51 protein-coding genes and 1 other RNA gene (1 of these 52 running past the window's edge) are annotated in these 56,091 nt (G+C 71.4%); 24 read left to right on the top strand and 28 right to left on the bottom strand.

Annotated features, from left to right (window positions below):
- Positions 1-85: 85 nt before the first annotated feature.
- On the top strand, positions 86-1,615 hold the full coding sequence (locus tag ACFSL2_RS25715) for a leucyl aminopeptidase (protein WP_377200564.1): 1,530 nt from the start codon (positions 86-88) through the stop codon (positions 1,613-1,615).
- A gap of 2 nt (positions 1,616-1,617) precedes the next feature.
- On the opposite strand, the gene ACFSL2_RS25710 is transcribed toward ACFSL2_RS25715, so the two are convergent.
- Entirely contained in the window at positions 1,618-1,974 is a 357-nt protein-coding gene (locus ACFSL2_RS25710; protein WP_377200563.1) for an oxidoreductase, read from the bottom strand.
- Between the two features lie 300 nt (positions 1,975-2,274).
- Between ACFSL2_RS25710 and lpdA the strand changes: the two genes are divergently transcribed.
- The 3 genes from lpdA (at position 2,275) to ACFSL2_RS25695 (ending at position 6,743) form a co-directional block, all read left to right on the top strand.
- Positions 2,275-3,693: a dihydrolipoyl dehydrogenase gene (lpdA, locus tag ACFSL2_RS25705; RefSeq protein ID WP_377200562.1), complete on the top strand. Its 1,419-nt coding sequence runs from the start codon at positions 2,275-2,277 to the stop codon at positions 3,691-3,693.
- Between the two features lie 31 nt (positions 3,694-3,724).
- Positions 3,725-5,560, top strand: a complete 1,836-nt coding sequence (gene sucB, locus ACFSL2_RS25700) for a 2-oxoglutarate dehydrogenase, E2 component, dihydrolipoamide succinyltransferase (protein WP_377200561.1) — start codon at positions 3,725-3,727, stop codon at positions 5,558-5,560.
- 133 nt (positions 5,561-5,693) lie between these two features.
- Positions 5,694-6,743: a TIGR01777 family oxidoreductase gene (locus ACFSL2_RS25695; protein WP_377200560.1), complete on the top strand. Its 1,050-nt coding sequence runs from the start codon at positions 5,694-5,696 to the stop codon at positions 6,741-6,743.
- Here the strand turns inward: ACFSL2_RS25695 and ACFSL2_RS25690 are convergent.
- Together ACFSL2_RS25690 and ACFSL2_RS25685 are read right to left on the bottom strand one after the other, a co-directional pair.
- Complete coding sequence (locus ACFSL2_RS25690) at positions 6,727-8,184, bottom strand: serine/threonine-protein kinase (RefSeq protein WP_377200559.1); 1,458 nt, start codon at positions 8,182-8,184, stop codon at positions 6,727-6,729. The two genes, ACFSL2_RS25695 and ACFSL2_RS25690, sit on opposite strands and share 17 nt — an antisense overlap.
- Positions 8,185-8,360: 176 nt before the next feature.
- Positions 8,361-9,449, bottom strand: coding sequence for a Gfo/Idh/MocA family oxidoreductase (locus tag ACFSL2_RS25685; protein ID WP_377200558.1), 1,089 nt, complete (start codon positions 9,447-9,449; stop codon positions 8,361-8,363).
- 165 nt (positions 9,450-9,614) lie between these two features.
- Here ACFSL2_RS25685 and ACFSL2_RS25680 point away from each other — a divergent pair, with 165 nt between their 5' ends.
- The 6 genes from ACFSL2_RS25680 to glnA (ACFSL2_RS25655) all read left to right on the top strand — a co-directional run bounded on the left by ACFSL2_RS25680 (position 9,615) and on the right by glnA (ACFSL2_RS25655) (position 16,112).
- Positions 9,615-10,328: an HNH endonuclease family protein gene (locus tag ACFSL2_RS25680; protein WP_377200557.1), complete on the top strand. Its 714-nt coding sequence runs from the start codon at positions 9,615-9,617 to the stop codon at positions 10,326-10,328.
- Between the two features lie 280 nt (positions 10,329-10,608).
- On the top strand, positions 10,609-11,607 hold the full coding sequence (locus tag ACFSL2_RS25675; protein WP_377200556.1) for a type IV toxin-antitoxin system AbiEi family antitoxin domain-containing protein: 999 nt from the start codon (positions 10,609-10,611) through the stop codon (positions 11,605-11,607).
- Between the two features lie 128 nt (positions 11,608-11,735).
- Positions 11,736-12,458, top strand: a complete 723-nt coding sequence (gene lipB / locus ACFSL2_RS25670) for a lipoyl(octanoyl) transferase LipB (protein ID WP_377200555.1) — start codon at positions 11,736-11,738, stop codon at positions 12,456-12,458.
- A 93-nt stretch (positions 12,459-12,551) separates the two neighbouring features.
- Positions 12,552-13,553, top strand: a complete 1,002-nt coding sequence (gene lipA / locus ACFSL2_RS25665) for a lipoyl synthase (RefSeq protein ID WP_377200554.1) — start codon at positions 12,552-12,554, stop codon at positions 13,551-13,553.
- Between the two features lie 42 nt (positions 13,554-13,595).
- The gene (locus ACFSL2_RS25660) at positions 13,596-14,339 is read left to right on the top strand and encodes a DUF4191 domain-containing protein (RefSeq protein ID WP_377200553.1); all 744 of its coding nucleotides are present in this window, start codon (positions 13,596-13,598) and stop codon (positions 14,337-14,339) included.
- A gap of 348 nt (positions 14,340-14,687) precedes the next feature.
- Entirely contained in the window at positions 14,688-16,112 is a 1,425-nt protein-coding gene (gene glnA / locus ACFSL2_RS25655) for a type I glutamate--ammonia ligase (protein ID WP_357465857.1), read from the top strand.
- Positions 16,113-16,241: 129 nt separating this feature from the next.
- On the opposite strand, the gene ACFSL2_RS25650 is transcribed toward glnA (ACFSL2_RS25655), so the two are convergent.
- Positions 16,242-19,148 (bottom strand): AfsR/SARP family transcriptional regulator, encoded by a 2,907-nt coding sequence (locus ACFSL2_RS25650; protein WP_377200552.1) that lies wholly within the window; start codon positions 19,146-19,148, stop codon positions 16,242-16,244.
- A gap of 84 nt (positions 19,149-19,232) precedes the next feature.
- Here ACFSL2_RS25650 and ACFSL2_RS25645 point away from each other — a divergent pair, with 84 nt between their 5' ends.
- The gene (locus tag ACFSL2_RS25645; protein WP_377200551.1) at positions 19,233-20,306 is read left to right on the top strand and encodes a class I SAM-dependent methyltransferase; all 1,074 of its coding nucleotides are present in this window, start codon (positions 19,233-19,235) and stop codon (positions 20,304-20,306) included.
- A 115-nt stretch (positions 20,307-20,421) separates the two neighbouring features.
- Here the strand turns inward: ACFSL2_RS25645 and ACFSL2_RS25640 are convergent, their stop codons facing one another.
- The 4 genes from ACFSL2_RS25640 to ACFSL2_RS25625 all read right to left on the bottom strand — a co-directional run bounded on the left by ACFSL2_RS25640 (position 20,422) and on the right by ACFSL2_RS25625 (position 24,552).
- Positions 20,422-20,730 carry a hypothetical protein gene (locus ACFSL2_RS25640; protein WP_377200550.1) on the bottom strand — a complete coding sequence of 103 codons (309 nt, stop codon included), beginning with the start codon at positions 20,728-20,730 and terminating at the stop codon, positions 20,422-20,424.
- Positions 20,731-20,756: 26 nt separating this feature from the next.
- Positions 20,757-21,335, bottom strand: a complete 579-nt coding sequence (locus tag ACFSL2_RS25635) for a hypothetical protein (protein ID WP_377200549.1) — start codon at positions 21,333-21,335, stop codon at positions 20,757-20,759.
- A gap of 96 nt (positions 21,336-21,431) precedes the next feature.
- Entirely contained in the window at positions 21,432-23,255 is a 1,824-nt protein-coding gene (locus tag ACFSL2_RS25630; protein ID WP_377200548.1) for a GTP-binding protein, read from the bottom strand.
- Between the two features lie 214 nt (positions 23,256-23,469).
- Complete coding sequence (locus ACFSL2_RS25625; protein ID WP_377200547.1) at positions 23,470-24,552, bottom strand: EamA family transporter; 1,083 nt, start codon at positions 24,550-24,552, stop codon at positions 23,470-23,472.
- 80 nt (positions 24,553-24,632) lie between these two features.
- Between ACFSL2_RS25625 and ACFSL2_RS25620 the strand changes: the two genes are divergently transcribed.
- Positions 24,633-25,532 carry a LysR family transcriptional regulator gene (locus ACFSL2_RS25620; RefSeq protein WP_377200546.1) on the top strand — a complete coding sequence of 300 codons (900 nt, stop codon included), beginning with the start codon at positions 24,633-24,635 and terminating at the stop codon, positions 25,530-25,532.
- A gap of 90 nt (positions 25,533-25,622) precedes the next feature.
- Here ACFSL2_RS25620 and ACFSL2_RS25615 read toward each other — a convergent pair whose 3' ends face one another.
- Both ACFSL2_RS25615 and glnA (ACFSL2_RS25610) read right to left on the bottom strand, forming a co-directional pair.
- Positions 25,623-28,964: a bifunctional [glutamine synthetase] adenylyltransferase/[glutamine synthetase]-adenylyl-L-tyrosine phosphorylase gene (locus ACFSL2_RS25615; protein ID WP_377200545.1), complete on the bottom strand. Its 3,342-nt coding sequence runs from the start codon at positions 28,962-28,964 to the stop codon at positions 25,623-25,625.
- A gap of 65 nt (positions 28,965-29,029) precedes the next feature.
- A complete protein-coding gene (gene glnA / locus ACFSL2_RS25610; protein WP_377200544.1) occupies positions 29,030-30,364 on the bottom strand; it encodes a type I glutamate--ammonia ligase in 1,335 nt (444 codons plus the stop codon).
- A gap of 104 nt (positions 30,365-30,468) precedes the next feature.
- Here glnA (ACFSL2_RS25610) and panB point away from each other — a divergent pair, with 104 nt between their 5' ends.
- Entirely contained in the window at positions 30,469-31,299 is an 831-nt protein-coding gene (panB, locus tag ACFSL2_RS25605) for a 3-methyl-2-oxobutanoate hydroxymethyltransferase (RefSeq protein ID WP_377200543.1), read from the top strand.
- A gap of 7 nt (positions 31,300-31,306) precedes the next feature.
- Here panB and ACFSL2_RS25600 read toward each other — a convergent pair whose 3' ends face one another.
- Positions 31,307-31,492, bottom strand: a complete 186-nt coding sequence (locus ACFSL2_RS25600; RefSeq protein ID WP_377200542.1) for an SPOR domain-containing protein — start codon at positions 31,490-31,492, stop codon at positions 31,307-31,309.
- Positions 31,493-31,506: 14 nt separating this feature from the next.
- Here ACFSL2_RS25600 and ppgK point away from each other — a divergent pair, with 14 nt between their 5' ends.
- Entirely contained in the window at positions 31,507-32,253 is a 747-nt protein-coding gene (gene ppgK, locus ACFSL2_RS25595) for a polyphosphate--glucose phosphotransferase (protein WP_377200541.1), read from the top strand.
- Between the two features lie 63 nt (positions 32,254-32,316).
- Here the strand turns inward: ppgK and ACFSL2_RS25590 are convergent, their stop codons facing one another.
- A complete protein-coding gene (locus ACFSL2_RS25590) occupies positions 32,317-32,685 on the bottom strand; it encodes an STAS domain-containing protein (protein WP_377200540.1) in 369 nt (122 codons plus the stop codon).
- A 267-nt stretch (positions 32,686-32,952) separates the two neighbouring features.
- Complete coding sequence (locus ACFSL2_RS25585) at positions 32,953-33,309, bottom strand: DUF3467 domain-containing protein (RefSeq protein ID WP_377200539.1); 357 nt, start codon at positions 33,307-33,309, stop codon at positions 32,953-32,955.
- A 214-nt stretch (positions 33,310-33,523) separates the two neighbouring features.
- Between ACFSL2_RS25585 and ACFSL2_RS25580 the strand changes: the two genes are divergently transcribed.
- Positions 33,524-35,590 carry a HelD family protein gene (locus ACFSL2_RS25580; protein WP_377200538.1) on the top strand — a complete coding sequence of 689 codons (2,067 nt, stop codon included), beginning with the start codon at positions 33,524-33,526 and terminating at the stop codon, positions 35,588-35,590.
- Between the two features lie 25 nt (positions 35,591-35,615).
- Here ACFSL2_RS25580 and ACFSL2_RS25575 read toward each other — a convergent pair whose 3' ends face one another.
- The gene (locus ACFSL2_RS25575; protein WP_377200537.1) at positions 35,616-36,278 is read right to left on the bottom strand and encodes a histidine phosphatase family protein; all 663 of its coding nucleotides are present in this window, start codon (positions 36,276-36,278) and stop codon (positions 35,616-35,618) included.
- A gap of 145 nt (positions 36,279-36,423) precedes the next feature.
- On the opposite strand from ACFSL2_RS25575, the gene ACFSL2_RS25570 reads away from it, so the two are divergent.
- Complete coding sequence (locus ACFSL2_RS25570; protein ID WP_377200536.1) at positions 36,424-37,194, top strand: C40 family peptidase; 771 nt, start codon at positions 36,424-36,426, stop codon at positions 37,192-37,194.
- Positions 37,195-37,476: 282 nt separating this feature from the next.
- Entirely contained in the window at positions 37,477-37,908 is a 432-nt protein-coding gene (locus tag ACFSL2_RS25565) for a roadblock/LC7 domain-containing protein (protein ID WP_377200535.1), read from the top strand.
- 76 nt (positions 37,909-37,984) lie between these two features.
- On the opposite strand, the gene ACFSL2_RS25560 is transcribed toward ACFSL2_RS25565, so the two are convergent.
- From ACFSL2_RS25560 to ACFSL2_RS25540, 5 genes are all read right to left on the bottom strand, one after another.
- Positions 37,985-38,560 (bottom strand): pyridoxamine 5'-phosphate oxidase family protein, encoded by a 576-nt coding sequence (locus ACFSL2_RS25560; RefSeq protein ID WP_377200534.1) that lies wholly within the window; start codon positions 38,558-38,560, stop codon positions 37,985-37,987.
- Between the two features lie 102 nt (positions 38,561-38,662).
- Positions 38,663-39,622: an SDR family oxidoreductase gene (locus tag ACFSL2_RS25555; RefSeq protein ID WP_377200533.1), complete on the bottom strand. Its 960-nt coding sequence runs from the start codon at positions 39,620-39,622 to the stop codon at positions 38,663-38,665.
- A gap of 53 nt (positions 39,623-39,675) precedes the next feature.
- Positions 39,676-39,879, bottom strand: coding sequence for an NAD(P)-binding domain-containing protein (locus ACFSL2_RS25550; protein ID WP_377200532.1), 204 nt, complete (start codon positions 39,877-39,879; stop codon positions 39,676-39,678).
- A gap of 90 nt (positions 39,880-39,969) precedes the next feature.
- Positions 39,970-40,593 (bottom strand): NADPH-dependent F420 reductase, encoded by a 624-nt coding sequence (locus tag ACFSL2_RS25545; RefSeq protein WP_377200531.1) that lies wholly within the window; start codon positions 40,591-40,593, stop codon positions 39,970-39,972.
- Between the two features lie 60 nt (positions 40,594-40,653).
- The gene (locus ACFSL2_RS25540) at positions 40,654-41,388 is read right to left on the bottom strand and encodes an SDR family NAD(P)-dependent oxidoreductase (protein WP_377200530.1); all 735 of its coding nucleotides are present in this window, start codon (positions 41,386-41,388) and stop codon (positions 40,654-40,656) included.
- Positions 41,389-41,580: 192 nt separating this feature from the next.
- Here ACFSL2_RS25540 and ACFSL2_RS25535 point away from each other — a divergent pair, with 192 nt between their 5' ends.
- Complete coding sequence (locus ACFSL2_RS25535) at positions 41,581-42,492, top strand: LysR family transcriptional regulator (protein ID WP_377200529.1); 912 nt, start codon at positions 41,581-41,583, stop codon at positions 42,490-42,492.
- A gap of 71 nt (positions 42,493-42,563) precedes the next feature.
- On the top strand, positions 42,564-43,127 hold the full coding sequence (locus ACFSL2_RS25530) for a dihydrofolate reductase family protein (RefSeq protein ID WP_377200528.1): 564 nt from the start codon (positions 42,564-42,566) through the stop codon (positions 43,125-43,127).
- 41 nt (positions 43,128-43,168) lie between these two features.
- Here ACFSL2_RS25530 and ACFSL2_RS25525 read toward each other — a convergent pair whose 3' ends face one another.
- The 3 genes from ACFSL2_RS25525 to ACFSL2_RS25515 form a co-directional block, all read right to left on the bottom strand.
- On the bottom strand, positions 43,169-43,792 hold the full coding sequence (locus ACFSL2_RS25525) for a maleylpyruvate isomerase family mycothiol-dependent enzyme (RefSeq protein ID WP_377200527.1): 624 nt from the start codon (positions 43,790-43,792) through the stop codon (positions 43,169-43,171).
- 86 nt (positions 43,793-43,878) lie between these two features.
- Positions 43,879-45,393, bottom strand: coding sequence for a serine hydrolase domain-containing protein (locus tag ACFSL2_RS25520; RefSeq protein ID WP_377200526.1), 1,515 nt, complete (start codon positions 45,391-45,393; stop codon positions 43,879-43,881).
- Positions 45,394-45,487: 94 nt separating this feature from the next.
- Positions 45,488-45,787 (bottom strand): winged helix-turn-helix transcriptional regulator, encoded by a 300-nt coding sequence (locus tag ACFSL2_RS25515; RefSeq protein WP_377200525.1) that lies wholly within the window; start codon positions 45,785-45,787, stop codon positions 45,488-45,490.
- On the opposite strand from ACFSL2_RS25515, the gene ACFSL2_RS25510 reads away from it, so the two are divergent.
- From ACFSL2_RS25510 to ACFSL2_RS25500, 3 genes are all read left to right on the top strand, one after another.
- A complete protein-coding gene (locus ACFSL2_RS25510) occupies positions 45,741-46,718 on the top strand; it encodes a phosphotransferase (RefSeq protein WP_377200524.1) in 978 nt (325 codons plus the stop codon). The genes ACFSL2_RS25515 and ACFSL2_RS25510 overlap by 47 nt on opposite strands.
- Before the next feature lie 494 nt (positions 46,719-47,212).
- On the top strand, positions 47,213-47,923 hold the full coding sequence (locus ACFSL2_RS25505) for a hypothetical protein (protein ID WP_377200523.1): 711 nt from the start codon (positions 47,213-47,215) through the stop codon (positions 47,921-47,923).
- Between the two features lie 191 nt (positions 47,924-48,114).
- Positions 48,115-49,347 carry a cytochrome P450 family protein gene (locus ACFSL2_RS25500; protein WP_377200522.1) on the top strand — a complete coding sequence of 411 codons (1,233 nt, stop codon included), beginning with the start codon at positions 48,115-48,117 and terminating at the stop codon, positions 49,345-49,347.
- A 194-nt stretch (positions 49,348-49,541) separates the two neighbouring features.
- Here ACFSL2_RS25500 and ACFSL2_RS25495 read toward each other — a convergent pair whose 3' ends face one another.
- A complete protein-coding gene (locus tag ACFSL2_RS25495) occupies positions 49,542-49,712 on the bottom strand; it encodes a hypothetical protein (protein WP_377200521.1) in 171 nt (56 codons plus the stop codon).
- Between the two features lie 294 nt (positions 49,713-50,006).
- Here ACFSL2_RS25495 and ACFSL2_RS25490 point away from each other — a divergent pair, with 294 nt between their 5' ends.
- Positions 50,007-52,034, top strand: a complete 2,028-nt coding sequence (locus tag ACFSL2_RS25490; RefSeq protein WP_377200520.1) for a cytochrome P450 — start codon at positions 50,007-50,009, stop codon at positions 52,032-52,034.
- 169 nt (positions 52,035-52,203) lie between these two features.
- Here the strand turns inward: ACFSL2_RS25490 and rnpB are convergent.
- An RNA gene (rnpB, locus tag ACFSL2_RS25485) (RNase P RNA component class A) lies at positions 52,204-52,602 on the bottom strand.
- A 46-nt stretch (positions 52,603-52,648) separates the two neighbouring features.
- The gene (locus ACFSL2_RS25480) at positions 52,649-53,032 is read right to left on the bottom strand and encodes a tautomerase family protein (protein WP_377200519.1); all 384 of its coding nucleotides are present in this window, start codon (positions 53,030-53,032) and stop codon (positions 52,649-52,651) included.
- Between the two features lie 50 nt (positions 53,033-53,082).
- On the opposite strand from ACFSL2_RS25480, the gene ACFSL2_RS25475 reads away from it, so the two are divergent.
- Positions 53,083-53,910: a YaaA family protein gene (locus ACFSL2_RS25475; protein WP_377200518.1), complete on the top strand. Its 828-nt coding sequence runs from the start codon at positions 53,083-53,085 to the stop codon at positions 53,908-53,910.
- Between the two features lie 15 nt (positions 53,911-53,925).
- On the opposite strand, the gene ACFSL2_RS25470 is transcribed toward ACFSL2_RS25475, so the two are convergent.
- The 3 genes from ACFSL2_RS25470 to ACFSL2_RS25460 all read right to left on the bottom strand — a co-directional run.
- On the bottom strand, positions 53,926-54,678 hold the full coding sequence (locus ACFSL2_RS25470; RefSeq protein ID WP_377200517.1) for a histidine phosphatase family protein: 753 nt from the start codon (positions 54,676-54,678) through the stop codon (positions 53,926-53,928).
- Positions 54,675-55,433: a zinc ribbon domain-containing protein gene (locus ACFSL2_RS25465; RefSeq protein WP_377200516.1), complete on the bottom strand. Its 759-nt coding sequence runs from the start codon at positions 55,431-55,433 to the stop codon at positions 54,675-54,677. Before ACFSL2_RS25465 ends, ACFSL2_RS25470 begins: the two co-directional genes overlap by 4 nt.
- 120 nt (positions 55,434-55,553) lie before the next feature.
- A protein-coding gene (locus ACFSL2_RS25460) for a Nif3-like dinuclear metal center hexameric protein (protein ID WP_377200515.1) crosses the window boundary here: on the bottom strand, positions 55,554-56,091 show its 3' portion. 428 nt of this gene lie beyond the right edge of the window; the window shows 538 of its 966 coding nt (coding positions 429-966); its start codon lies off the right edge, out of view — the gene reads right to left on this strand; the stop codon is at positions 55,554-55,556.

The following is a 56,091-nucleotide window of genomic DNA, read 5'->3' as shown; positions in this document are numbered from 1 at the left end:
GCCTCCATCGGACCCCCGGCCGGCGGCCCGACCGGCCCCCCGGCCGACGGACCGAACGTCGGAGGCGCGGGATACGATCGGGCTCGTGACCGACGTGACCCTCTCCAGCAAGAATCCCACCGCCGTGAAGGCCGAAGCGCTCGTGGTGGCGACCGCCCAGACGTCCGACGGCGTAGCCGTCGTGTCCGACCAGCTCCCCACGGACCTCCTGACCCAGCTCGAGTCGCTCGCGCCCCAGCTCGGCGTCACCGGCGCACGCGACGAGGTCCGCAAGATCCCGGCCGGGCCAAAGCTCGCCGTCGACATCCTGGTCCTCACGGGCCTGGGCGAGCGTGCCGAGGACGGCACCTTCGCCACCGAGACCCTGCGTCGTGCCTCCGGTGCGGCGACCCGCGAGCTGGCCGGCCTCGCGTCCGCCGCGATCGCGCTGCCCGCGTCCGACGACGACGAGATCACCGCCGTGACCGAGGGCGCCCTGCTGGGCGCCTACGCCTTCAACCGGTACCGCGGTACCGGCAAGTCGACCGCGAAGGACGCGGCCAAGGACGCCAAGAACCGCAAGGACCCCGTCGCGGCCATCGAGATCCTGACGCCGCTGCACAAGAACGCGAAGGCGAAGGCCGCCGCCGAGCGCGCCCAGGTCGTCGCCGCGGCGGTCCACGCCGCCCGTGACCTGGTCAACACGGCGCCCAACGAGCTGTACCCGGCCACGTTCGCCGACGCCGCGAAGGCCGCCGCCAAGGACGTGCGGCACGTCAAGGTGACGGTCCTGGACGACAAGCAGCTCGCGTCCGGTGGCTACGGCGGGCTCACGGCCGTCGGCCAGGGCTCCTCGCGCGGGCCCCGGCTCGTCAAGGTCACCTACACGCCGGCCAAGCCGAACGCGAAGGTCGCGCTGGTGGGCAAGGGCATCACCTTCGACACCGGCGGCATCTCGATCAAGCCGGCCGCGGGCATGGAGGCCATGAAGTCCGACATGGCCGGTGCCGCCGCCGTCCTGTCCACCGTCGTCGCCGCCGCGAAGCTGAACCTGCCGGTCGCCGTCACCGGCTACCTCTGCCTCGCCGAGAACATGCCGGGCGGCAACGCGCAGCGCCCGGCCGACGTCATCACCATCTACGGCGGCAAGACCGTCGAGGTGCTGAACACGGATGCCGAGGGCCGCGTGGTCATGGCCGACGGCCTCGTGTCCGCCGTCGAGGACGGCCACGACGTGGTGCTCGACATCGCCACCCTCACGGGCGCCCAGGTGGTGGCCCTCGGCAACCGCACGTCCGCCGTGATGGGCACCGACGCGGTGCGCGACGAGGTCCGGGCCGCCGCCGACGCCTCGGGCGAGCTGTTCTGGCCGATGCCCCTCCCGGAGGAGCTGAAGTCCAACATCAAGTCCAAGGTGGCCGACGTCGCGAACTCGGGCCCGCGCTGGGGCGGCATGCTCAACGCGGGGCTGTTCCTGCAGACCTTCGTGGGCGACCACCCGTGGGCACACCTGGACATCGCGGGCCCCGCCTTCAACGACGGTGGCGCGCACGACTACACGCCCGGTGGCGGCACCGGTGTGGGGGTCCGCACCCTGCTCGGCTTCCTCGAGGGCCGGGCCGCGGCGCAGCAGTAGGGCTACCGCGACCTGCGCTGGGCGCTGTTCCAGTCGCGCATCCGCTGGGGGTAGCCGGTGAACCGGACGTTGTACACCGGCACCCCCAGCTGGTTCGCGATGTCGAACGCGGTCCGCTCGTCCGGCACCCTGCGCCGCGTCCACTCACCGGTGGTCGCCACGAGCAGGATCGTGCTGGGGATGTCGGTGGTCGGCGGCTCCACATAGGCCTCGACCCCCACGCGGGACCCGATGAACTCGCCGAGGTGAGCCACGGTCTGACGGCGTGCGTCGTTGCCACCGGGGCGCGACCCGGTGCCGGACGACGAGGAGCGTCGCTGGAAGAAACGCGCGAGCGAGCTACGGGACTGACGTGGCATGCAACGAGACTACTAGCGGGACCCCCCACCGTCCTAGGCACCTCCACGCCACTCCAGCAAACCCACAGCTCCTGTTCACAGGCGCCGGGCCCGGTCCGGCGGCGCCGCGCGGGCACGGCGCCGATCGCAGGACGTTTCACAGCTGGAGTTGCGCGTCAATGTCGCCACGGTCACACCCGTCAAGCGGGGTCCACAATTGGGGCCACGCCCGCTGAAGTGTCAAGATGGCATGCGGTGCTCACTATCCACCCGAGGTGAGCGCCCCACAGTGCCATCAGCCTGTCAACGAGGAGCCAGCACGTGCCTACGCATGACAATCCGGCCACGTTCGACGTCGTCGTGCTCGGCGGGGGCAGCGGTGGCTACGCCACCGCGCTCCGGGCCGCACAGCTGGGTCTGAGCGTGGCGCTCGTGGAAGAGAGCAAGCTCGGCGGCACCTGCCTGCACATGGGATGCGTCCCCACCAAGGCGCTGCTGCACGCGGCCGAGGTGGCGGACGCCGCCACCCACGGCGCGCAGTTCGGTGTCCGCTCCTCGCTGGACGGCATCGACATGCCGGGCGTGCTCGCCTACAAGGACTCCGTGGTCGCCGGCCTGTACAAGGGCCTGCAGGGTCTCATCGCCTCGCGGAAGATCACCGTCGTCGACGGGCACGGCACGCTCGTGTCCCCCGGCGTCGTCGAGGTCACGTCTCCGGACGGCGTAGCGACGCGGTACAACGGCAAGGACGTCGTGCTCGCGACCGGCTCGTACGCCCGGAGCCTGCCGGGCCTGGAGCTCGGCGAACGGGTCATCACCTCCGACGAGGCGCTGGCCCTGGAGACCGTGCCGAAGTCAGTGGTGGTGCTCGGCGGCGGCGTGATCGGCGTCGAGTTCGCCAGCGTGTGGAAGTCGTTCGGCGCGGACGTGCAGATCGTCGAAGCCCTGCCGCACCTCGTGCCGAACGAGGACGTCGCGCTCTCCAAGTCGCTGGAGCGGGCGTTCCGCAAGCGCGGCATCAAGTTCTCCCTGGGCGAGCGCTTCGCCCAGGTCAAGCAGTCGCAGGACGGCGTACAGGTCGAGCTCGAGTCGGGCACGACGTTCGACGCCGACCTGCTGCTCGTCGCCGTCGGGCGCGGTCCGCGCACCACCGACCTCGGTCTCGAGGCCGCCGGTGTACGGCTGGACCGCGGCTTCGTCCTGACCGACGAGCTGCTCCGCACCGGCGTCGCCACCCCGGGCGGCGGTCAGGTCTGGGCGGTCGGCGACATCGTGCCTGGCCTCCAGCTGGCCCACCGCGGGTTCGCGCAGGGCATCTTCGTGGCCGAGCAGATCGCGGGCCTCTCGCCCGTGGTGATCGACGAGGCCGCGATCCCGCGCGTCACCTACTGCGAGCCCGAGGTGGCGTCCGTCGGCGTCACCGAGGCGCAGGCCGCCGAGCTGTACGGCCCGGACCAGGTCGAGACCATCGAGTACAACCTCGCGGGCAACGGCAAGAGCAGGATCCTGGGTACCCAGGGCTTCGCGAAGCTGGTGCGCCGCAAGGACGGACCCGTGGTCGGCATGCACCTGATCGGCTCGCGCGTGGGCGAGCTGATCGGCGAGGGCCAGCTCATCGTGGGCTGGGAGGCGTTCCCTGAGGACGTCGCCTCGCTCGTCCACGCACATCCCACCCAGAACGAGGCACTCGGAGAGGCACACATGGCGCTGGCCGGCAAGCCTCTGCACGCCCATAACTGACCACTTAACGACAAAGGAGACCCCACAGGTCATGTCTGAGAACGTGCAGCTGCCGGCCCTCGGCGAATCCGTCACCGAAGGCACTGTCACCCGCTGGCTCAAGGCTGTCGGCGACGAGGTCGCCGTCGACGAGCCGCTGCTCGAGGTGTCGACCGACAAGGTCGACACCGAGATCCCGTCGCCCGTCGCGGGCGTCCTCGAGCAGATCCTCGTCCAGGAGGACGACACCGTGGAGGTCGGCGCCACCCTCGCCGTCATCGGCGACGGCTCCGGTTCCGGCGCCGAGCAGGCCGCGCCGGAGGCCGAGCAGGCAGCCGCCGAGGCTCCTGCGCCCGAGCCGACGCCGGAGGCGGAGCCTGCTGAGGCCGCCCCCGCCGCCGAGGCCCCCGCCGCGGAGTCTCCTGCCGCAGAGTCCCCCGCGCCCGCTCCCGCCGAGGCTCCTGCCCCGGCCGGTGGCGGCACCGACGTCCCGCTGCCCGCCCTGGGCGAGTCGGTGACCGAGGGCACCGTCACGCGCTGGCTCAAGGAGGTCGGTGACGAGGTCGCCGTCGACGAGCCGCTCCTCGAGGTATCGACCGACAAGGTCGACACCGAGATCCCGTCGCCGGTCGCCGGCACCCTCCAGGAGATCCTGGTCCAGGAGGACGAGACCGTCGAGGTGGGCGCCGTCCTGGCGCGCGTCGGGTCGGGTGCTGCTGCTCCGGCCGCGGCTCCTGCCCCCGAGGCACCCGCCGAAGCCCCCGCCCCGAAGGCCGAGGCCCCGCAGGCTGAGGCCCCGAAGGCCGAGACCCCGGCCCCCGAGCCCGTCGGACCGCCCACCCCGGCGCCGACGCCCGAGGCCTCCCCGGCACCTGCTCCGGCAGCCGAGGCTCCCGCACCGGCCGCCCCGGCTCCCGCAGCGGACGCCGCTCCGGCGTCGACCGGTCGGACCATCGGCTCGTACCTGACCCCGCTCGTGCGCAAGCTCGCCGCGGAGAAGGGCGTCGACGTCGCCGAGGTGACGGGCACCGGCGTCGGTGGCCGGATCCGCAAGGAGGACGTGCTGGCGGCCGCCGAGGCCAAGGCAGCTCCGGCTCCGGCAGCGGCAGCCGCTCCCGCGGCGGCCAAGACGCCGTCCGCCCCGGCCAAGCTCGAGGTGTCGCCGCTGCGCGGCACCACGGAGAAGATGTCGCGGCTCCGCAAGATCGTCGCCCAGCGGATGCTCGAGGCGGTGCAGACGCAGGCCCAGCTGACCACGGTCATGGAGGTCGACGTCACCCGCGTCGCGCAGCTCCGGGCGAAGGCGAAGGAGTCGTTCGCCGCTCGCGAGGGTGCCAAGCTCACGTTCCTGCCGTTCTTCACGCAGGCCGCGGTCGAGGCGCTCAAGGCGTACCCGAAGATCAACGCGACGATCGACACCGAGAAGGGTGAGATCACCTACCACGGCTCGGAGAACGTCGGGATCGCCGTCGACACCGAGCGTGGTCTCGTGGTCCCGGTCATCAAGAACGCGGGTGACCTGAACCTGGCCGGCATCGCCCGGCAGATCCAGGACCTGGGTGCCCGCACCCGGGCGAACAAGGTGACGCCGGACGAGCTGTCGGGCGGCACGTTCAACATCACCAACACGGGTTCGGGCGGGTCGCTCATCGACACCCCGATCGTCCCCCTGGGCCACGCCGCGATCCTGGGCACCGGCACCATCACCAAGCGCCCGGTCGTCGTGACGGACCCGGACGGCAACGAGAGCATCGCGGTGCGCTCGATGTCGTACATCTTCCTGTCCTACGACCACCGGCTGGTCGACGGCGCGGACGCCGCCCGCTTCCTGACGGCGATCAAGAACCGGATCGAGGAGGGCGCTTTCGAGTCGGAGGTCGGTCTCTGACGCGAACGTCCACGTCGCCTAGGTAGCGTCGCTGGCTGTGGCCGGTTCCGGGTCCGGAACCGGCCACACCTGTCTGCCGGCCCGACGCCGTGCCGGCAGGTGGCGTCGGCGCCGGGCAGGCTACATTCACCGCATGGATGTGGTGGTTGCCGGCTCACACGGTCTCATCGGCTCCGCGCTGGTCGCGGACCTCGCCGCCCGCGGGGACAGCGTGCGACGGCTGGTGCGCCGCGGTGCCGAGTCGCCCGATCCCGAGTCGCCCGATCCCGGGTCGCCCGATCCCGGGTCGCCCGATCCCGGGTCGTTCGAGGCAGGCTCGTCCGGCATCGGGTCGTCGCACGGCGGGCACGCTGCCGCCGGCGAGAACCTGGCTGGCGACACCCTCGTCCGCGACGTGCTGTGGGACCCGCGTACCGGCGAGCTCGACCCGGCCGCGCTGGAGGGTGCGGACGCCGTCGTCAACCTTGCCGGCGCCGGGATCGGCGACCACCGCTGGACCTCCGCCTACAAGCAGACGCTCCTCGGGTCCCGCACCACCACGACCAGCCTGCTGGCTCGCACGATCGCCCGCCTGGATGCTCGGCCGGTGCTGGTGAACGGCTCCGCGATCGGGGCGTACGGCAGCCGGGGGAACGAGGTCCTGACCGAGGAGTCGGCACGCGGGCAGGACTTCCTCGCCCGGCTGGTCGAGGCCTGGGAGAACGCCACCGCCCCGGCCGCGGAGGCCGGGGCCCGCGTCGTCTGGCTACGCAGCGGCCTGGTGCTGGCCCCCTCGGGGGGCGCGCTCGGCAAGCTGCTGCCCATCCTGCGGCTCGGCCTCGGCGGCCCGCTGGGCAGCGGCCGGCAGTGGTGGAGCTGGATCACCCTGCCCGACGAGATCGCGGCGATCCGCCATGTCATCGCGACGGACGCGCACGGCCCGGTCAACGCCGTCGCCCCCGAGCCGGCCACGAACCGGACGCTGACCCGCGCGCTCGCCCGGGCGCTGCACCGGCCCGCGGTGCTGCCGGTACCCCGTTTCGCCCTGCGGATCGGTCTCGGGCAGTTCGCCGACGACCTCGTCTCCTCCCAGCGGGTCGTGCCCGATGTGCTCGCCCGCACGGGCTTCACCTGGACGCACACCGAACCGCAGGGCGCGGCCCGCTGGGTGGTGGAGACGAACGAGGTCAGCGCACCTCGCTGACGCGCCAGCCGCCCGGGGTCCACACGAGGGTCAGGTCGGCCGACTCCTGCGACGCGGGGACCGACGTCTCGCCGGTTTCCGACACCTGCATGTGCGCGGTGATCGTGTAGTCGATCCGCACGACCGCCTCGATGGGCACCTTCTTGCCGGACTTCTTGCCCGCGGCGGTACCCGAGGTCTCGGACGTCTCGGTGCGCGACGCGGTGGTCGCGTTCTGCAGGGCCGACGCGGCGCCGGGGCCCAGCGTCACGACCTCCGTCTTCTTCACCTGCGCGGACGCACCGACCACCTGGGCACCGGTCTGCTCGAGCTCCTCGAGGATCTGCTTGTCGGCCACGTAGGCGGGCGAGCCCTCGACGTTGACGGTGCCGATGTCGGAGACGGCGCCCGCGAGCAGCGCGAGCCGGCGCGACGTCAGCTCGACGGCCGCACCGGCCGGGTCCTTGGCATTGGCCACCGGGTTGACGCCCACCGAGAGCGACGACGACGCCGCCGACGGTGTGGGCGCGGAGGTGGCCGGCTCCTCACCACCGAAGACCTCGGGGGCGGCCATGGCACCGGCGGTGATGCCGGCGACGACACCCGCCGCGATCATGCCCGTCGCGATCACGGACACCACGGTGGTCCGCGGCTGGGCGGCTCCGGCTCCGCCGGCGCGGCCCGTGAGCGGCATCGTCGCCCGACGCCGCGCCGTGGCTGCCCAGCGCTTGCCGTCCACGGCAGCGATGGACCCGGTGAGCGTCTTGGCCGCCGAGCGCCAGGCCGACGGCGTGTGCGCTCCGAGCGGCACGTGACCCGCGATCGGTACGGGACCACTGAGAGCTGCCGAGACGAGGGCCGACCCCTCGGGGAGGCGGACCGGCTCCGACGTCACGGCTTCATCGGCGAGCGCCGCGAGCGTGCCCGGCTCGGGCCGGTCGCGGGGGTCCTCGGCGCGGGCGCGGGCCAGTACCGCGCGCAGCGCCTCGTCGGCCTCCGAGTTCAGGCTCGGGCCGGGGAACCCGAGCACCGACTCCACGAGCGTGGCCAGCGACGTGACGTCGACTGGGTCGTCGCTGTGGTCGGGCAGCGTGACGCGGGGACGCAGCATCGCGCTGCCGTCGGAGCGGAGCAGCACGTCCGTGGGCCGGACCCCGCCGTGGACGAGGCCCACGCTGTGCAGGGCCGCGAGCGCCTGCGCGATCGCGACGGTGATGCCGGCGCCTTCCGCGGCGGTCAGGGGACCCCGCGATCCGACGGCGGTGGGCAGGTCGACAGCTCCCGTACGCGACAGCCGTACGTCCAGGTTGTCCGGACCGTTCGGGGAGATGGCGATGAGCGGCACCAGGTGGGGGTGATCCAGTGTCGCGAGAGTGTCTAGACGGCGCACCAGGAGCGCGCGAGACGCGGCCTCCGTGGGGACGGCCACGCGGACCAGTTCCGCTGATTCGATGTAGTGCACCCGTTCATCAGAACCCCGGTGTTCGCAGTCCGCCCTTTATCCACAGGATTTGCCGAATCGGGCACCCTGTGGGTGAAGTGGCCGGATGCTTGACGCGCGGACTGGGTCTACGGTATGCGCCCTCCGGTTCCGGTGGCCGCGGCTCAGCGGTCCCCCCGGTTCAGACACCCCGCGGCTCAGACGTCGATGAGCCGACCTTCCTTGGCGGACCGCCGGGCGGCGTCCAGCACCTCCGCGGTCCGGACGGCGTCCGCGGGGTCGACGGGGACGTCGGCCTCGCCGGCGAGCCAGTCAGCGACGGCAGTGTAGAAGTCACCGTGGCCGCCCCGCGGTTGTGCCACCGCCGTCCGCTCCCGGCCGCGGACGAGCCAGCCGTGCGTGCCCTCGGGCTGTTCGCCGTCGAGCACGTCGAAGGGTGACGCGTCGGCCTCGAACGAGTTCACCAGGTAGGCACCGGCGTCGCCCAGGACGCGTGTGCGCGGTCCGGGCGCTCCGACCAGCGAGCCGGCCCACAGCCGGGATACCACACCCTTGGCGGGGGGCTCGGCGCCGAAGAGGACGTCGGCGGCGGCGGCTCGGCCCGGGACGACGCCGGGTTCGCTGCCGGGGGCGGCGTGGTGCAGCACGAGGAACACGTCGTCCTCGGTGGGGGTCGAGAGGGCCCGGGTCTCGGCGTACACCGCGACGACCGGCCCGAACAGCTGGGTGGCCGAGTCGACGAGGTGCGGGCCGAGGTCGAGCAGGAGCCCGCCGCCCACGGCGTCGTTCTCCTTCCACCGCTGCTGCGGCTTGGGCCGCCACCGCTCCCAGTGCCGCTCGAACGTGTGCACCGTGCCGAGGTCGCCGCGGCGGAGGAGCGCCGCGAGGGTCAGCTGCTCGGGGTCCCAGCGCCGGTTGTGGAACACCGTGAACGGTGTGCCCGACGACGATGCTGCGCTCAGCACCCGGCGCGCCTCCGCCGCGGTGGTCGCTATCGGCTTGTCCAGCACGAACGGCTTGCCCGCGAGGGAGACGGCGTTGGCGTGCTCGGCGTGCAGGGACGAAGGGCTCGCGACGACCACCAGGTCGTAGAGCCCGGGCTCGGCGAGCATCGACGGCAGGTCGTTGAACAGGCGTGCGCCGGGCCAGTCACCGGCCGCCTGTACGCGCCGTCCCGAGTCGCGCGCGACGACGGCGGTTACCGTCATTCCCGCTGCTCGCACCAGGCGGGCGTGGATTTGTCTGCCCGCACCCCCGTAGCCGACAATCCCGATCCGAAGAGCCATGGCCCCATGGTGCCCCGCGGGGCGCGCCGACGCGAGACCACTGGTCAGCGGGTTAACAGCCGTAACGCAACTCTGGCAGACTGGGGCAAGCGGTACTTTTCGCGCACTCTTAGCGTGTCCGGCCAGGTGCGTCCGGACCACACCGGCCGACAGATTGAGGGACTCGTGTCCGCCACAGCCAAGAAGTCCAGCCAGACCCGCAAGACCCTGCAGCTCGTGCTCGTCGCCGTCGCGGCACTGGTGCTCGCCGGAAACTTCGTCGTCAAGTCCCTGGGCGACGACGTCGCCCCCGCTGAAGGCGCCGAGGGTTCGGCCCTCGCGACGCTCGACTCGCTGACGGTGCAGGACGCGGCCTCCGGGGACGGCTACGACCGCGAGTCCGACTTCGGCAGTGCGTGGCAGGACGCAGACGACAACGGCTGCGACACGCGGAACGACATGCTCCAGCGCGACCTCGAGGACTTCGAGCTGTCCCCGGGCGAGACGTGCGAGGTGGCGTCCGGGACCCTCGACGACCCGTACACCGGCGAGACCATCGCGTTCGTGCGCGGCCCGAACTCCAGCGACGTGCAGATCGACCACGTCGTGGCCCTGATGAACGCCTGGACCACCGGCGCGGCGGACTGGGACCGGGACAAGCGGGTCCAGATCGCCAACGACCCGCTCAACCTCGTGGCCTCCGACGGCCCGGCGAACATGGGCAAGGGAGCGAAGGACGCCGCCGAGTGGCTGCCCGACAACCAGGCCTACCGCTGCGAGTACGTCGCCCGGCAGATCGCGGTCAAGGCCAAGTACGAGCTGTGGGTCACGCCCGCCGAGCGCGACGCCATGGAGGACGTGCTGACGAGCTGCCCGGCAGAACCCCTCCCGGCCCCCTGACCCACCCCCACCCCCACCCCCCGCTCCGGCCCCACCCCCGGCCCCGCCCCGCCCCGCCCCGCCCCGGGTGGCGCTACCGCGCCACCCCCACTGACTCTGGTTCAGCAGGCTGTTGCGGACCGTTACCGGGTTCATAACGGTCGCCTTGCGCCTGCTGAACCACACTCAGGACGGCGGTGCAGCGGCGCGAGCGCGACCACAGCGCTACCCTCGGCACGGTTGTGCACAGCCTCGACGACCGCGGCGACGACGTCAGGCACTGCGGTGATCTGATCCGGGCATGCGACCCCTCAGTGCGATCCCTCCTGCGGTCACCGAGCTTGCCGCCCGGCAGGAAGGCCTCCTCTCCGTGCAGCAGTGCCAGGCGCTCGGCCTCGACCGGCGTCGGGTGCGGCGGCTCGTCCGGGACGGCGTCTGGCGTCGCGAGGGCAAGCGAGTCATCGACACGGATCCCACGCCGCCGTCGACGAGGGTCCGGGACGACTACTTCGACCACCTCCGGCGGCGGTCGGCAGTCGAAGGCCTGCTCGTCCAGCCTGGGGCAGCCGCGGTCGGAGCCGCGGCGCTCGCCCTGCACGGCGTCGCTGGGCTCCCCCGTCAGGTCGAACCTGAGGTCTCGTATCCCCGTGGTGTCCGGCACAGGGGACTGGACGGTGTGATCGTGCGTCAGTACGCCAACTTCAGGAGCCAGCAGTACGGCAGCTGGCGCATCGCAAGGATCGAGCACGCCCTCGCCCAGGCACTACCGGAGATGTCCAGGGACCATGCCGTCGCCGTGCTCAGCAGTGCCTTGAACAAGCGGAAGCTCAGCCACGCCGGACTGGTCAAGGTGCGCCGACTCCTGCGCCGACGACGCAACGCGGGTCCGGCGCTCGGCTGGATCGATCTCGCGGACGGCAACGACGAGTCCCCTGCCGAGACGTTCGCCCGCCTCTCCTGCGTCGACCACGGCGTCCCGCCGGACCGCACCCAGGTCGTGTTCCACAAGGACGGACGCTTCCTGGGCCGCTGCGACCTCGGCTGGCTCCTGCGTGACGGTCGGTGGCTCGTGGTGGAGATCGACGGTGTCGGGCCGCACTCGACCCACGAGGCGCTCGTCAGGGACGCACCCCGCCAGAACCGGCTGCTGGCGACCGACCGAATCGTGCTGCTGCGCTTCAAGCCCGCCGACAACGACCAGCCCGGAGGGGTCGGAGCCGTCGTGGCCTCGCGCATCGCAGCGCTGGGCGGCCGGAACCCGACAGCCGCGGGCCCTGTCCCGGGCCCGGTGCCCCTCTGAGCGCAGCCAGCTGAGCGCAGCCACCTGATCCCGGTTCAGCAGGCTCAGGGGGACCGTAATCGACCGCATAACGGTCGTCCTCCGCCTGCTGAACCCTGGTCAGTGATGGCGGACGTAGGGTGACTGGCATGGACATCCGCCATCTCACGGGACACATCGGGTACCACGAGGGCTGGGACCTGCAGCGCAGCACACACGAGTCCGTCCGCACCGAGGACCAGGCGGACACGGTCTTCTTCCTGGAGCACGTCTCGGTGTACACGGCGGGCGCCCGCACCCACCGTGACGAGTACCCGACCGACGGCACCGAGGTCATCAAGGTGGACCGCGGCGGCAAGATCACCTGGCACGGGCCGGGCCAGATCGTGGCCTACCCGATCCTCAAGCTCGCCAAGCCGTTCGACGTCGTCGAGTACGTCCGCACGCTGGAGCAGGCGGTGATGGACGTGTGCGCGGCGTTCGGCGTCGAGACCATGCGGGTCGAGGGCCGCTCCGGCGTGTGGGTCGCCGCCGACTCCCCCGACGTCCCCGACGCCCGCCGGGAACGCAAGGTGTGCGCCATCGGGGCACGCGTGGCCAAGGGCGTCACCATGCACGGCCTGGCCCTGAACTGCGACTCCGACCTGGCCGCGTTCGAGCACATCGTGCCCTGCGGGATCGACGACGCCGACGTCACGTCCCTCACGGCCGAGCTGGGCCGGCGCGTCACCGTCGACGACGTCCGCCCGCACCTGGAGGCAGCCCTGGTCGAACACCTCGCGCCCCTCCTGGCGCGAACCCCTGCACCGACCACTGCACCGACCACCGCGCCGTCCGCGGCGTCGTCAGACCCCGTCTCCGCCACCGCGTGACGAACGCCACTGCCAGGCCCCGGGACGACCGCGCGAGGGCGGGCGCCCGAGGCATAGGCTGGACGAACCCGCTGACCTGGGAGAGGAAACTGCGTGACCATCGCACCTGAAGGCCGACGCATGTTGCGCATCGAAGCGCGCAACTCGGCTACGCCCATCGAGAAGAAGCCCGAATGGATCAAGACCCGGGCGGTGATGGGCCCCGAGTACCGCGACATGAAATCTCTCGTCAAGGGCGAGGGCCTGCACACGGTGTGCGAGGAGGCCGGCTGTCCCAACATCTTCGAGTGTTGGGAGGACCGCGAGGCGACCTTCCTCATCGGCGGTGACCAGTGCACCCGCCGCTGCGACTTCTGCCAGATCGACACCGGCAAGCCCGCCGACTTCGACAAGGACGAGCCGCGTCGCGTCGCGGAGTCCGTGCGGACCATGGGCCTGAAGTACTCGACCGTCACCGGCGTCGCCCGCGACGACCTGGCCGACGGCGGGGCCTGGCTCTACGCCGAGACCGTCCGGCAGATCCACGCGCTCAACCCGGGCACCGGTGTCGAGCTGCTGATCCCGGACTTCAACGCGATCCCCGAGCTGCTCGACGCCGTCAACGAGTCCCGTCCCGAGGTGCTCGCGCACAACGTCGAGACCGTGCCGCGCATCTTCAAGCAGATCCGGCCCGCGTTCACCTACGAGCGGTCGCTGTCCGTGATCACCCGTGCGCAGGACGCCGGCCTGGTCACCAAGTCCAACCTGATCCTCGGCATGGGCGAGACCATCGACGAGGCCAAGCAGGCCCTCCAGGACCTGCACGACGCCGGTTGCGACCTCATCACGATCACGCAGTACCTTCGGCCCTCGCTGCGCCACCACCCGGTGGACCGCTGGGTGCGGCCCGAGGAGTTCGTGGAGCTGTCGGAGACCGCGGAGGAGATCGGCTTCCTCGGCGTCATGGCGGGGCCGCTGGTGCGTTCGTCGTACCGCGCGGGCCGCCTGTGGGGCCAGGCGATGACCAAGTACGGTCGACCGATCCCCGAGGCGCTCGCGCACCTCGCACAGCCGACGTCCTCCCGTCAGGAGGCGGCGAGCCTGCTGTCTCGCTGATCCGGCAACCAGACCACCCGCAGCACACTAGAATTGACGACCATGGCCCGAACCTCGTCCGGGGGCGACGCGCGCAACGATGTAGCAGCGTCTGCCGCCAAGCAGAAGAAGCCCAAGAAGCGCCGCTGGTATCACCAGCTGTGGGACGTCTACAAGATGACCCGCAAGCAGAACCCGCTCGTCACCTGGTGGATGCTCGCCGCATTCGTCGGGGTCGTCGCGGTGGCTCTGCTCATCGGCGTCATCGCAGGCCCGTGGGTCTACGCGCTGGTCATCGGCGTACCCTTCGGCGTGCTCGCGGCCATGTTCGTGCTGTCGCGCAGCGCGGAGACGGCCGCCTACACGCAGATCGCCGGCCAGCCCGGTGCCGCGCGCGCCGCGCTCGGCACCGTCCGCGGTGGCTGGACCTTCGAGGACGAGCCCGTCGCGGTCGACGCCCGCAACCAGGACTTCGTGTTCCGGGGCGTCGGCAAGGCCGGTGTGGTGCTCGTCTCCGAGGGGCCGCCCCACCGTGCGAGCCGACTGCTCGAGCAGGAGCGCAAGAAGGTCAGCCGCATTCTGTCGAACGTGCCCGTCACGCTGATCCAGTGCGGCGACGCCGAGGGGCAGGTGCCGCTCACCAAGGTGGCGCGCCGCGTCTCCCGGCTCAAGTCGACCCTGACCAGGGCCGAGGTCTCCGAGGTCGCCAAGCGCCTCAAGGCGATCGGCGGCGTCCGGCTGCCGATCCCGAAGGGCATCGACCCCACCCGCGCACGCCCCGACCGCAAGGGCATGCGCGGCCGCTGACCGGCCGCCGACCTCGTCCGGCAGTGCCGGACACCCACGCCGAGAGGGCGCCTTGCACGCTGCAGGCGCCCTCTTTGCTTGCCATTCATCCGTCCGATGGACGGACGCCGGCGGGCCCGTTCGTGTGACTTCTGGCACTCTGTGGCAGCAGTGGCGGGGCCGCTACCAGCACATCTCCCCGGGATGACGCGGCCGAGAGTTCCGAGAAACATCCCGGCAACAACCGGTAACCAAAGAGAAACCACCTGCCCATAGGTTCATGGCGATCCCAAGCGACCGTGCCCTAGCTCGTCCCGGCACGGTCCCGACGGACTCCCCCTGAACTTATCGAGCGAGCAAGGAGCGCAGATGTTCAAGAACGCCGAGGAGGCGATCGCCTTCACCCGCAACGAGGGGGTGGAGTTCGTCGACGTCCGTTTTATCGATCTGCCGGGCGTCACGCAGCACTTCAACATCCCGGTCGAGCAGTTCGACGAGGACGCCTTCAGCGAGGGCCTCATGTTCGACGGGTCGTCCATCCGCGGGTTCCAGGCGATCCACGAGTCCGACATGAAGCTCGTGCCGGACATCACGACGGCGTTCGTCGACCCGTTCCGCAAGGCCAAGACGCTGATCGTGAACTTCTCGATCGTGGACCCGTTCACGGGTGACGCCTACGCTCGCGACCCGCGCAACATCGCGGCCAAGGCCGAGGCCTACCTGAAGTCGACCGGCATCGCCGACACCGTCTTCTTCGGTGCCGAGGCAGAGTTCTACGTGTTCGACGACGTGCGCTTCAAGACGTCGCCGAACGAGAGCTTCTACTCCATCGACTCCGTCGAGGCAGCGTGGAACACCGGCCGCGAGGAGGAGGGTGGCAACCTCGGGTACAAGACCCGCTACAAGGGCGGCTACTTCCCCACCTCGCCCAGCGACCGCTTCGCGGACCTGCGCGACGACATGGTCAAGGTCCTCGGTGAGGTCGGCCTCTCCGTCGAGCGCGCGCACCACGAGGTGGGCACCGCCGGCCAGCAGGAGATCAACTACAAGTTCAACTCCCTGCTGCACTCCGCCGACGACCTGATGAAGTTCAAGTACGTCATCAAGAACGTCGCGTTCGAGGCCGGCAAGTCCGCCACGTTCATGCCGAAGCCGGTCTTCGGTGACAACGGCTCGGGCATGCACTCGCACCAGTCGCTCTGGAAGAACGGCGAGCCGCTGTTCTACGACGAGAAGGGCTACGGCGGCCTGTCCGACCTCGCCCGCTGGTACATCGGTGGCCTGCTCAAGCACGCGCCGTCGCTGCTCGCCTTCACCAACCCGTCGGTGAACTCGTACCACCGCCTGGTGCCCGGCTTCGAGGCTCCCGTGAACCTCGTCTACTCCGCGCGTAACCGGTCCGCCTCGATCCGTATCCCGATCACGGGTACGTCCCCGAAGGCGAAGCGCATCGAGTTCCGCGCGCCGGACCCGTCGTCGAACCCGTACCTGGCGTTCTCGGCGATGCTGATGGCCGGCCTGGACGGCATCAAGAACCGCATCGAGCCGCCGGCGCCGGTCGACAAGGACCTGTACGAGCTGCCCCCGGAGGAGCACGCTCAGATCGCTCAGGTCCCGACGTCGCTCGACGGCGTGCTGGACGCGCTCGAGGCCGACCACGAGTACCTGACCGCCGGCGACGTGTTCACCGAGGATCTGATCGAGACCTGGATCGCGTACAAGCGCGAGAACGAGATCGACCCGATCCGTCTGCGGCCGCACCCGCACGAGTTCGAGCTCTACTACGACATCTGAGCCGTAGCACTCGCGGTGGTCGCTGGTCGCGCATGCCGAGACCGGTCGGCCGAGAAATGACCATGCACTTGCTGCCAAGACGATGTCGGTCTTGGCAGCAAGTGCATGGTCATTTTCAGTGCCCCACGATCACCCGGTCCGGGCGCTCCGAGTCTGCTCGACAACCGACACCGCCCAGTCCGCCACCTGCGCCCGGGCCACTCCGACGGCGAGCTCGGTGATCCGACCGGCTGCGGTGGCACCGAGGAGGGTCGTGAGCTGGTCGGCGAGGTGGCGGTAGCGGGCGATGTCGTCACCGACGAGCTGGGGCGCGTCATCTGCTGCCTGCACCGCACCCAGCAGGAATGCCGCGTCACGGGGCCGCTCGCACGCCGCGAGCAACTCGGCCGCGATGCGCAGCGTGGTCCACAGCTGGGGCCACATCGCGGCCCGGCGTAGGTCGTGCAGCAACGGCATCACCAGATCCAGCGCCTCGCGGTGGCGACCCTGGCGCACCAGCACCGCGAACAGCCCGAGCCGCGCGACATGGTGGACGTGCTCGGACCCGATCCGTTCGGCCTCCGCGGCCGCCTCCCGGAATCGCACCTCCCCTTGCCGCGGATCCTCCTTCGCCTCGACCTCCCCGACGGCATAGAGCGCGAAGGCCCGCGCCGGCTCCGACCCGGCCGCCTCGGCACCGAGCAGCGCGGCGTCGGCGCACGCGCGCGCCGTGGCGAGGTCCCCGTGGTAGCACTCGAGCAGGGCGACGGTGATCGGAGGCTCCGCACGCAGGCCCGGCGCCAACCCCGGCAGCTCCGCGACCCGGTGCAGCCAGTCCGATGCCGCGTCGTAGTCACCGGCATAGAACTCCGAGACGACGTTCGCAAAGCCGGCCAGGAACCCGGTGCCGGCATCGTCGGAGAGCGCGTACGCCGCAGCCGCCAGCTCGCGTGCCCGCTCCAGCTCACCGCGATCAGTGCAGGCCAGCGCGCCGGCCGCGGTCCCGACGGCCAGGGACGGGTCCCCGGCCTCCGCGCATCGCTCGGCCACCTCGACGATCAGGTCACCGAGCTCGATGCCCGGCAACCAGTGCGGGCACTGTCGGACGCATCCGACCAAGGGGGCCGCTACGTCGAGTCGTCCTACCGCCAGGGTCCACCGCACGGCGGCGGCAAGGTCGGGGCCGGCACGGACCAAGCTCTCCCCGGCCGCGACGGCCCTGCCCGAGTTCCAGTCACGGGCGGCCCGCGCCACCCGCTCACCCGCCCACTCCGCGTGGGCGCAGCGAACCGCATCGGCCTCTCCCGAGGCGGTCAGCAACCCATCGGCGTACGCCCGCACCAACGCCAGCATCCGGAAGCGCACCGCGACGCCACGCTCTTCCCGCACCAGCAGGTGGGACTCGACCAGTTCGCCGAGCGCGGCAACCACCCCGCCGTCTTCCGGCCAGCGGGACAGCCGGCCGGTCAGGCTGGTCACGTCATCGGTGACGAAGCTCCCCACGAACACCGACAGCTGGCCCAGCAGACGCCGTTCCGACGCGCTCAGCAGCCGTACGGACCACTCCACGACTGCCCGCAGGTCAGGAAGCGGTTCGTCCGCCGTCGACCCGTCGAGGCCGTCGAGGACGTCTCCGACACCGAGGGTTGCGGCCCGGGACGCGGCCATCTCCAGCGCGAGGGGCAGTCCGTCGAGGCGACGGCACACCGCGGCGACCGACTCGGCGTTCCCGGCGGTGAGCTCGAATCCCGGGCGCAGCCGACGCACTCGGTCGACGAACAGCTGTACGGCGGGATCGGTGCCGGGCCCGGAGGTCGTGTCGCCGGTCGCGGGCACCGGGAACGGCGCCAGGGGCACCACCCGTTCGGACGTCACGCCCAGCCGGTGGCGGCTCGTGGCCAGGACGCGCACGCGGGCACAGCGGCGCATCACGGCGTCGACGACCTCGGCAACCTCCTCCAGCAGGTGCTCGCAATTGTCCAGGACCACGAGCGCGCGGTCGATGCTGAGGTATTCGAGCAGGTCGCGTGTGACGTTCCCGGCCCGCGGCCGGAGCCCGAACGCGTCGGCGACCGCGGTGGCTGCGCGCCCGGGCGGCACCGACGCCAGCTCGACCACCATGACGGGGAGGCCGAGCCGTTCCACCAGCCGCGGCAGGCCTTGTGCCACCAACCTGGACTTTCCGACACCGCCGACGCCGGTGACCGTGACGGTGCGGCTGTCGGCGACCGCCGTCACCAGGTCGTCGAGGGTGGCGTCCCGGCCGAAGAACGCGGTGGAGGTGTCCAGCCACGCCGGGACGGTCGGCACCGCCCCGCCATGGGCCGGCAGGAGGTCGTGGCCGAGGATGCGGGCCTCCAGGTCACGGAGTGCCGGGGACGGGTCGAGGCCCAGCTCCTCGGCCAGGATCGTCCGATGCCTTCGGTAGCGGTCGAGGGCATCAGCCTGTCGGCCCGCGCGGTAGAGCCCGGTCAGCAGCAGTTGTACGGCGCGCTCGCGGAACGGGTGGTCGACCAGCAGCGCCTCGACCAGACGGACCGCTTCCTCGGACGCTCCGGCGTCGAGGAGGGCCGCCGACCGGTCCTCGGTCACCTCGAGGCGCAGCCGCTCCAGCCGCTCCGCCTCTGGTGCGGCGAAGTCCCGGTCGGCGAACTCGGCGTACGCGGGGCCGCGCCAGAGCCCCAGGGCTTCCCGCAACAGGTCGGCCGCTCGTTTCGGCGGGGCACCCCGGGCGCGTTCGGCGAGCGCAGCAAATCGGTCGGCGTCGATCGCACCGCCTTCGATCTCGAGCGTGTAGCCGCCGGGTCCCACGGTCAGGGCCGCCGCGCCGAGGAGGGTGCGCAGGCGCGACACGACCGTGTGGAGGGAGGCGCGGGGATCACGCGGCAGGTCGTCCGACCATGCCGCCTCGACCAGCGCGTCAGCGGTGACCGGTCGCCCCGCGTGGACCAGCAGGCAGGCGAGCACGGCACGCCGGCGTCCGGGCGGCACCGGAACCTGCTCTCCCCCGGACGCCACCTCCATCCGCCCCAGCACGCTGAAACGAAGGTCGCTCATTGCCCCAACTCTGCACCGATGCGCGTGAAAGGTCCATGAAACCGGTCCGGCGCACTGTGGTCACCCATCCACCGAGGAGGAGACATGACCACCACCGAGATCGATATGCAACAGGTCGGTGAGTTCGCCCAACAGGTTGCCGGAGTACTGACCGGCGGCGCCACCGCGGCACTCATGGTCGTCGGCGACCGGCTCGGCCTGTACGCCGCGCTCGCCGGATCCGGGCCGCTCACTCCGACCGAGCTCGCCGAGCTCACCGGCACCACCGAGCGCTACGTCCGGGAGTGGCTGGCGCAGCAGGCTGCCGTCAGGTTCCTCGACCACGATCCCGAGGCCGGCACGTTCGAGCTGACGCCCGAGCGTGCCGCCGTCCTGGCCGACGACGACTCACCGGCCGCGATGATCGGTGCGGCGCCGATGATCACCGGGCTGCACCGTCGTACCGACGACGTCGTCGCGGCGTTCCGCAGCGGCGACGGCATCCCGTGGGCGAACCAGGACCCGATGATCTTCGAGTCCGCCGAGCGCTTCTTCCGGGTCAGCTACCGCAACAGCCTGGTGGCCGAGTGGATCCCCGCGCTGCACGGCGTCCACGAGAAGTTGCACGCCGGCGCGTACGTCGCCGACATCGGCTGTGGGCACGGGGCGCCGCTGGTGCTGCTCGCCGAGGCATACCCCGCCAGCCGGTTCGTCGGCTTCGACATCCACGAGCCGTCCGTGGTCACCGCACGCCGGCGTGCCGCGGACGCTGGGGTGTCGGACCGGGTGAGCTTCGAGGTGTCGCACTGCCACGGCTACCCGCAGGACGGGTACGACATGGTCACCTTCTTCGACGCCTTCCACGACCTCGGCGACCCGACCGGAGCGGCGGCGTACGCGCGGGCCTCGCTGGCCGACGACGGCACGCTGATGTTGGTCGAGCCCCGCGCCTGCGACGAACTGGCCAGCACGCTGCGGGAGATCCCCACTGCCGCGCTCAACTACGCCGCGTCGACCTTCCTCTGCACGCCGAACTCGCGATCACAACCGGGCGCCGCCGCCCTCGGTCCGTTGGCCGGACCCGCCCGGCTGAAGCAGGTTCTCGCCGATGCGGGCTTCTCGTCCGTGCGCACGGCCGCGGAGAACGACTTCAACGCGGTCTACGAGGCGAGGCCCTGACGCACGGTCAGCGGTTGCAGCCCGCCCGGTCTGGCCGGTCGCATGGCTCACCACGTCACGCGCCGGTCTCTCCGGCGGGTTGCAGGGGATGCCCGTCAGCCCCTGTGGCCGGGTGCTATCGGGCGGCCCTGACCAGCTCGGCGCCCTGGATGACCTGCCCCGTGCCGACCAGCTGCGAGGGCTGCGCGAACAACGGCTCCAGCAGCCGCGCCACCGCGGGGCCCACCACCGGGAGCGCCGTCGTCGCCTGCTCCTCGGACTCCCACAGGTTGAGGATCGCGTTGCGCCCCTCACCCAGATCGACCACGAGGCTTCCGAGAAACCCCGGCTGCTGACCGTGGATGTGGTCGAACTCGGCGACGTCAGTGGCCGCGTCGGCCTGTTTCGCCTGGTCCCACGTGTTGACTCGCACCACTGCGTACATCGGTCTGACCTCCACGCTCGACGGACTCAGCCACGGTACCTCCGTCCACCCGACGCGGTGTCTGCTCGTTCTGCCACCCGGTTCGGCGTCCGACGTCGGTAGTACGCGACCGTCAGCACCGCGAGCAGCGGTCCCCACGCCAGCAGCGGCACGTAGCAGACGAGGAGCACGACCTTCTGCGCGACGGTCGGGAAGAAGTAGTCGAGGCCACCGCCGGCCGTCCCGCTCAGCACGTTGACGACGGCGAACGTCCAGATCCCGGTGAGCGCGGTCGCGCCCAGCGCGGCCGGGACGGTCGCGGCGAGCCGGTGGATCGGTCGCCCGCCGAGGAATGGCACCCACCGGGGCAGCACCTCGCCCCACCGCTGGACCAGACCGAGGGACAGCAGGGCCAGCGCCTCGGCGACGAGCGAGAGCCCGACGATCTGGACCCGTTCGGAGAGCGGGAGCACGATCGCGGTGTTGGCCACCGGGAGCCCGGCCACGAGGGCGATCCGCCACAGCCCCGACGGCAGCGTGATCAACGCGAGGACGTGCGCCAGCCGGCGTGCGAAGGTTGTGGCTCCCGCGGCGGGATCCAGCAGCGAGTCCGTTGGAAAGCTCATGGCACCGATCCTGGTCGGAGCCGGTGCCCGCCGGATCACCCGCCCAGGGGGCTGCGCTCCCCCGACCGGGTGACCGCCCGCGGCCGGCCCGCCGCCTCAGGCCCGGGCCACCTGCCGCACCGGCTCGAACCGGTCGTGCTCCGTCTGGCACACCCCCTCCCCGTGGGTGAGCCCGGGCAGGTCCCGCTGCAGGGCCGCGACGCTCGCGGCCGGGAGCTCCCCGCGCACGACGGCGACCCCCACCCCGGCGGCACCCGACTCGAACGGCACGCCACCCAGCCGCCCCACCAGAGACGTCACCGGCCCGACGACGTCGTCCGGCGCCTCGATCACGAACCGGTGGACCGGCTCGCACACCACCGTGCCGGCTCGCCGGACCGCGGCGGCGAGCACGCGTGGCGTCAGCCCGCGAAAGTCGGCGCCGGTGCTGGACATGGCCTTGTTGAACTTCTGGTGCATATGGCTCTGCCGCGGGGCGTAACCCGAGTGGGTCATGACCACGCGGGCGTCCGGGACCGGCCACCGCAGCGGCCCCCGGGCCAGCTCGCGGCGCACGGTGTCCTCGACGGCGTCGAAGAAGGCCGGCGGCATCGACCCTCGCTCGCACGCCAGCTCGAACGTCACGCCCGAACCCGGCGGTGCCGGCTCCACCCGCAGCCCGATCGTGGCCAGGAACTCGTTGCCGTCCTGCTTCTTCACCTCGAGCGCGTGGCCCGTCCCGACGATCCGGTCCTGGCGCGCCGTGCGGACCTCACCGAACCGCGGCTCGACCCCGTGCTCCCGCTGCAGGACGGCGGCCAGCACCTCGCGCTGGACCTCGCCGTACAGCGACACCGTGATCTCCTCGTCCCGCCGGCGTACCCGGATCAGCGGGTCCTGCTCGGCCAGCTCGGTGAGCGCGGCGTACAGGCGCCCGCGGTCGCCCGGGGCGACGTCGACCACCGTCTCGTACGACGGCGGCGGGAACTGGCTCGCTCGCTCGTCCCCCGGCAGCACGCGGCCGAGGACGTCACCGACCCGGGCCGTCGCCAGCCCCTGCACGACGGCGATCTGGCCGGCTGCGGCCGTGTCCCGCGATTCGAGGGCCCCGCGGTGGGCGACGCGCACCGCCGTGATCCGCTCCGCACGACCGTGTCCCAGGTCGACCCGGTCGCGAACCCGCAGCGCACCCGACCGCAGCCGCACGAACGTTCGCTTCGTTCCGCCCTGCCGGTCGATGGCGAACACGACGGCGGACTGCTCCTCGGTGCCGCTACCGGCGCCGGCGGCCACCACGGGAAGGTACGTCCCCAGTGCGGCGGCCAGCTCCGGCAGACCGGCGCCGGTCGCCGCGGACCCGAACAGCACGGGGTGGGCGCTCCCCCGCCGCGACTCGCCCGCGAGCCAGTCGTGCAGGCCGTCGTCGGGGAGCGGCTCGACGCGGGCGCCGGGCGTGCCCGCCGCGTGCACCCGCTGGACCGGGAGGACGTCGGGGCTGAGGCGGCGCGCGACGGCGTCGGCCACGGCGTGCGGCCGGGCCCCGCTCCGGTCGATCTTGTTGACGAACACGATCACCGGCAGGCGCAGCCGCTGGAGGGCGCGCATCAGGACGAGCGTCTGCGCCTGCACGCCCTCGACGGCGGACAGCACCAGCACCGCGCCGTCGAGCACGGCGAGGCTGCGGTCCACCTCGGCGATGAAGTCCGGGTGTCCCGGCGTGTCCACCACGTTCACGGTGACGTTCCCGGCAGGAAAGGACGCCACCGACGCGCGGATGGTGATGCCACGCTCGCGCTCCAGCGCGAGCGTGTCGGTGGTGGTGTCGCCGCCGTCCACGGTGCCGGGGCGGTCGAGCACGCCCGCGTGGTGCAGCAGGCGTTCGGTCAGGCTGGTCTTACCGGCATCGACATGGGCGACGATCCCGAGGTTGAGGTACGACAAAGGCTGTCACGTCCGAGGTGCGAAGGGTCAGGGCACGGGGCGTGACAGCTGTCATCGGTGTTCCAATCACTCGGGTCAGATCGCGCACCACGATGCTCCGACAGGCGCGATCAGAGCAACGGTTTTTCCGCTGCGGTCGCGTCCGACCGCGTCGAGGGCCGGTTCCGCTCACCGCGGCCGAGATCCGCGATCGACCGGCGAGGACGACGATCCGTCACCGCGCGACCTTCGCCACTGCCTCGCCGGCCGCCGCGACGGTCGGCGTCCCTGCCGCCGCAGCTGCCGACGTCGGCCCCGATGCCGGCGGCGAGTCCGCGACCAGCACGGATCCGGGCAGCGCAGCGCGCCGGCCTCGTGGCGGCAGCTGGCCGGCGAGCACGGCCGCGAGCGCCAGCACGAGCCCGGCCACCTGGACGATGTTCAGGGTCTCGCCGAGCGCGCCGAGACCGATCCCCGCAGCCACCAGGGGCGCGAGCGGGCCGAGGAACGCTACGGACGTGACCGGCAGCCGGCCGATCCCGCGGAACCAGAGCACGTACGCGATGAGGCCGCCCACCAGGCCGAGCCAGAGGTAGCCGAGGGCCGCCCGGCCGTCGACGGCGGGCGGCGCGCCCTCGGCGAGCAGGGTGACCGGGACCAGGAAGAGGCCGCCCGCGGTGAGCTGCCAGCCGGCGGACGCGATGGGTCCCACTCCCTCGGGGCGCCCCCAGCGCTTGGTCAGGGCGACGCCGAGCGCCATCGATCCGGCGCCACCGAGCCCGGCGAGGACGCCGACGGCGTCGAGCCGCGCGTCCGGGCCGAGCACGACGAGGCCGACGCCCACGACGCCGGCGGCTCCCCAGAGCAGCTTCCGGGCTGACCAGCGTTCGCCGAGCACGGGGCGCGCGAGGAGCGCGACGACCACTGGCGTGATCGCGCCGAAGGTGGCCGCCACACCACCCGGCAGCCGCTCGGCGGTGATGAAGAGCAGGGGGAAGAAGAGGCCGATGTTGAGGATGCCGAGCACTGCGCTCTTCCACCACCACGAGCCGCGGGGTAGCGCCCTGCCGGCTGTCGTGCCGCCGTCCGCGCCGGTCACCGGTCGGGAGACCTTGCCGAGCAGCGCGCCGATCGCGATGGCGACGAGGCCGGCGGGCAGTGCGCGCACGAGGCCGGCGAAGAGCGGGTGCCCGGCCGGGAGCATCTCGGTGGTGACGAAGTAGGTGGTGCCCCAGACCATCGGGGCGAGTGCCGTCACGGCGGTGAGCGCCGCCGTACGACCCCGGGAAAGGCCGGGGAGGAGCGTCGTGGTGGTCATGGTGCCCAGTCTCCGACCGGACCCAGCCATGAGTCCAACACATCCTTTTCATCTGATCGATCGTGATAGACGATTGATCCATGGAGCTGCAGCAGATGCGGTACGTCGTGGCGGTCGCCGAGACATCGAACTTCACCAGGGCAGCCGAGCGCTGCCACGTGGTCCAGTCCGCCCTGAGCCACCAGATCAAACGGCTCGAGCACGAGCTCGGGGCGCCGCTGTTCGCCCGCACGAGCCGCCAGGTCCGTCTGACGCCGGCGGGCGAGGCGTTCCTGCCCGCCGCCCGGCAGGCGCTCGAGGCCGCCGAGCGCGCCGCGGCGGACGCGGCGGCGACGGTCGGCGAGGTACGGGGGCGGCTCAGCGTCGGCGTCATCCCGACGGTCGCCGCCGTCGACGTGCTCGCTGCCCTCCGTGACCTGCGCAACCGCCACCCGCAGGTGCGTGTCTCGCTGCGCACCGGGCCGAGCGACCAGCTGACGTCGGACGTGGCCAGCGGGCAGCTCGACGTGGCGTTCCTGGGCCTGCCGAGCACCGCGCGGCCCGCGGGCGTGAGCTGCCACGAGCTGGCCCGTGACCGCCTGGTGGCCGTGCTCGCCCCGGACCATCCGCTGTCGTGCGCCCACGACCTCGACCTCGTGGACCTCGCGAAGGAGCCGTTCGTCGACTTCCCGTACGGGTCTGCCGGGCGGGCCCAGACCGATCAGGCCTTCGCCCGTGCCGGGCTCGGCCGGGACGTGGCCTTCGAGGTCACCGACGCGCACCTCATGGCCCAGGTGATCCGCCACGGGCTCGCGATCGGCTTTCTGCCCTCGACCTATCTCCGGCGCGCACCCGAGCTCGGTGGGCTCGCCGTCGTCACCGTGACCGACGCTCCGAGCCGCGTCGAGTACGTCGTCTGGAGCAAGCCCGCGCCCACGCCCGCGACCCGCGCGTTCCTGACGGCGATCGGGCTGCCTTCACCGGCCGGGCCTCCAGGATGACCATGCACTTGCTGCCAAGAATCGGCCGGTTCTGGCAGCAGGTGCGTGGTCATCCTGGAGGCCGGCGGCCGGCGGCCAGCGGCCGGCCGCTCATTCCGCGCCGTAGAACACCCGCTCCATCACGGTGCGCGCCCGCCGGGCGAGCCGCAGGTACAGCTCCTCGAGCTCCGGCCCCGTGCCGACGTCCCCGAGCAGGCGCGCTATCCCGGTCAGGGCGTGGCTGTCGTGCGGCAGCATGTCCACGCCCTGTCCGGTGGTGCGACCCGACCACAGCACGATCGCCGACCGCAGCCGGGACGCGAGCCGCCACGCCTCCAGCAGCACCTCCGCGTCGTCGTCGGTCAGGAGGTCCGCCTCCCGTGCCGCCTTCAGCGCGGCGACGGTGCCCGTGGTCCGCAGGCCCGGCACCTCGAACGCGTGCTGCAGCTGCAGCAGCTGGACGGTCCACTCGACGTCGGACACCCCGCCGCGTCCCAGCTTCAGGTGCCGCGCGGGGTCGGCGCCGCGCGGCAGCCGTTCCGACTCCACGCGCGCCTTGATCCGCCGCACCTCCCGCAGGACCGCGGCGTCCGGCCCGCCCTCCGGGTAGCGCAGCGGGTCGATGAGCGCCGTGAACCGGGCGCCCAGCGACGCACCGCCCTCGGCCCCGGGCCCCAGGTCGAGCTCCCGGCCCGGATCGGGCATGCCGCCGGCAGCCGCACCGGCCGCGCCGCCGTCGGACAGCGAGGCCGCCACCGCACCCTCTTCCGGCCCGCCTGCCGCGACGACGCTCAGCGTGCCCGAGAGGGCGCGCGCCCGCAGGAGCGCCTGCGCCTCCCAGGGCGACGACCAGCGGCTGTAGTACTCCACGTAGGACTTGAAGGACCGGACCAGCGGCCCGTTGCGGCCCTCGGGGCGCAGGTCGGCGTCCACGGGCAGGCCCGGCTCCGACCCGACGGCGGAGAGGATCCGGCGCAGGTCCTTCGCCACGGACAGGGCGTAGTCGTTGGCCTCCTTGTCCCCCGCGCCGCCCACGGCCTCGTACACGAACATGACGTCGGCGTCCGAGCCGTACCCCATCTCCTGGCCGCCGAGCCGGCCCAACGCGACGATGAGCAGCCGGGCGGGCTCGTCCCCGCGCGCGACCCCGCGCGCGGCCCGCGCCTCGTGCTCCGCGATCCGCAGCCCGCCGGCCAGGACCACGTCGGCGGCGTCCGAGATGGCCTTGGCGGCGGAGACCGGTCCGAGTGCGCCGAGCACCTCGGCGACGCCGGTGCGGGCCAGCTCACGCCGCCGCAGCGCCCGGAGCGCGATGGTGGCGCTGTCCACCTCCTGCGCCCGGCCGAGCAGGGCGTCCGCCTCCGCGGCCAGCCGCCGTACCCCGCGCGGCGCGAGCGACTCGGACTCCGCGAGCCAGCGCACCGACTCCGGCGACCGTCCGATGGCGTCCGCGAGGTACCGCGACGAGGAGAGCACCTGCGCCAGCCGCGACGCCGCCTCGGCGGAGTCGCGCAGCAGCCTGAGGTACCAGTGGGTGGAGCCCAGCGTGTCCGACAGCTTCCGGAACGCGAGCAGGCCCTCGTCCGGGTCGGCGCCCTCGGCGAACCAGCCCAGCAGCACCGGCAGCAGCTGACGCTGGATCGCCGCACGCCTCGAGACGCCGTCGGTCAGGGCCTGGACGTGCCGCATTGCGCCGGCCGGGTCGCGGTAGCCGATCGCGGCGAACCGGGCCATGGCGGCCCGCGGCGCGAGCGAGGCCTCGCCCGTCGACAGCAGCGCCGTCGCCGGCAGGAGCGGCCGGTAGTAGACGGCCTCGTGCAGGTCACGCACCTCGCGGCGCACCGACCGCCAGGTCTTGACGAGGTCGTCCGCACCGCCACTGCCCAGCCCGCGGGCGATGCGCCGCAGCTCGGCCTCCGCGGTCGGCATGAGGTGGGTACGGCGCAGGCGGAAGAGCTGGATGCGGTGCTCCAGCGCCCGCAGGAACCGGTAGCACTCCCCCATCCGGCGAGCGTGCTCGCGGCCCACATAGCCCCCGCGGGACAGGGCGGCCAGCGCGTCCAGCGTGGTCCGCGAGCGGATGTCCTCGTCCGCACGGCCGTGCACGAGCTGCAACAGCTGCACGGTGAACTCCACGTCGCGCAGCCCGCCCTTGCCCAGCTTGACCTGCCGGTCGGCCTCGGCCACCGGCACGTTGTCCTCGACGCGCTTGCGCATCGCGCGGGCGTCCTCCACGAAGTTCGGCCGTTCCACGGCCTGCCACACCAGCGGCCCGACGGCGGCGCCGTACTCCTCGCCGAGCGCCAGGTCACCCGCGACGGGACGGGCCTTGAGGAGCGCCTGGAACTCCCACGTCACCGCCCACCGCTCGTAGTACGCGAGATGGCTGGCCAGCGTGCGCACGAGCGGACCCTGCTTGCCCTCGGGGCGCAGCGACGCGTCGACCTGCCACAGCGCCGGCTCCGCCGACGGGCCGGAGCACACCTGCGCGAGCCGCCCCGCGAGCCGCGCGGCGACCCGCAGCGCGTGGTCCTCGTCGCACGCCGGCGCACCGTCGGGCAGGAGCCCCGGTTCGGCCACGTAGATCACGTCGACGTCCGAGATGTAGTTCAGCTCCCGGCCACCGGTCTTGCCCATGCCCACCACCGCCAGGCGCACCCCGACCGCGTGGTCCTCCTCGTCCGCCCGGGCCACGGCCAGCGCCCCCTCCAGCGCGGCCGCCGCCAGGTCCGCGAGCGCCGCGGCGACCGCCGGCAGCACCGCCGTCGGGTCGGGTGCGGTCACGTCGGTGGCGGCGATCCGGAGCAGCCGCGCGCGGTACGCGCGGCGCAGCCGGTCGGTGTACGACGGCCGCCCGTTCTCCGCGGCCCCTGCCCGGTCGGCCGGCACGTGGGTACCCGCGACCGGCTCGGCGGCCTCCGGGTCGGCGTCGACCGCCTGCAGCAGCTCGGCGCGCACCACCGAGGCAGGCACGTCGGTGCCCGAGGCGCAGTCACAGATCAGGTCGAGCAGGGCCGGGTGGCGCACCAGCTCGTCGCCCAGCGCGGAGGACGAGCCCAGCACCCGCAGCAGCCGGTCACGCGGGGACGGGCGAGGTGGGTCGTCGTCGCCACGAGGCTCGGGCGGCACACCGTCCGGGACGGCGAGGACCGGACGCAGGCGGTCAGGAGCTGCCGCCGCGAGGCGCACGAGCTGCAGCAACGCGAGGTCGGGATCGGCGACGGCGGTGAGCGAGCGCAGCAGCGCCGTGTCGGCGGCGTCGAGGGCGACCGCCCCGCCTGCCGCGCCACGGGCAGGAACGGCCGAACGGTCGGCGCCTCGGGCGCCCTTCGGCCGACTGTCCAGGACCGACACCAGGTCGGGGTCCTGCCACAGCGCGGCCGACCGGGTCAGGTCGGCAAAACCGGCCCGGATCAGGTGGGTCGTCAGGGTCTCGGGTCGGCGGCTCTGCACCCCCCGACCCTACGACGCGAGCGCACCCTGCTGAAGTAGTGCGGGCTGAAGTAGGGCGGGGCGGGTCAGAGTTGCAGGAACCGCTTGATCTCGAACGGCGTGACCTGCGCGCTGTACGCCTCCCACTCCTCGCGCTTGTTGCGCAGGAAGTAGTCGAAGACGTGCTCGCCGAGCGTCTCGGCCACGAGCTCCGACCGCTCCATGAGCTGGATGGCCTCGTCGAGGTCGCGCGGCAGGGGCGCGATGCCCAGGGCACGTCGCTCGGCGGCGGTCAGCTCCCAGACGTCGTCCTCCGTGTGGTCGAGCAGGTCGTAGCCCTCCTCGATGCCCTTCAGGCCGGCGGCCAGGAGCACGGCGAACGCCAGGTACGGGTTCGCTGCGGAGTCCAGCGCGCGGTACTCGATGCGGGCCGAGTTGCCCTTGCCCGGCTTGTACATCGGCACGCGGACCAGCGCGGACCGGTTGTTGTGGCCCCAGCTCACGTAGCTCGGGGCCTCCTGGCCGCCCCAGAGGCGCTTGTAGCTGTTGACGTACTGGTTGGTGACCGCGGTGATCTCGCCCGCGTGCACCATGAGGCCCGCGATGAACTGCCGCGCCGTCTTCGACAGCTCGAACTGGGCGCCCGGCTCGTGGAAGGCGTTGCGGTCGTCCTCGAACAGCGACACGTGGGTGTGCATGCCGGAACCAGGCTGGTCGGCGAGCGGCTTGGGCATGAACGACGCGAACACGCCCTGCTCCAGCGCCACCTCCTTGACGACCGTGCGGAACGTCATGAGGTTGTCCGCCGTGGTCAGCGCGTCCGCGTACCGCAGGTCGATCTCGTTCTGCCCAGGACCGGCCTCGTGGTGGGAGAACTCGACCGAGATGCCCATGGACTCGAGCATCGTGATCGCGGCACGGCGGAAGTCGTGCGTCGACCCACGGGCCAGGTGGTCGAAGTAGCCGCCCTGGTCGACCGGCTCGAGCGTCGAGTCCGCCTTCGTCATCTGGTTGAAGAGGTAGAACTCGACCTCGGGGTGCGTGTAGAACGTGAACCCGCGGTCGCTCGCCTTCGCCAGCGTGCGCTTGAGGACGTTGCGGGAGTCCGCGAGCGACGGCTCCCCGTCCGGGGTCAGGATGTCGCAGAACATGCGGCCCGTGCCGTGGCGCTCGCCGCGCCAGGGCAGCACCTGGAAGGTGGTCGGGTCCGGCTTCGCCACCATGTCGGCCTCGAAGACGCGGGTGAGGCCCTCGATGGCGCTGCCGTCGAAGCCGATGCCCTCGCTGAACGCCGACTCGAGCTCCGCGGGCGCGACCGCCACCGACTTGAGCACACCGAGCACATCGGTGAACCAGAGCCGGATGAAGCGGATGTCGCGCTCCTCGACCGTGCGGAGCACGAACTCCTGCTGCCTGTCCATGGGCCCATCTTGCACTAAACCTGTTACAGGCGCGTGTACCGGTCATGGACGACCGGTCGTAGGCTTTCGTGCGGCACCGAGGCCGCCCGAACCACAGGAGAACCATGTCCGCCCACACGTCCCCCATTCAGGGTCCCAAGCGGGTCCGCGTGCACCACCTGGCGGAGGCCAAGGCCCGTGGGGAGAAGCTGGCGATGCTCACCGCGTACGACGCGGTGACGGCCGCGATCTTCGACGCGGCAGGCCTGGACATCCTGCTCGTCGGCGACTCGATCGGGAACGTCATGCACGGCCACGCCACCACCATCCCGGTGACCGTCGACGACATGATCCCCGCCGCCCGCGCCGTCGCCCGGGCCGCGAAGCGCGCCTTCGTGGTGATCGACCTGCCGTTCGGCTCCTACGAGGCGGGGCCCCAGCAGGCGCTGGAGACGGCGGTGCGGGTCTTCAAGGAGACGGGCGCCGACGCCGTGAAGCTGGAGGGCGGTCTGCGTTCCGCACCGCAGATCCGCGCGCTGACCGACGCCGGCATCCCGGTCGTGGCCCACCTCGGGTACACGCCGCAGTCGGAGCACCTGCTGGGCGGGCCGCGCGTCCAGGGCCGCGGCGACACCGCCGTGGAGGGCCTGGCCGCCGACGCGCAGGCGGTCGAGGACGCCGGCGCGGTCGCCGTCGTCCTGGAGATGGTGCCCGTCGACGTCGCCGCCCGGATCACCGGGTCCGCGCGCATCCCGACCATCGGCATCGGCGCCGGACCGCACTGCGACGGCCAGGTGCTGGTGTGGACGGACATGGCGGGCATGACCAACTGGTCGCCGCGCTTCGCCCGGCGCTACGCCGAGCTCGGGTCGGCCCTGCAGCAGGCCGCGCAGGACTACGTCGCCGAGGTCAAGGACGCGTCGTTCCCGGACGCGGACCACTCGTTCGACAAGTAGTCCGCGGCTACTTGTCGCGCCACTCCTCGTCCTCCTGCTCCCAGGACTCGTTGCGCGCCTTCGCGTTCTCCAGGGCCTGCTGCGCCTCGGCGCGGCTGCCGTACGGGCCCATCAGGTGTGTCCAGGAGGAACGCCGCCCCTCCTCGACCTCGCCCGTCTCGGTGTTGTACCAGTACTGCTTTTCGGTGCTCATGAGACGATCCTGACATGAGTGACCTGGCGTTCGGCATCGACATCGGAGGTTCTGGGATCAAGGGCGCGCCCGTCGATCTCACGGCGGGCGAGTACGCGGAGAAGCGCACTCGCATCCCCACCCCCGTGCCCTCCACCCCGCAGGCCGTGGCAGAGGTGGTCACCGCGCTCGTCGACAGCTACGACCTGCCCGACGACGTCCCCATCGGCGTCGCCTTCCCGGCACCGATGCACCACGGCGTGGTGCGCTCGATGGCCAACCTCGACCAGTCCTGGACCGGCGTGGACCTGCCGGCGCTCGTGCAGCGCACGTCCGGCCGCCACGTCGTGGCGGTCAACGACGCCGATGCCGCCGGCGTGGGTGAGGTGCGGTACGGCGCCGCCCGCAACACCGACGGCGTGGTGCTGGTGGCCACCCTCGGCACGGGGATCGGCTCGGCCCTCGTGGTCGACGGCGTCCTGGTGCCGAACACCGAGCTGGGGCACCTGGAGATCGACGGGCACGACGCCGAGTCCCGGGCCGCCGACTCCGCGCGCGAGCGGGAGGACCTGTCCTGGGACGAGTGGGCAGAGCGGCTGCAGCGCTATTTCGGCGTGGTCGAGGACCTGCTGTCCCCCGACCTCATCGTCGTGGGCGGCGGTGTGAGCAAGCACCACGAGAAGTACCTGCCCAGCCTGCACCTGCGTGCGCCGATCATTCCGGCCCAGCTGCGGAACGCGGCAGGGATCGTCGGCGCGGCGGCACTGGCCGCGGAGCGCTGACCGGCTGCGCCCCGCCTGCGGGCGCGGTCGGCCCACGGGCCCGGCCTGGTCGGCGGGACCGGGTCAGGCCTCCCGCGCCACGGCCGGCTGAGCCGGCTGGGCGAAGAGCGCGTCGACCCCGAGCATCTCGATGACGCTGCGGACCACCGGTGGCGGATCCGGAAGGGTGACGGTCAGCCCGTCCTGCGTTCCGTAGGTGTACATCTGCATGAGGAACGCGACGCCGGTCGAGTCCATGAACGTCACCCGGGAGGTGTCGATCACGACCGACTTCGCCCTCTCCAGGGCATTGGCTATCGCCGCGCTCGACTCACCGCGCAAAGAGACATCGATCTCTCCCCACATGCTCACGACACTCGTGCGGGACTGTTCTTCGAACATGATCCCGCCCGTGCGCCCCCTGTTATCGAATTCCGTGGTGCTCACTTGCATCGCCCCTGTTCATTGCTCCCCGACACGGCCGCCGGAACGGGTCGCCCGACCCCCGGGCAACTCTGGGAGATTGCAACGCCTTCGTCGCGATCACGGGAAGCCTACATCCGTGAAGATCGCAAGTGGAACAGCCCCTGAGACTTACATTTCGCCCACAGGACTGGTATAAGCCGTAGTTTCTAGGGTCAAACTGGAACATACTCCCTGGTCAGACCGGACAAATAGGCGCCGAGTTGGACAATCGTTCAAGAAAAAGATTCACAAGGTTCAATTCTCTGACGATCGTTTCGGACCATCGGGCCCCTCTGCCGCACCGGGATTGCGTACGGCCGGTGCGCTTTCCTTCTCCCAGGCGTCGAGCTGCATAGTGAGCGCCTTGGCGAGCTCGAACACCTGCTGCGGAGGAATGCGCACGCGGGACACCACCCGGCCCGGCACGGTGATCGAGGTGACTTCTCCCGACTCCGGGTCCGAGACCGGGCTCGGCGGCTGCTTCACGGCGATGAAGTCCAGGATGAACGACGTCGGTGTGTGCCACACGGAGGCGAAGTCGGCCGGTACGCCCGTCTCCATCTCGTCGGGTACGTCGATCTGGAACTCCTGGGGCAGCTCGTCGGACGACACTGGGGCTCCTCGATTGGCCGGGCGGTTCCCCGACCGTACCGTGGGGCCGGTTGCCGCGACAGTGGAAACGGACTCCAAGGACATATACGCCGCGGCAGCGCACACCCCCCGCGAAAAAGAGCCGCCCCGTCGGCCCCTGCGGCACTAAACTCACGCGTTCGTTCGCTCGAACGTCCCACCACCCAGTCCCCCGTAGACCCTGGAGGGTCCCCTCATGCCTGCCGACGTGTCCGAGCTCGCCCAGGAACGGGAGTTTCTCGCCGAGGCCAGGCGTCAGCTCGGCCGGATGCGGGACCGCGTGGCCGCGCTCGACGGCCGCTACGCCGGCGACCGGGTCAGCGCGGAGGTCCTGGAGGCCGCGCTCGCCCGACGGATGGAACAGCTCACCGACGACCCCGAGATCCCGCTCTTCTTCGGCCGGATCACCGTCGGCGAGGACGCGGAGACCTTCCACATCGGACGACGCCACGTCTCCGACCCGGACGGCGAGCCGATGGTGGTGGACTGGCGCGCGCCGGTGAGCACCCCGTTCTACCGGGCCACGCCGAAGGAGCCGATGGGCATCACGGACCGGCGTCGGTACGGCTTCGCCCGGGGGCACCTCACCGGGTTCGAGGACGAGCCCCTGACCCGCGCCGACCGGACCGCCGACGGTCCCGCCGACCTCGACGGCACCCCGCACTCGGAGATCCTCGAGGCCGAGATCGAGCGCCCGCGCACCGGCCCGATGCGCGACATCGTCGCGACCATCCAGCCGGAGCAGGACGTCATCGTCCGCATGCCGCTGGAGCGCACGCTCGTGGTGCAGGGCGCCCCCGGCACGGGCAAGACGGCGGTCGGGCTGCACCGCGCGGCCTACCTCTTGTACGCGCACCGTGAGCAGCTCACCCGTCGCGGCGTGCTCGTGGTCGGGCCGAACAAGAGCTTTCTGCGGTACATCCGCGACGTCCTGCCCGCTCTGGGCGAGATCCACGCGACGCAGGCGACCATCGAGGAGCTGGTCGGCAACCACGCCCCGGTGCGCGCCACCGAGCCCGCCGGCCTCGGGACGCTGAAGGGCGACGGCCGGATGGCGGCGGTGCTGCGGCGTGCCGTGTGGTCGCACGTCGCCACGCCGGAGGACACGCTGGTGCTGCCGCGCGGATCGTTCCGCTGGCGGGTCCCCGCGTACGAGGCCCGCGAGGCCATCGAGCAGATCCGGGCACGGGACGTGCGGTACGCGCTGGGCGCCGCCCAGCTGCGGCACGCACTCGCGCACCGGGTGCTCGTCCAGATCGAGGAGACCGGCGACGCGCTCGACGACCGGGCGTGGGACGTCCTGGCGCGGACCAAGCCCGTCCGGGACTACGCGGCGGCGGTGTGGCCGGCGGTCGAACCGCGCAGGCTGCTCTTCCGGCTGCTCTCGGACCCCACGTTCCTCGCCGAGTGCGCCGACGGCATCCTGTCCGAGGCCGAACAGCGCCTCCTGACCTGGGAGCGTCCGCCCCGCGCGGCCGGATCGGCCCGGTGGACGACGGCGGACCTCGTGCTGCTCGACGAGCTGGCCGACCTGCTCGACCGCACGGAGTCGCTGGCGCACATCGTCGTCGACGAGGCGCAGGATCTCTCGGCGATGATGCTGCGCGCCCTCGGGCGCCGCGCCGCGACGGGTTCGCTCACCGTGCTGGGCGACCTCGCACAGGCCACCACGCCGTGGGCGTCGAGCGACTGGTCGGACGTACTGGCCCACCTCGCCAAGCCCGACGGGCACGTGGAGCAGCTCACCGCGGGGTTCCGCGTGCCGGCCGACGTGATCGACCTCGCCGCCCGCCTGCTGCCCAGCATCGCGCCCGGCCTGGAGCCTCCGACCGCGGTCCGGCGGGCCCGCGGCCGACTGACGATCACCACGGCGCCGCTCGACGACGTGCTCGTCGGAGTCCCGGCCCTGGAGGGGTCCGTCGGCCTGATCGTGCCCGACGCCGCCGTGCCGCACGTCCGCGGCAGCCTCACCGCCGTCGGGCTCACGTTCGCGGTGGTGGGCGAGCGCGACGACGAACGCGACGCCGCGGACGACACGTCGGAGTTCGACGCGCACCTGGACCTGGTGCCCGCCTCGCTGGCCAAGGGCCTCGAGTTCGACCACGTGGTGCTGCACGATCCCGCCGGGATCGTGGCGGCCGAGCCCAACCACGCGACGGGCCTGCGCCGGCTGTACGTCTGCCTCACCCGCGCGGTGACGTCCCTCGTCGTGCGGCACGCGGACGACCTGCCCCCGGAGCTGGGGCGGGTCACGTCCGCCTGAGGGCCGGACAGCTGCTCTCGCCGGGTCAGCCCTCGACCGGCTCCCCGGTCGGGTCGTCCGCAGCGGGTGCGTCCAGCTCGATCCCGCCGACCGGCTCGGAGGTCCAGTCCACGAGCCGCCAGCCCCCGACGGGATCCCCGTCGACCTCCACCAGTCCCGTGTTCGCCAGTGCGGTCCGCTCGACGTGGTCGATATCGACGCCGGCCGCCCGCGACGACACCCACGCGCGGATGGCCGCGCCGTGGGAGACCACGACGACGCTGTCCCAGCCACGCGCGGCGATCGCCTCGACGGCCCTGTCGTAGCGGCCGAGGAACGCCCGGCCGTCCGGTCCGCCGGGCATCGCCCGGTCGACGTCACCGCGTGCCCAGGCGAACGCGGTACCGAGGTAGCGCTGATGCGCCGTGTGGGCGCCGGCCATCTCGAGCTCGCCCGCCTCGATCTCCTGCAGACCGTCCACCGTCAGCGGCTCGAGGCCCCGTGCGCGGGCGAGCGGCGCGGCGGTGCGCGCCGTCCGGACCAGCGGGGACACCGCGATCGCGTCGACCTGGCGGTCGCGCAGCGCGTGCGGGACCGCAGCCGCCTGCCGCTCGCCGAGCGTGGTCAGCCCTGGACCCGGGTGTGCCGTGTCCAGCAGCCCTTCGACGTTCGAGGGGGTCTGTCCGTGGCGGAGGAGCAGAAGTCTCATGGGGAGCATTCTCTCTGACCGGCCGACCCCCGAGGCACACCGGCGCCCCGCACCAGAGGGGTGTCGACAGCCGTGGCCGTTCCGTTACTCTTGGCCACGCCACCAGCCTGATATGTCGCGTTCAATTGGAAAGGTCCGAGCCTTCATGGATCCCCTGTCCATCCCGGTCACGTCGCAACCTCGTCGCGGGCGCCACCGGGCGGCACAACGCCCCGTTCTGACCCGTGTCACCCGAGCAGCCACCGGGCAGGCCGGCGTGGTCACCGGTCGTGGTGCGGTGATCGCCGCGGCGGGAGGCGGCGTCCTGCTGTCCCTGATCGCCCCGCCCGCCCAGGCGGCGCCGGCGACCGAGCTCAGCACGGCGCTGGCCGGCAAGCCCGTCCAGGGCACGCTCAACGCGACAGACCTCAACACCCTGACCGCCAAGGCCCGCGAGAGCATCGCCGCCGCGAACGTCGTCGCCGTCACGCCCGACGCGGAGCTGCGGGTGGAGAAGGCACCGGTCACGGTCGTCTCGGCCGCCGAGAACGAGGAGTACCAGAGGGAGCGCGCCGCCGAGGCCGAGGCGGAGGCAGCCGCGCAGCGCGGCTCGGCGGTGGTGTCCATCGCGATGCGCTACCTCGGCGTCCCGTACGTGTGGGGCGGGACCACCCCGGCCGGATTCGACTGTTCCGGCTTCACGTCCTACGTCTACGCCCAGGTCGGTATCGACCTTCCGCGCACCTCGTCCGCGCAGCGATACGCCGGCACCGCCGTGTCCTGGGCCGAGGCCCAGCCGGGCGACATGATCTGGACTCCCGGGCACATCGCGATCTATGCGGGCGACGGCATGCAGATCGAGGCCCCGGTGCCCGGCAAGAGCGTCCGGTACACGAGCATCTGGCAGTCCAGCCCGACGTTCATCCGCGTCGGCTGACGTACCCCTGCCGACGGTGGTCCCCCGCCGAGCCCGACGGCGTCAGTGCCCGGTTCGGGATGAAAGTGCGAGTCTGCGTCGTTTCCCATCACCGTTGCGGGGGCTATCGTGTCCGCAGCGACGGATCCCATGCCGAAGCTGCGATACCCGACCCGTTGACCGGACGCATCAGCATGCTGCGCCGCGTCGCTCCCGCACGCATGCTCTACGCCCAGATCCGCAAGTTCAACCGGTTGCCTGACTGAGCCCGCCCGCGGGGAGCAGGTACCAGAGGAGCAAAGAGTGACCCTCAGTACCGAAGCGACGAATTTCGGGTGGCTGCTCGACAACTTCGTGCGCACCGTCCCGGGCAGCCGGCACACGCTCGTGGTTTCAGCGGACGGCCTGCTCATGGCGATGTCCGACCAGCTCGACCGCACCAGCGGCGACCAGCTCGCCGCGATCGTCTCGGGCATGTCCAGCCTCACGCGCGGAGCTGCACGTCAGCTCAACGGCGGCAACGTCCGCCAGACCATCATCGAGATGGACAAGGGATTCCTGTTCCTGATGAGCGTCTCGAACGGGTCCGTCCTCGGCGTGGTCGCGGAGGCCGCGTGCGACATCGGCCTCGTCGGCTATGAGATGGCGCTCCTGGTGTCCCGCACCGAGGGCACCCTCACGCCGCAGCTGATCTCCGAGATGCGCGGCAGCCTGCCGGTCGACCGGCAGGTCTAGGGTGCACCGTCGGCGCCGCGGGCAGCTGCCCGCGGCGCCGCACCGGACGGCGACGGTTCGGTACCGGGCCCAGGGCCTACGGGACCGGGTCCAGGTCCTCGAGCGGGTCGACGTCGTAGGCCGGCAGGCCGTCGATGCTCGTCCGGTTCTTGGTCCGTCGGAACTGCCGCTGCCCGGTCTCGCCCTTGCGCTCGAAGTACGGTCCGATGATGTCCCGCTCGCCGTCGTACGACATGAGGGGCACACCCCAGCCGCAGCTGTCGGAGACCCGGTCGACGTCGACCACGATGACGGCGCGAGCGCCGGGCAGGTCGATGAACCGGCCGGCCAGCGCGGCGTACTCGTCGTCGTACCGCGTCACCACGCGGCCGGTGCCGTGGAGCCGCACGATGTTCGGCGGGCCGTCGAACGCGCAGAACATCAGCGTGATCCGCCCGTTCTCCCGCAGGTGCGCCACCGTCTCGCTACCGCTCCCGGTGCCGTCCAGCCACGCGAACGTGTGCTCGTCGAGCACGGCGAAGGTGCCGGGGACGCCGCGCGGCGAGAGGTTCACGTGCCCGTCCGCCGCGAGCGGCGCCGTCGCCACGAAGAACATCTGCTGCCGCTCGACGAACTGGCGTAGCCGACCATCGATGCGCTCATACAGCTTCATGGGCGCATGCTGCCACGAATCACGCGGCCGGCGACGGCGCCACCCGCACCTGGACGCGCCGGACGGGGGTCGCACTGCCGGTCGCTGACCTCAGATGTGCCCTCAGATGGCGGGGACGTCGGGTGAGGGGAAGTAATGGCCGTTGTCCAGGTCGGCGAGCAACCCGGGCCGAGCAGGTTCCCAGCCGAGGGTGCGCCGGGTGATGAGGTTGGACGCCGGGTAGCTCCGCGTGACCACGTTCGTGAGGAATCCGAAGTACCCCGGGAGCACCAGCTCGTCCAGGGGAATGCTCACGGCGGGCAGGCCCAGCCTGCTGCCGATGGCCTCGGCGATCTCGCGGACCGGGATGCCTTCGTCCCCCACCGCGTGCCAGTACGCGCCAGCCGGGCCCTGCTCCAGGGCCAGGCGGAACACGGTGGCGGCATCGCGCACGTGCACGGCGTTCCACCGGTTCGTGCCGTCCCCGGGGTAGCCGGCGAAGCCCCTCTCCTTCGCGAGCGCGATCAGCGTGGGGAGGAAGCCGGCCCGATCGGTCGTGCTGTGCGCGATGTTGGCGATCCGGACGACCGAGGACCGCACTCCCCGCTCCGCGAGGCCGATGACCGCGGTCTCCACGACGTTACGAGCCCGCAGGGTGCCCCGGTGCTCGTCGCCGACCGGGAGGGCCGGGTCCTCCTCGGTGGCGAGCCGGTCCAGGGTGCGCCCGTTCCCGGGCGAGCCGATGCTCCCTGCCGCGACCAGCGGCTTTCCGGTTCCCGCGAGCGCCTCGCCGTACGCGAGCATGATCGGGACCTCCGCGGCGGCCACGGCGTCGATCCCGCCGGACGGAAGCAGGTCCTGCCGGTGCGCGACGTGGATGACGCCGTCGGATTCCGCGGCGGCCTCCTTGAGCCCGTCGAGATCCTGGAGTTCGCCGCGGCGTACCTTCGCGCCCAGTGCGGACAGCGCCGCCGCGGCCGCGTCCGACCGGGCCAGGCCGGTGACCTCGTGGCCGGCGGCGACGAGCTCGGGGACGATGTGCGAACCGGTATGGCCGGTCCCGCCAGTGACGAAGACGTGCACGTTGCTGCTCCTTGTGGGTGGTGCGGCGAAATGAACAGTGATGTGGAGTGCGCTCAGCCGGGGAGGTCGACGCTGAGAGCGATGTCGTAGCTCCCCGCGCCGTGGCGGGCCAGGCCCATCAGGAGCGGTCCGCCCCCTTCCAGCCAGCGGGACATCTCCAGGCCGCCGACGTCGAGGGGGCGCAGCCCGAGGCTCTCGATGAACGCCGACACGTTCGCCTTGGCGTCCGCGTCGTCTCCGGCGAAGAACACGTCCAACGGACGCTCCTGGACCAGGACGTGGCCGAAGACGGCGTTGAAGGTGTTGGAGATGTCGATGGTGACCTTGCCGGCTCTGCCCGAGCGGACTCAGGCGGTCACTTCGTTGGCGCCGAGGGCAAAGTTCCCGTGGCCGACCCCGTGGCCCGCGAGGCCCACCGTGACGACGCCCATCCCTTCCAGCCAGTGCGCCATCTTCAAGCCGCCGACATCCAGCGGTCGCAGTCCGAGGCTCTCGATGAATGCCGCCACGTCTGCCTTGGCCTGCGAGTCGTCGCCCGCGAAGAAGACGTCGGGCCGGCCCTGCTCCAGGACGCCACGGAAGATGGTGTTGAAGGCCTTGAACACGCTGGCACCGGCCGGGGCGATCTTGGCGACCTCCTGCGCGATCGAGGTCGGCTCGCTGTGGGCCAGACCGTCGAACGCGGCGTTGAACGGGTTGCTGATGTCGACGATGGCCTTGCCCACCAGGGCGTCTCCGTACTCGGTGACGGCCGGGACGACGCCGTCGTGCAGCAGGGCTGTGATGACGATGTCCCCGGTCGGGACGGCGCCCCACTTACCTGCCGTGGTGCCACCGCCCAGAGCCTTGGCCAGGTCATCCGCCTTGGACTGATCGCGTCCCATGACCTCGACGGTGTTGCCGCCCGCCACCGCGCGCGTGCCGATGGTTCGGGCCATGTTCCCCGTACCGATGAGGGTGATGCTGCTCATGACGTGTGCTCGCTTCCGTTCTCGGGTGTCGATCTGTCTCGTTCATGCCGGGTGCACGCCTCAGAGGGCGGTGGTGCCGCCGTCGGCGACCAGTTCCAGGCCGTTGACATAGCTGGAGTCGTCGGAGGCGAGGAACAGGGCGATGGTGGCGATCTCTTCGGGGCGGCCCATCTGTCCGCGAGGGATGAGGGACTCGAAGGCAGCCCTGGTCGCCTCGTCGAACAGCTCTTCCTGCTTGGCCGTGCCGACCTGCCCCGGCGTCAGGACGTTGACCCGGATCTTGCGGTCGCGCAGCTCGTTGAGCCAGACGCGGGCCCAGGCCTGCTGGACCGCCTTGCTTCCGGCGTAGAGGCTCCACCCGGGGAAGGCGCCGAGCGAGGCGTTGGATCCGGTCATGAGGATCGAGCCGTTGTCGTTGATCAGCGGCAGAGCCTTCTGCACGGTGAACAGGGTGCCGCGCGCGTTGAGCGAGAAGGCGCGGTCGAACTGCTCCTCGGTGATCTCGCCGAGAACGGCAGGTTCACCCATCCCGGCACTGGCCCACAGCACGTCGATGGAGCCCTTCTCCCGCTTGACCGTGTCGTACAGGCGCTCCAGGTCGTCCAGGTCGGCCGCGTCACCCTGGACGGCGGTGACGTTGCGGCCGATCAGCTTGACGGCCTCGTCCAGCGCCTCCTGCCGCCGGGCCTGGATGAAGACATACGCACCTTCCTCGACGAACAGCTTGGCCCCGGCCAGTGCCAGGCCGGTGGATCCACCGGTGATCACAGCTACCTTGCCATCGAGCTTTCCCACGATCACTCCATTGAATTGATGAATAGTGCAGCGAGGTCCCGACGTCGAATTCGGCGGGCCCGATTCTGAGAATGAATACTCGCAACCGGATCTGCTCGGGTTCCATGAACGATGCCATCGGCTTGAGCGGGTGTCCAAGACCCTTTTCAGCCGTGGTGATACCTTGGGGGCATTGCCGGACCGGGAGGCCCCATGGATCTGGACCTGCGCAAGCTGCGCTACTTCGTCGCCGTCGCGGACCGGCTGCACTTCGGCCGCGCCGCCGACGATCTGCACATTGCGCAGCCGGTACTCAGCCGGCAGATCCGCGCACTGGAACAGGAGCTCGGCGCCTCGCTGTTCACCCGGGACAGCCACGGCGTAGCGCTGACCGACGCAGGCCGACAGCTGCTGGACGACGCCGGTCCGCTGCTCGCCTCCGCGCACGCGGCCCGGCATCGGGTATCCGTGGCCGCCCGGGGCAGCCGGCGGCTGGTGGTCGGCTTCCGGGCCGGCATCCCGGTGATCCCGGCGACGCGGGCCTTCGAGGCCCGGCATCCGGACGTGGTCGTGGACGTGCAGCGCATGGAATGGGACGACCAGGCCCCGATGCTGCTCGACGGCCGCGTCGACGTCGGCTATGTGCGGCTGCCCATCGACGAGACCGGCCTACGGCTGACTCCGCTCTACACCGAGCCGCTCATGGTGGCGCTACCCGCCGACCACCGGTTGGCGGGCAAGGAGGAGGTCGCCGAGGCCGACCTGGCCGGTGAGCCGTTGGTCTGGCACGCCGACCCGAGCACGCAGCCCACCCGGCGCCCGCACCCCGACTCCGGGCTGCGGGTGCGCGGGGTCGAGGAAAAACTCGAGCACGTCGCGGCCGGCCGCGGCATCTCGTTCGTAGGCCGTTCGGAGACCGTGTTCTACTCACGGCCCGATATCCGCTACGTACCCATCCCCGACCTCGCTCCAGACCAGGTATTCGTCGCGATGGCGGCGTCGCGCACCTCGCCGATGGCCGACGCATTCTTCACCGCAGCTCAGGAGACGGCTGAGATCACGGCAGAATGCGGGAACTATGAAATGTGGCAGCTCGCGAGCGATGCCTTTTCACAGCGCGGCTGACTTAAAGCGCGGCTGCTGGTTTAAAGCGCGGCTACGCAGTTCGACCGACCTCTCCGGAAAGGCTTGGAGCCATGCGGAAACTGCTCTACGGCATGAACGTGTCCCTGGACGGCTACATCGCCGCGCCCGGCGACGATCTCGGCTGGAGCGTGCCGAGCGACGAACTGTTCCAGTGGTGGCTCGACGAGGAGAAGGCGGTCGAGCTGTTCCTGTACGGGCGCAGGCTGTGGGAGACCATGAGCTCCTACTGGCCGACCGGCGACCAGCAGCCGGACGCCACCCCGGCACAGATCGAGTTCGCGCGGAACTGGCGGGACACGCCGAAAATGGTGTTCTCGTCGACGATCGACAAGGTCGACTGGAACGCCCGCCTGGTCGCCGGCGACGCGGTCGCGGAGATCACCCGACTCAAGGCCGAGGACGGTGGACCGATGAGGGTCGGTGGCGCGAAACTCGCGGGGGCGGCGATGCGGGCCGGGCTGATCGACGAGTACGCGGTCGTCACCCATCCCGTCCTGGTGGGTGATGGCACGCCGTTCTTCGCCGCGCCGGACAGCTGGGTGAACCTGAGCCTGGTGGAGACGCGGACGTTTCCCGGCGGGGTCGTGCTGAACAGGTACGAGACGAGGCGCTGAGCGCGGTCAGCGGCTGCGCGGTGGGAGCCGCTGGGCCGTGCTCAGACCCCAAGTCTCCTGCTCAGCACAGGCACGCCGGTGCCCTCGAGGTCAGCGAGCGCCTCGCGGCGTCCCGCCATCGCCATGACCAGGGAGAGCAGCGGACCGGTGGCTGCAGGCCCGTCGCCCGTCCGGAACTCGGCGTCGGTGGCGGTCAGCTGGAGCCCTTTGACGAGCGACCTGCTGTTCACAGCGAAGTCCTTGACCGCGAAGAACTGCGCAACCAGGAGCAGGCCTTCAGCGTCCGGCGTGTGCTTGAGGCCCAGTGGCCGCCGAATATCCTCCGCATGCACGATCAGCTCCCCCAGCCCGGCCACGCTCTCCTTCCGAGGAAGCGCGATGGGCCCGGCGGCGGCGTAGCGCTCCAGCGTCTGCGCGGGCGAGTCCCCACGGAACTCCTCCAGCCGCCGCTGGTTGTGTACATCGGCATCGAAGCGGGCACCCGCCATGCTGCGCAGCCAGCCCCAGAACGTCAGCCTCGAAGCGGCGCCCAGGTGCGCGACGACGTCCTCGACGGTCCAGTCGCCGCACAGCGTCGGCGAGTGCCACTGCTCGGGCGTCAGCATGCGCAGGTCTGTGACGAGCGCCGCGTGCTCCCGCTCCTGGATTGCGGACGGATGTGTCATAGCGGTGAGCCTATAAGGGGGCCTGCACCCCCAGCCGGTCCTGCCCGTGTGCGCACGCGGTGGGCCCCCGTCCCACCGTTGACCGGTCAGTGCCTGAGCGCGCGCCTCATCATGAGCAGGTGGGTCACACGGAGCACCACGACAGCGATACCGGTGACCGCGTACAACCCGAGCCAGGTGATGGCCACGGGGCTCACGAGGAACAGGAGCTCGTACGGCGCAGCTCGCCCCGTCGCCCATAGCTGCAGCGCCGGCACACCGGCGAATACTGCGGCCGGCAGCAGCCACGGCAGGAGCCGGAGCACCGTGACGGCCACCCAGCGGCCGGTCCGACGGCGCGCCCAGCCTCGCGCACGGACGAGTGCTGCGATACCGAGCCCCACGGTCACCACGGCGACACCCGTGAGGATCCAGTCCGTCCGGCCCTGGTCGGCGCCGGAGGTCAGGGCAGGGACCGCGTCGTCGACGTCGCGCAGCAGGTTCTGCGCGACGACACCGGCGTCGGGCGAGGTGAGTCCTGCACCGCTGTTGATCAGCACGACGACGGCGTAGCCGGAGTCCTCGAAGATGCCCTGGTAGGCGCTGAAGCCCGCGCCCGACCCGGAGTGCGAGATCCGCACCGGCGGGCCCTCCGCGGACTGCGCCTTGTACCACCCGAAGCCGTAGTCGTCCGAGCCCTCGCTCGGCGTGTGCATCGCGGCGACCGACTCGCGCGTCACGACACCGGTGCCATCCTCAGCGGTGCCGCCGGACTGCTGCATCGCGATCCAGCGCGCCATGTCCGCCGCGGTGCTGACGACACCGCCGGACCCCTCGACGAAGTAGTCGGGGCCGGTCACGCCGAACGGCCGGTCCCATGCCAGCAGGTGCCCCCGGGCCATCCCCGGAACTCGGGTGGCGGCGTTCGCGACCGACCGGGTGTCGGCCATGCCGAGCGGGTCGAAGACCTCCTGTTCCAGGTGCTCGCTGAACGGCCGTCCGCTCGTCACCTCCACGAGCCGCGCCGCCACGTGGTAGTTCGGGTTGTGGTACGCCGCAGCGGCACCCGGATCGCTCGCGAGCGCTGCGGACTCCAGGCGCCCCACGGCGTCCGCGAGCGTCCGGGTCGCCTCCTCGTAGAGGGGCGGGGCGGTGGCGTCGGCCATTCCCGAAGTGTGGTGCAGGAGTTGCCGCAGGGTGATCGTCGCGGCCCGTGGATCGTCGACCCGGAGCTCCGGGAGCTGGTCGACCACCCGACCGTCCAGGTCCAGCTCGCGGGACTCCACGAGCTGCAGCACCGCCAGAGCGGTGAACGACTTGGACAGCGATTCGATCCGCATCGGCGTCGCCGTCGTCATGGCTCCGCCGTTCCCGTCCGACCCTGCTGCGGCCAGCGCGAGCAGCTCGCCGTCGCGCAGCACCGCCGCCTGGATCCCGGGCGTCCCGTGCCCCGCGACGAACCGGTCCAGCGAAGCCTGAACCGTTGCCTGCACTGGTCCGGTCGGGGGCGTCGAGGTCCGGGCCGGTGAAGCGACCGCCGTCGAACCGGCACCCACCACCAGCACAGCAGCCAGCACGAACACCGGTGCCAGCCTCGACAAGGCCGAAGAAGAAGGGAACATGGTGGACACGCTGCCAGGTACGTCGGCGCGGCACGATGGGGGATGGACCTGAACGGTCCCCGAGACCACCCTGAACCAGGGCTCGGCACTGAACTCATCGAGCGGGACACCGTCGAGGAATGGCCTCTATCCGCTCCGTGTTCGCATCGCCCCACACACCGAGCGGGCCGAGCGCCGCGTTGAGAGACGCCCCGAACTCAGTCAGTGAGTACTCCACCTTCGGCGGTACCTGGTGGTAGACGCGGCGTCGAGCCCGCAGGCAAATGTCCGGTTGGCCAGTGCTCGCCGCTCTCAAGGAGGACGAGGCCGGCCACAGGTGCCGCGTTCGGCCGTAAGGTGTTGAGCATGTGCTGCGCTCCCGCCGTTGCGGCCACGAGCCGATGATCCAGGGCACCCATCCCGAAGAGCTGCCGGCCGAGGTCCTGGACGACGTGGCCAGTGTGGTCGGGGCAGAGGTCACTCTTCTCGGTCGCCTATCCGGAGGCGTCAATGGGGGTGCCACGCGTATCCAGCTGGCCGGAGGGACAGCTGCAGTGCTCAAGGCAGTGCCCCAGGCGCACCTCAACCATCTGGACGAGACGTTACGAGCCCAGAGAGTGGTCGAGCACATGCGTGGCCGTGGCTATCCCACCCCGGCCTGGCTCGGAGTGGGGGCCACAGCCACTCATGTATGGCATCTGATGGACCTGGTTGACGCGGTTCCCGCGCCAGAGTTGACCCCGTCCCTCGTCGAGCAGCTGATGGAGATCATCGAGCTCCAGGCCGGCCAAGCCTCCGAGCCCTACGACCACTGGGCGTACGCCTGGCGGGTCGCCACCGGTCAGGAACCGGCTGGGGCCGGGCCGGATCTCAACGAGACGCCGGAGCAGTCGCGTCTCCGCCGTTCCATGGCCAGGCTCCCGGGGTACTCCTCCGTGGTGTCGGACCTGGTCGAGCGCCTACGGCTCGTGTGTGCCGACGTCCCACGACCACGAGCGGCACCGGACATGGTCCATGCCGATCTTTCGACCCCCAGCAACATCCTGGTCCGTGATGGAACGGTGGTGGCGGTCGTAGATATCGGAAACGCAGGGAGCGGCACGCGGGCGATCGATCTCACCAACCTCGTGTGGTACACCTTCCGGGATCCTCTGCTGGACGGCGTCCGACGGCAGCTGTGGAGCAGGATCTTCGACCTGGTCGGCTGGGAGGGGGCGGCGATGCTCGTCGCGGCACACATCCTGCACATGCTCGAGATCCCCATCCGTCACGGGCGCCACGATGCCGTTCCAGGGGTGGTCGAGCGCGGCCATCGTGCCGTCGACGAACTGAACGCGCTTCGCTAGTCGCTCGGTGTACTTCCTGCGGACTTCGCCACCATCGCAGTGTGAATGCGCTGGCCAGAGCGTTAAAAGCGGACGAGCCGGTCTGTACGCCGGGTTCTCCCGGAGGGTGTATCGGTATGTCTCGCGGTGTCCACCGAGTTGGTTGGGCACCGCGAGAACGTTGGAAACTCGGGGATCCTTCGAGGTAGCAGCGCGGTGGTGAGGTTGGCGGCAGACGGGCTTTGACGGCGTTCATGTGTACCCAATGTGTACCGCTCGCCCGCAGTCAACGCCGCCACCAACCTCGTCGGTAGGCTCTGCATGGTCCTCGCTCAAGGCGCGCTGGCTCCGGATGACCGCGACCGATCGGAAGAGGATGGCGGCCCGTTCAAGCCGGGCCGAGTCCGGGGGTGCCCCGTCATCGCACGGGGCGCCCCAGGCCTTGCGGTGCTGAGGATCCACCCGCGAACGTCACCGGACGATCAAAACGCCCAAGAGGCCACTACGGTGCGCCCATGAGTTACGACATCCTCGCGTTCGATCCGGTAACGGTCGTCGACGCCGACTTCCCTGCATGGTGGGAAGTACAGTCCCAGTGGCCCGAGGACCACTCGTACGACAACCCGGAAGTGACGACGGCGAGTCTCAGGGCGTTCTACGACGAGCTGATCCAGGCCTTCCCGCCGATGAACGGTCCGGGCGCACCGGCGGAAGACGCCTGGCGTAGTGACGCCGCGCTCGAAAGCCGGTTGTCGGACTACAGCATCGGCACCTCGCTGATCTACGGGGCGTTCGCCTGGAGCCAGGCAGGGACAGCGCGAGCCACCTTCACAGCGCTGGCCGCCAAGCACGGAGTAGCTGCCGCCCTGGTCAGCGACGACGGATCGATCCTGCGGCCGACGGAAACCCGCCCGCAGATCGTATGTCTGTGCGGCTCTGCTCGGTTCGTCGAGGAGTTCCGCGCGGTGAATCGTGACCTGACGCTCGCCGGCGCGATCGTCGTCGCACCCGCTGAGCTCGAGCATGCCGGTGGCCAGAACACCGACGAGCAGAAGGCCGCCCTCGGCGTGCTGCACCTCGCGAAGATCGACCTCGCCGACCGCATCCTGGTGGTCAACCCGGGCGGATACATCGGGGAGTCCACGCGACGCGAGATCCGCTACGCGCAGCAAACCGGAAAGCCGGTTGAGTACACCGAGGCCCTCGACGGCGTCGTCACCCCCTGACCGAGTTCAGCCGCCGTCCGATGGGCGTGCGTCAGAGCGCGGGCAGCGACAAGAACCGGGCCGCCGTGGGGAAGAACGCCGCGTGTTTCGTGTTCTCTGCTGCCCGTGATAGAAACGCCTGATCGGGCGTCTACGCAGGTCGCCCCAGATTTCGGTGGATAATTTAGATGAATGTCGACGGGTGGAGTGGCATGCCTGACCTGGAACCGCAGCGGAGCGGGGGCCGGGTGTCGCTGGTGGACCTGACCGGTGCAGAGGACATGACTGCGGCACTGCGCAAGCTGCAGGACCAGTGGGGGCCGGTGGCCCCCGTGGATCTGGAGCCAGGCGTACCGGGCTGGCTCGTGCTGGGGCACGCCGAGGTCATGGAGGTGATGCGCACCGAGAGCGTCTTCGCCCGGAACCCACGGCACTGGAGAGAGCAGCTACCACCGCAGTCGAACCTGCACGCCATCCTGTCCCCGACCGGACGGCGGAACCTGTACTTCTCGGACGGCGCGGAGCACCGGCGGCTGCGGCTCCCGGTGGACGAGGCGTTCGCCGACATGGACGAGGTCCGGACGGCAGCGCTCGTGCGCGTCGTCTGCGCCCGGCTCATCGACTCGTTCGCCGCCAAGGGCAGTGCGGACCTGATGGGCGAGTATGCGGCGGCGGTGTCATTCCTGGCGGTGTCGGGCATGTTCGGGTTCGACGAGCGGCAGGGGTTCGACCTGCTGCGCTGCGCGAGCGAGATCTTCGGGCACGGCGGCGATCCCGTGTCAGCCCTGGTCCGGATGGACCAGATCGTGCTGGACCACGTCATCGCGACCCGGGCGGAGCCAGGCCCGAACCTGACCGACAGCTTCATCAAGCACCCAAGTTTCGAGGACGACACGGAGATCGTGCACTCGATGGTGATCGCGATCTGTGCGGCGAACGAGATGCTCGTGACCTGGATCGCGGCCACACTTCGCCGCATGCTCATCGACCCCCGGTACACCGGCCGCGTCACGGGGGTGCGCCGGGGCCTGGACGACGCGATGGACGAGACCCTGTGGAGCGAGCCGCCCGTCGCGAACCTGCCCGCCCGGTACGCCGTGACCGACTGCACCCTCGGCACGGCGCGGATCCGCGCCGGCGACGCGATAGTGATGGGCGTGGCCGCCGCGAACAACGACCCGCGGGTACGCACCGCGGACGACCTCTTCGAGGCGAACAACCGGTCGCACCTGTCCTTCGGCGTCGGGCCGCACGCGTGCCCCGCCAAGCGCCCCGGGCGGCTCGTGGTCAAGATCGCGGTGGAGAGCCTCATGGAGCGGCTCGACCTGAGGCTCACCGACCCGGTGGTGAAGTGGGCGCCATCGCCGTGGTCGCGCTACCCGTCCACGCTGCCGGTGACGTTCACTCCCGAGCGCCAGGCCGCCCGCACGCCTGCCCGCGTCTGACCTGCCCCTGGAGCGTCAGACGGCATCGACGTGCGCCTTGCCGTTCACGCAAGTCTTCGTGCGCCATGCCCGCGCGGGGATCGCCGTCGGGGACCTGCATCTTGAGCATGAACTCGAGGTTCCAGCGTGCCTCGTCGAGGATGTTGGCGACTCGATCTACCGATGCTCGGGACGAGCACCAGCGGCTGGGGGACTCAGGCCGTGCTGGCGAGGGTCTCCGGGTGCACCGGCGTACGGAACGTCCCGGTGCGCACCCAGGACTCGACCTCGTCCACCGCAGCCTCCCCGAGGCGTCGCACCTCTCCGCCGACCGACCCGGCAATGACAGTGTCGTTCGTGACGAACTGACAGGGGATCTTCGACACCGGGGTCGGCGTGGCAGGCGGTTGCCGAGGCTGCCAGGTTGCGCCAACGGCGCACAAGACTACCCGCACCGTCACATGGCTGCCTCGTAGTCACTTCTTTACGCAATGGTCACACGGCGACCCGCAAGGGGCCGAATGTTCTGCCCGGTATGCACGTTATGTTTACGTTGTCCGTCGGCAGACGAGATGGTGTCTTGGCTGAAGAAGGAGCCCCCAGTGCCTGACCACACCGGTAGATCCCGGAAGACGACAGACGCCGTCGCAGCCAGTTCGGACCGCGAGTCCCGCCGCCGCGTGACCAAGCTGATCCGGCACCTGAGCACGCCCGAAGGGCGCGCCGACCCCCACGCCGTCTACGACGAGCTGCGGGCCATGGGCCCGGCGGTACGCATGCCGTGGGGAGCCTGGATGGTCACCTCGCACGACGCGAGCCACGAGGTGCTCAGCGGATCCGGCTGGCGCACCGTGGACGCCGCCTGGCGCACCGCGCGCCAGCCGACGTGGGCGCGGCACCCGGGCCTGAAGTTCCTGCACGACTCCGCGCTCGGCACCAACCCGCCCGGGCACGCCGGGCTGCGCCGCAGCCTTGGCTCGTTCGTCTCGCCGCAGTCGGTCGCTGACCTCACACCGCAGATCGTCCAGACCGTCCACGAGTACCTCGACCGGTTCGATGCGGTGCTGCGCGCCGACGGCGAGGCGGACTTCGGGGCCCTGGTCGGCGACCGGCTGCCCATGGCGGTGCTCTGCATCGTTCTCGGGCTGCCGCGCGAGGACATCCCGCTGCTGTGCGAGATGAGCCGCATGCTCTCGAACGTGCACGACCTCGCGCCGAGCAAGGCGCGGATGGCGCAGGCCGACCGCGCGGGCAAGCTGTGGAACGCGTACTGGGAACAGCTCGTAGCCCAGCCCAGACCCCGCCTCCCGGAGGACTCCCCGCTGGGAGAGTGGCTCGACACAGAGACCGACCCCGCGGTGCGCGCGGTGGCCGGCTCCCAGCTCAACGTCATGATCGAGGCGGGCCTCGAGACGACGACGTCCCTGCTGTCCGACGGCGTGGTGCAGCTCCTGCGCCGGCCCGACCAGGCCACGTGGATGCTCGAGCACCCGGAAGCCGTGCACGGCGCCGTCGAGGAGCTGGTCCGCTTCGTATCGCCCGTACAGCTCATGACCCGGTACGCAGAGCAGGACACGGAGCTGCCGGGCGGTATCCCGGTGACGGCCGGGCAGATCGTGCACACCGTGGTCGCCGCGGCCAACCACGACCCCGACGCCTACGACTCGCCGCACGACCTGAACCTCTCGCGCCCGCCCCGCCGCAACCTCGCCTTCGGCGTGGGCATGCACTACTGCCTGGGCGCGCCGCTGGCCCGTCTGGAAGCGACGACACTGTTCCCCGAGGTGCTGCAGCGGTTCGATCTCGAGTTCGCCGGGCCAGTGGGCTACGACGAGACCCTCGCCTTCCGCGGAACACGTTCGGTGCCGGTACGGCGGCGACCCCGTCCGGCCGCGACCGCGGGTGCTGGTGCGGCGGTGGGTGCTGGTGCGGCGGTGGCCGCTGGTGAGAGCGCGTCCGCCGCCGGACCCGTCGTGGTCGACCGCGAGGACGCCGTGCTGGTGGTGACCCTCACGCGGCCCGACGGCGACAACCGGCTCGACCGAGCGACGCTGACCGCCCTGGGCGACGTGCTCACGACGCTGCCCGACGACGTCGCCGCCGTCGTGCTGCGCGCCGAAGGGCGCCACTTCTGCATAGGCGGCGACCTGGACGAGCTCGGCCAGCTCGCCACCAACGACCCCGACGGCTACCGGAACCTCGTCGAGCTCAGCGACGAGGTGCTGCGCGCCTGGCGCACCTGCCCGGCGGTGACAGTCGCGGCGCTGCACGGCAACGTCGCCGGAACAGGGCTCGGGCTGGCGGTCGCGAGCGACCTGCGCGTGGCCGCCGAGGACGCACGGTTCCGCGCGCCCGAGACGGTCGTCAGCATCCCGGTGGGTCCGAGCGAGGTGCTGGACCGCCTGGTCGCCGAGATCGGTTCCGGCTGGACCCGCGCGATGCTGCTGCTCGGCGATGCCATCAACGCCCAGGAGGCGCTGGAGGGCGGGCTCGTGCAATCCGTCGTCCCGACCGAGAACGTGTGGGCCGAGGCCAAGCGCCTGGCCCGGCGCATCGCCCGGCGCGACCGGGAAGCCATCCGCGTCACCAAGCAGACGATGGCCCGGCTTCCGCACGACGGTCCCGATCCGACGGAGGGCACCGACGTGTGGGAGGCACCACTAGCCCAGGCCCTGCGACGCCGGATCACCCTTGGCGACGCGAGGTAGCGACTCCTCGTCGACGAAAGGCCGGCGGGGCCAGCGACAATGCTGGCCCCGGGAAGCGCGCCCGATAGTCCAGGGACCGATAGGCCGCGTGACATGACCTCGCCACGGCGATCAGCCCAACCAGGCAACTGGTTACCAGTTGGCCGCATGCAGGCGCGGACGACGAAAGCGGACGAGTCGGTCTGTACGCCGGGTTCTGTTCCCGCGCCGGGTTACCCCCGCGCGGGCGACGGCCATCCATCTAGGCCCTGCGTTGCCGCAGGGCTCGAGCGGTCTACCCGACTGTGCCTCTCCGAAGAGAGTCGGGCGGGCAGCCCTCAAACACAGTCTGTCTGACCTTGCTCCAGGTGGGGTTTACCTAGCCGCTGCCGTCACCGGCAGCGCTGGTGGTCTCTTACACCACCGTTTCACCCTTACCCCCGGTCCGGAGACCGTGGGCGGTCTGTTTTCTGTGGCACTGTCCCGCGGGTCACCCCGGGTGGCTGTTAACCACCACCTTGCCCTGTGGAGCCCGGACGTTCCTCGGTGGGTGCCCGAAGGCACACAACGCGACCGTCCGACCGACTCGTCCGCAGGTAGAAGGGTACCTGTCGCAGGGACTCCGCACCGCGCGGTCACACGTCGACGCGGTAGTTCAGCATCAGCTCGTCGCCGGACATCCCGCGGATCCCCCAATTCTCCTTCGGGCTCTCCAGGATCACGACCTCCAGGTCGTGCACGGCCAGCCCGAGACGGGGCGCGACATCGTCGTACAGGACCGCGATCAGCGCACGCTTGGCCTTGCGGCTGCGGCCGCTGAAGCAGACGATCTCGACCACCAGGTAGTCGCCCGAGCGCGGGGCGATCAGGTCGCCGTCGTCCAGCAGGAGGAAGCGGTGGAACCGCTTGTCCTCCGGGAGCTGCCACGTGCGGACGAGCGCCTCGTGCAGTGCGTCGGAGATCTCGGCACGCCGCTCGCCCCACACGGACCGGTTCCCGTACACCTTGATCTGGGCCATGCTCGCCCACCCTAGTCAGCAGTACCGCCCGGCCACCTTAGGCTGGACGGGTGATGTTGCTCCTCCCGCCCTCCGAGGGCAAGACGCCGGCGCCCGACGGCGCGGCGCCCCTCGACCTGAACGCCCTGGCTCACCCGGAGCTCACCGCACGGCGCGAGCAGGTCCTGGCCGAGCTCGCGCGAGTCAGCGCACGCAGCGACGCGGCCTCGGTGCTGGGTGTGAGCGACGGGCTCGCCGACGAGATCGCGCGCAACACGGCACTGCGCGAAGCGCCGTCGGGCCGGGCGGCCACGGTGTACACGGGCGTCCTGTACGCCGCAGCCGGCCTGGCCACGCTGCCCGACGGCGCCGCACGGCGCGCCCAGGAGAGCGTGCTCACCTTCTCGGGGCTGTGGGGTGTCGTCGCACCCGGTGACCGCATCCCCGCCTACCGGCTCAGCATGGGCGTCAACCTGCCCGACGTCGGGCGCCTCGCCACGTTCTGGAAGCCCGCCCTGTCCGAGGTGCTGGACGCGCGAGCTGCCGGAGACGTCGTCGTCGACTGCCGGTCCGCCACCTACGTCGCCGCCTGGAAGCCCCGGACGACCGGCGACGGGGCGGCCGAATGGGTCGAGGTGCGGGTGCTGCGCGAGACCGGCGGCAAGCGGACGGTGGTGTCGCACAACGCGAAGCACACGCGCGGTGTGCTGGCCGGGCACCTGCTGCGCCGGGAGCAGGAGGCGCGGACCAGCGAGGACGTGCTCAAGGCGGCGCAGGAGCTCGTGGGTTCCGTGGTGCTCACCGAGATCGGTTCGGGCAAGGACCAGACCCTGATCGAGGCGAACCTCCTGGACGGCAGACCCCGTGGACCGCGCACGCTGGAGCTCGTGCTCGCCTGAGCACCGCGGCGGTGCTCAGCCGTCGGTCGGCACGCCCGCGGCGGTCACCTCGGTCGTGCCGTCCTCCCACAGGCGCACCACCGACAGCGAAGCGGGCGGGATCCGCAGCCGCGCCCAGTGCGAGGCGGGTGCGCCCAGCGCCTGCCCGACGGCGGTCCGGATCTGCACCGCATGTCCCACCGCCACCACCGTGCGGTCCACGCCGCCGGCCAGAAGGTCCGTGAGACCGTCCCAGACGCGAGCGCCGAGCTGCGCGTAGGACTCGCCGCCCGGGGGTACGAAGGTGCCCGTCGAGTGCCACTGTGCCAGCTCGCCGGGCCAGTGCTGCTCGATCTCGGACGCCGTGCGCCCCTCCCACTGCCCGTACCGGCACTCGGCGAACCGGTCGTCCGTGGTGACGTGCAGCCCGAGGCGTCGTCCGACGGCGGTCGCCGCCTCCTGGGTGCGCACGGTCGGTGAGGCGACGACCGCCGTCGGACGCGGCAGGTCCGGCCAGAGGCCGCCGCTCCGCATGCCGCCCGTGGAGCCGGCGCCGGTCCGCGGGGCGCGTCCGATGCGGAAGGTCGCGTCCGCGGCCTGTGCCGCCTGGAGCTTGCCGCGTGCGGTCAGGGACGGACCGGGGACGTCCGAGCCGGAGAACGCGCCGGCCTCGGTCAGCGGCGTCACCCCGTGCCGGACGAGCACCACGGTGAGCGGGCGGGCGCCGTCGAACCGGGTGGTCGCGGCCGGCGGACGCCGGTGGGTGTCGAAGCCTGGCGCCTCGCTCATCCCGCGGCAGCGCCGGACTTCGCGCCGGCGACGCGTACGAGGATCCGGCTGCACTCCTCGCAGCGCACCACGGCGTCGGGCGCCGCGTTCTTGATGGTCGCCAGGTCGCCCGGCGGGAGGTCCATCCGGCAGCCCTCGCAGCGGTTGCCGTTGAGCACCGCGGCCCCTGTGCCGCCCAGCTGCGTGCGGATCTTCTCGTACAGCGTGACCAGGGCGGTGTCGAGGCCTTCGGCCGCCTTCGCCCGCTCCCCCACGATCGCCTGGACCTGCGCGTCGATCTCTGCCCAGCCGGCGTCGCGCTCGGCCTCGATCTTCGTCTTCTCCGCGACGAGCTCGTCGTTCGCGCCCTCGACCTTGGCCAGGGTGTCCTCGTGCGCCTCGAGCCGTTCCATGACGTCGAGCTCGACCTCTTCCAGCGCCGCCTGGCGGGTGGCGAGCGAGCCGAGCTCGTCGGTGAGCGCGACGGCGTCCTTGGCGCTGACGCCGCCCGCGTCCAGCCGCTGCTGGTCGCGCTCGGCCCGGTTGCGGACCTGCTCGACGTCGGACTCCGCCTTGGTGAGCTCGCGCTTCAGGTCGGCCACCCGGGTGCGCGACTCGACGAGCGAGGCGCGCAGATCGGAGATCCGGCCGTCGAGCTCGGTCAGCTTCGCGAGCGCGGGCAGGTTCTTGCGCTGGTGGGCGAGCTGCTGAGCACGGGTGTCGAGCGCCTGGACCTCCAGCAGCCTGCGCTGGTCTTCGGGCGGTGCGGTAGCCACGGGAGGCGTCCTCTCGGTCGGGTTCGGGGGGCAGTCCAACGCTACCCCGCGCCCGTCCGCGCCGAATCCACCCCGGCTACGCGTCCCGGCTGCGCATCCCGGGTGGTGCGCTGGGTGCGCTCAGCGGGACGGGACGTGGCCGGTCCAGGGGTCGGTGACCAGGTCGCTGACCCGGGCCTCGACGGCGAGCCCGTCCGCAGCGAGCGCCGCGGCGAGGTCCTCGACGGCGTAGCGCAGCCAGGGCCATTCGCTCGCGTAGTGGGCGGTGTCGACGAGGAACGGGGTACCCGAAGGTCCTCGTGCTCCGGCGGCGCGTGCCTCGAACTCCGCTCGCTCGCGCAGCTCGGAGGCGGGGTGATGGCGCAGGTCGGAGGTGACATAGACGTCGGCGGCCGCCGCGCGCACGGCGTCGAAGTAGCCGTCGCCGGATCCGCCGAGGACGGCGGCGGTGGTCACCGTGGCGTCCGGGTCGCCGGAGAACCGGATGCCCTGCGCTGTCGCGGGCAGCGCAGCCGCGACGCGGCGGGCGAAGTCGGCCAGCGTGGTGGGTTCGGTGAGGCGTCCGACGCGGCCGATGCCGCGGTCGGTGCCGTAGTCGGAGCCCAGGCCGTGGCCGTCCGTCTCGCCGGCGGCGCTCACCTCGAGGGGGCGCCGGTCG

Origin of the sequence: Promicromonospora aerolata (assembly GCF_042682255.1) — a bacterium.
Lineage (GTDB): Bacteria > Actinomycetota > Actinomycetes > Actinomycetales > Cellulomonadaceae > Promicromonospora > Promicromonospora aerolata.
Note: the sequence above shows the minus strand (reverse complement) of the source record. Positions and strands in the feature narration are given on the sequence as shown.

What these genes read in the sequence shown, in the direction of transcription:
- ACFSL2_RS25710 (WP_377200563.1), bottom strand. Translation starts at nt 1,974, where the DNA reads ATGCCACGTCAGTCCCGTAGCTCGCTCGCGCGTTTCTTCCAGCGACGC.
- sucB (WP_377200561.1), top strand. Translation starts at nt 3,725, where the DNA reads ATGTCTGAGAACGTGCAGCTGCCGGCCCTCGGCGAATCCGTCACCGAA.
- ACFSL2_RS25695 (WP_377200560.1), top strand. Translation starts at nt 5,694, where the DNA reads ATGGATGTGGTGGTTGCCGGCTCACACGGTCTCATCGGCTCCGCGCTG.
- ACFSL2_RS25685 (WP_377200558.1), bottom strand. Translation starts at nt 9,449, where the DNA reads ATGGCTCTTCGGATCGGGATTGTCGGCTACGGGGGTGCGGGCAGACAA.
- ACFSL2_RS25675 (WP_377200556.1), top strand. Translation starts at nt 10,609, where the DNA reads ATGCGACCCCTCAGTGCGATCCCTCCTGCGGTCACCGAGCTTGCCGCC.
- lipB (WP_377200555.1), top strand. Translation starts at nt 11,736, where the DNA reads ATGGACATCCGCCATCTCACGGGACACATCGGGTACCACGAGGGCTGG.
- ACFSL2_RS25660 (WP_377200553.1), top strand. Translation starts at nt 13,596, where the DNA reads ATGGCCCGAACCTCGTCCGGGGGCGACGCGCGCAACGATGTAGCAGCG.
- glnA (WP_357465857.1), top strand. Translation starts at nt 14,688, where the DNA reads ATGTTCAAGAACGCCGAGGAGGCGATCGCCTTCACCCGCAACGAGGGG.
- ACFSL2_RS25650 (WP_377200552.1), bottom strand. Translation starts at nt 19,148, where the DNA reads ATGAGCGACCTTCGTTTCAGCGTGCTGGGGCGGATGGAGGTGGCGTCC.
- ACFSL2_RS25645 (WP_377200551.1), top strand. Translation starts at nt 19,233, where the DNA reads ATGACCACCACCGAGATCGATATGCAACAGGTCGGTGAGTTCGCCCAA.
- ACFSL2_RS25640 (WP_377200550.1), bottom strand. Translation starts at nt 20,730, where the DNA reads ATGTACGCAGTGGTGCGAGTCAACACGTGGGACCAGGCGAAACAGGCC.
- ACFSL2_RS25635 (WP_377200549.1), bottom strand. Translation starts at nt 21,335, where the DNA reads ATGAGCTTTCCAACGGACTCGCTGCTGGATCCCGCCGCGGGAGCCACA.
- ACFSL2_RS25625 (WP_377200547.1), bottom strand. Translation starts at nt 24,552, where the DNA reads ATGACCACCACGACGCTCCTCCCCGGCCTTTCCCGGGGTCGTACGGCG.
- ACFSL2_RS25620 (WP_377200546.1), top strand. Translation starts at nt 24,633, where the DNA reads ATGGAGCTGCAGCAGATGCGGTACGTCGTGGCGGTCGCCGAGACATCG.
- glnA (WP_377200544.1), bottom strand. Translation starts at nt 30,364, where the DNA reads ATGGACAGGCAGCAGGAGTTCGTGCTCCGCACGGTCGAGGAGCGCGAC.
- panB (WP_377200543.1), top strand. Translation starts at nt 30,469, where the DNA reads ATGTCCGCCCACACGTCCCCCATTCAGGGTCCCAAGCGGGTCCGCGTG.
- ACFSL2_RS25600 (WP_377200542.1), bottom strand. Translation starts at nt 31,492, where the DNA reads ATGAGCACCGAAAAGCAGTACTGGTACAACACCGAGACGGGCGAGGTC.
- ppgK (WP_377200541.1), top strand. Translation starts at nt 31,507, where the DNA reads ATGAGTGACCTGGCGTTCGGCATCGACATCGGAGGTTCTGGGATCAAG.
- ACFSL2_RS25590 (WP_377200540.1), bottom strand. Translation starts at nt 32,685, where the DNA reads ATGCAAGTGAGCACCACGGAATTCGATAACAGGGGGCGCACGGGCGGG.
- ACFSL2_RS25580 (WP_377200538.1), top strand. Translation starts at nt 33,524, where the DNA reads ATGCCTGCCGACGTGTCCGAGCTCGCCCAGGAACGGGAGTTTCTCGCC.
- ACFSL2_RS25575 (WP_377200537.1), bottom strand. Translation starts at nt 36,278, where the DNA reads ATGAGACTTCTGCTCCTCCGCCACGGACAGACCCCCTCGAACGTCGAA.
- ACFSL2_RS25570 (WP_377200536.1), top strand. Translation starts at nt 36,424, where the DNA reads ATGGATCCCCTGTCCATCCCGGTCACGTCGCAACCTCGTCGCGGGCGC.
- ACFSL2_RS25560 (WP_377200534.1), bottom strand. Translation starts at nt 38,560, where the DNA reads ATGAAGCTGTATGAGCGCATCGATGGTCGGCTACGCCAGTTCGTCGAG.
- ACFSL2_RS25545 (WP_377200531.1), bottom strand. Translation starts at nt 40,593, where the DNA reads ATGAGCAGCATCACCCTCATCGGTACGGGGAACATGGCCCGAACCATC.
- ACFSL2_RS25535 (WP_377200529.1), top strand. Translation starts at nt 41,581, where the DNA reads ATGGATCTGGACCTGCGCAAGCTGCGCTACTTCGTCGCCGTCGCGGAC.
- ACFSL2_RS25530 (WP_377200528.1), top strand. Translation starts at nt 42,564, where the DNA reads ATGCGGAAACTGCTCTACGGCATGAACGTGTCCCTGGACGGCTACATC.
- ACFSL2_RS25525 (WP_377200527.1), bottom strand. Translation starts at nt 43,792, where the DNA reads ATGACACATCCGTCCGCAATCCAGGAGCGGGAGCACGCGGCGCTCGTC.
- ACFSL2_RS25520 (WP_377200526.1), bottom strand. Translation starts at nt 45,393, where the DNA reads ATGTTCCCTTCTTCTTCGGCCTTGTCGAGGCTGGCACCGGTGTTCGTG.
- ACFSL2_RS25505 (WP_377200523.1), top strand. Translation starts at nt 47,213, where the DNA reads ATGAGTTACGACATCCTCGCGTTCGATCCGGTAACGGTCGTCGACGCC.
- ACFSL2_RS25500 (WP_377200522.1), top strand. Translation starts at nt 48,115, where the DNA reads ATGCCTGACCTGGAACCGCAGCGGAGCGGGGGCCGGGTGTCGCTGGTG.
- ACFSL2_RS25480 (WP_377200519.1), bottom strand. Translation starts at nt 53,032, where the DNA reads ATGGCCCAGATCAAGGTGTACGGGAACCGGTCCGTGTGGGGCGAGCGG.
- ACFSL2_RS25470 (WP_377200517.1), bottom strand. Translation starts at nt 54,678, where the DNA reads ATGAGCGAGGCGCCAGGCTTCGACACCCACCGGCGTCCGCCGGCCGCG.